48 protein-coding genes (2 of these 48 only partly in view) are annotated in these 57,671 nt (G+C 70.2%); 31 read left to right on the forward strand and 17 right to left on the reverse strand.

Going from position 1 to position 57,671, the window contains the following annotated elements; genetic code table 11:
• Window positions 1-612 carry the 5' portion of a Xaa-Pro peptidase family protein gene (locus C3481_RS00750; protein WP_023950492.1) on the reverse strand. Its footprint begins 549 nt before the window's first position, so the window shows 612 of its 1,161 coding nt (coding positions 1-612); the start codon lies at window positions 610-612; its stop codon lies off the left edge, out of view.
• A gap of 374 nt (window positions 613-986) precedes the next feature.
• Between C3481_RS00750 and C3481_RS00755 the strand changes: the two genes are divergently transcribed.
• The 16 genes from C3481_RS00755 to C3481_RS00830 all read left to right on the forward strand — a co-directional run bounded on the left by C3481_RS00755 (window position 987) and on the right by C3481_RS00830 (window position 19,590).
• Window positions 987-2,597: an ABC transporter substrate-binding protein gene (locus C3481_RS00755; RefSeq protein ID WP_023950494.1), complete on the forward strand. Its 1,611-nt coding sequence runs from the start codon at window positions 987-989 to the stop codon at window positions 2,595-2,597.
• A 116-nt stretch (window positions 2,598-2,713) separates the two neighbouring features.
• Complete coding sequence (locus C3481_RS00760) at window positions 2,714-3,643, forward strand: ABC transporter permease (protein WP_023950495.1); 930 nt, start codon at window positions 2,714-2,716, stop codon at window positions 3,641-3,643.
• Window positions 3,633-4,583 (forward strand): ABC transporter permease, encoded by a 951-nt coding sequence (locus C3481_RS00765; protein ID WP_023950496.1) that lies wholly within the window; start codon window positions 3,633-3,635, stop codon window positions 4,581-4,583. The genes C3481_RS00760 and C3481_RS00765 overlap by 11 nt, the downstream gene beginning before the upstream one ends.
• Entirely contained in the window at window positions 4,580-6,304 is a 1,725-nt protein-coding gene (locus tag C3481_RS00770) for an ABC transporter ATP-binding protein (RefSeq protein ID WP_071918046.1), read from the forward strand. Before C3481_RS00765 ends, C3481_RS00770 begins: the two co-directional genes overlap by 4 nt.
• 11 nt (window positions 6,305-6,315) lie before the next feature.
• The gene (locus C3481_RS00775; RefSeq protein WP_071918047.1) at window positions 6,316-6,870 is read left to right on the forward strand and encodes a PH domain-containing protein; all 555 of its coding nucleotides are present in this window, start codon (window positions 6,316-6,318) and stop codon (window positions 6,868-6,870) included.
• A gap of 260 nt (window positions 6,871-7,130) precedes the next feature.
• On the forward strand, window positions 7,131-8,855 hold the full coding sequence (locus C3481_RS00780; RefSeq protein WP_023950501.1) for an ABC transporter substrate-binding protein: 1,725 nt from the start codon (window positions 7,131-7,133) through the stop codon (window positions 8,853-8,855).
• Window positions 8,856-8,967: 112 nt separating this feature from the next.
• Window positions 8,968-10,488 (forward strand): ABC transporter permease, encoded by a 1,521-nt coding sequence (locus tag C3481_RS00785; protein ID WP_023950503.1) that lies wholly within the window; start codon window positions 8,968-8,970, stop codon window positions 10,486-10,488.
• Entirely contained in the window at window positions 10,485-11,528 is a 1,044-nt protein-coding gene (locus tag C3481_RS00790) for an ABC transporter permease (protein WP_064956512.1), read from the forward strand. Before C3481_RS00785 ends, C3481_RS00790 begins: the two co-directional genes overlap by 4 nt.
• Complete coding sequence (locus C3481_RS00795; RefSeq protein ID WP_103840438.1) at window positions 11,525-13,180, forward strand: ABC transporter ATP-binding protein; 1,656 nt, start codon at window positions 11,525-11,527, stop codon at window positions 13,178-13,180. The genes C3481_RS00790 and C3481_RS00795 overlap by 4 nt, the downstream gene beginning before the upstream one ends.
• Before the next feature lie 109 nt (window positions 13,181-13,289).
• The gene (gene typA, locus C3481_RS00800) at window positions 13,290-15,203 is read left to right on the forward strand and encodes a translational GTPase TypA (protein WP_023950506.1); all 1,914 of its coding nucleotides are present in this window, start codon (window positions 13,290-13,292) and stop codon (window positions 15,201-15,203) included.
• A 106-nt stretch (window positions 15,204-15,309) separates the two neighbouring features.
• Complete coding sequence (locus C3481_RS00805; protein ID WP_103840440.1) at window positions 15,310-16,035, forward strand: AzlC family ABC transporter permease; 726 nt, start codon at window positions 15,310-15,312, stop codon at window positions 16,033-16,035.
• Complete coding sequence (locus tag C3481_RS00810; RefSeq protein ID WP_088379996.1) at window positions 16,032-16,346, forward strand: AzlD domain-containing protein; 315 nt, start codon at window positions 16,032-16,034, stop codon at window positions 16,344-16,346. Before C3481_RS00805 ends, C3481_RS00810 begins: the two co-directional genes overlap by 4 nt.
• Before the next feature lie 9 nt (window positions 16,347-16,355).
• Window positions 16,356-16,757 (forward strand): hypothetical protein, encoded by a 402-nt coding sequence (locus C3481_RS00815; RefSeq protein ID WP_023950510.1) that lies wholly within the window; start codon window positions 16,356-16,358, stop codon window positions 16,755-16,757.
• Between the two features lie 9 nt (window positions 16,758-16,766).
• On the forward strand, window positions 16,767-17,093 hold the full coding sequence (fdxA, locus tag C3481_RS00820) for a ferredoxin (RefSeq protein WP_023950512.1): 327 nt from the start codon (window positions 16,767-16,769) through the stop codon (window positions 17,091-17,093).
• Window positions 17,090-18,196, forward strand: a complete 1,107-nt coding sequence (gene dapC, locus C3481_RS00825; RefSeq protein WP_103840442.1) for a succinyldiaminopimelate transaminase — start codon at window positions 17,090-17,092, stop codon at window positions 18,194-18,196. Before fdxA ends, dapC begins: the two co-directional genes overlap by 4 nt.
• Window positions 18,197-18,297: 101 nt before the next feature.
• Window positions 18,298-19,590, forward strand: coding sequence for a citrate synthase (locus tag C3481_RS00830; RefSeq protein ID WP_023950516.1), 1,293 nt, complete (start codon window positions 18,298-18,300; stop codon window positions 19,588-19,590).
• Between the two features lie 117 nt (window positions 19,591-19,707).
• Here C3481_RS00830 and ppk2 read toward each other — a convergent pair whose 3' ends face one another.
• Window positions 19,708-20,511, reverse strand: a complete 804-nt coding sequence (ppk2, locus tag C3481_RS00835) for a polyphosphate kinase 2 (protein ID WP_023950518.1) — start codon at window positions 20,509-20,511, stop codon at window positions 19,708-19,710.
• A gap of 93 nt (window positions 20,512-20,604) precedes the next feature.
• On the opposite strand from ppk2, the gene C3481_RS00840 reads away from it, so the two are divergent.
• Window positions 20,605-22,212, forward strand: a complete 1,608-nt coding sequence (locus C3481_RS00840; protein ID WP_023950520.1) for an L-lactate permease — start codon at window positions 20,605-20,607, stop codon at window positions 22,210-22,212.
• Between the two features lie 26 nt (window positions 22,213-22,238).
• On the opposite strand, the gene dapD is transcribed toward C3481_RS00840, so the two are convergent.
• Window positions 22,239-23,189 carry a 2,3,4,5-tetrahydropyridine-2,6-dicarboxylate N-succinyltransferase gene (gene dapD / locus C3481_RS00845; protein WP_023950522.1) on the reverse strand — a complete coding sequence of 317 codons (951 nt, stop codon included), beginning with the start codon at window positions 23,187-23,189 and terminating at the stop codon, window positions 22,239-22,241.
• Window positions 23,190-23,233: 44 nt separating this feature from the next.
• Between dapD and dapE the strand changes: the two genes are divergently transcribed.
• The 3 genes from dapE to C3481_RS00860 all read left to right on the forward strand — a co-directional run bounded on the left by dapE (window position 23,234) and on the right by C3481_RS00860 (window position 25,772).
• Window positions 23,234-24,310 carry a succinyl-diaminopimelate desuccinylase gene (gene dapE, locus C3481_RS00850; RefSeq protein WP_103840444.1) on the forward strand — a complete coding sequence of 359 codons (1,077 nt, stop codon included), beginning with the start codon at window positions 23,234-23,236 and terminating at the stop codon, window positions 24,308-24,310.
• 10 nt (window positions 24,311-24,320) lie between these two features.
• Window positions 24,321-25,526 (forward strand): hypothetical protein, encoded by a 1,206-nt coding sequence (locus tag C3481_RS00855; protein WP_103840446.1) that lies wholly within the window; start codon window positions 24,321-24,323, stop codon window positions 25,524-25,526.
• A gap of 72 nt (window positions 25,527-25,598) precedes the next feature.
• The gene (locus tag C3481_RS00860; protein WP_023950528.1) at window positions 25,599-25,772 is read left to right on the forward strand and encodes a DUF3117 domain-containing protein; all 174 of its coding nucleotides are present in this window, start codon (window positions 25,599-25,601) and stop codon (window positions 25,770-25,772) included.
• A gap of 71 nt (window positions 25,773-25,843) precedes the next feature.
• Here the strand turns inward: C3481_RS00860 and C3481_RS00865 are convergent, their stop codons facing one another.
• A complete protein-coding gene (locus C3481_RS00865; RefSeq protein WP_023950530.1) occupies window positions 25,844-26,479 on the reverse strand; it encodes an O-methyltransferase in 636 nt (211 codons plus the stop codon).
• A gap of 71 nt (window positions 26,480-26,550) precedes the next feature.
• On the opposite strand from C3481_RS00865, the gene C3481_RS00870 reads away from it, so the two are divergent.
• Window positions 26,551-26,946 carry a Sec-independent protein secretion pathway component gene (locus C3481_RS00870; protein WP_023950532.1) on the forward strand — a complete coding sequence of 132 codons (396 nt, stop codon included), beginning with the start codon at window positions 26,551-26,553 and terminating at the stop codon, window positions 26,944-26,946.
• A 9-nt stretch (window positions 26,947-26,955) separates the two neighbouring features.
• On the opposite strand, the gene C3481_RS00875 is transcribed toward C3481_RS00870, so the two are convergent.
• The 3 genes from C3481_RS00875 to C3481_RS00885 are packed head-to-tail and all read right to left on the reverse strand — an operon-like array spanning window position 26,956 to window position 29,893.
• Window positions 26,956-28,092: an Mrp/NBP35 family ATP-binding protein gene (locus C3481_RS00875; RefSeq protein ID WP_103840448.1), complete on the reverse strand. Its 1,137-nt coding sequence runs from the start codon at window positions 28,090-28,092 to the stop codon at window positions 26,956-26,958.
• Window positions 28,089-28,622 carry a DUF1003 domain-containing protein gene (locus tag C3481_RS00880; protein WP_023950537.1) on the reverse strand — a complete coding sequence of 178 codons (534 nt, stop codon included), beginning with the start codon at window positions 28,620-28,622 and terminating at the stop codon, window positions 28,089-28,091. Before C3481_RS00880 ends, C3481_RS00875 begins: the two co-directional genes overlap by 4 nt.
• Window positions 28,622-29,893 carry a magnesium transporter MgtE N-terminal domain-containing protein gene (locus C3481_RS00885; protein WP_064956763.1) on the reverse strand — a complete coding sequence of 424 codons (1,272 nt, stop codon included), beginning with the start codon at window positions 29,891-29,893 and terminating at the stop codon, window positions 28,622-28,624. The genes C3481_RS00880 and C3481_RS00885 overlap by 1 nt, the downstream gene beginning before the upstream one ends.
• Before the next feature lie 51 nt (window positions 29,894-29,944).
• On the opposite strand from C3481_RS00885, the gene C3481_RS00890 reads away from it, so the two are divergent.
• Complete coding sequence (locus tag C3481_RS00890; protein ID WP_103840450.1) at window positions 29,945-30,673, forward strand: general stress protein; 729 nt, start codon at window positions 29,945-29,947, stop codon at window positions 30,671-30,673.
• Window positions 30,673-31,344 (forward strand): alpha/beta family hydrolase, encoded by a 672-nt coding sequence (locus tag C3481_RS00895; protein WP_103840452.1) that lies wholly within the window; start codon window positions 30,673-30,675, stop codon window positions 31,342-31,344. Before C3481_RS00890 ends, C3481_RS00895 begins: the two co-directional genes overlap by 1 nt.
• Before the next feature lie 15 nt (window positions 31,345-31,359).
• Here C3481_RS00895 and C3481_RS00900 read toward each other — a convergent pair whose 3' ends face one another.
• The 3 genes from C3481_RS00900 to C3481_RS00910 all read right to left on the reverse strand — a co-directional run bounded on the left by C3481_RS00900 (window position 31,360) and on the right by C3481_RS00910 (window position 35,633).
• Entirely contained in the window at window positions 31,360-33,081 is a 1,722-nt protein-coding gene (locus tag C3481_RS00900) for a gamma-glutamyltransferase family protein (RefSeq protein ID WP_103841940.1), read from the reverse strand.
• Window positions 33,082-33,143: 62 nt separating this feature from the next.
• Window positions 33,144-34,574, reverse strand: coding sequence for an aminopeptidase P family protein (locus C3481_RS00905; protein ID WP_023950547.1), 1,431 nt, complete (start codon window positions 34,572-34,574; stop codon window positions 33,144-33,146).
• Window positions 34,575-34,613: 39 nt separating this feature from the next.
• Entirely contained in the window at window positions 34,614-35,633 is a 1,020-nt protein-coding gene (locus tag C3481_RS00910; protein ID WP_103840454.1) for an endonuclease/exonuclease/phosphatase family protein, read from the reverse strand.
• A 58-nt stretch (window positions 35,634-35,691) separates the two neighbouring features.
• On the opposite strand from C3481_RS00910, the gene C3481_RS00915 reads away from it, so the two are divergent.
• A complete protein-coding gene (locus C3481_RS00915) occupies window positions 35,692-36,570 on the forward strand; it encodes a PHP domain-containing protein (protein ID WP_103840456.1) in 879 nt (292 codons plus the stop codon).
• Between the two features lie 34 nt (window positions 36,571-36,604).
• Here the strand turns inward: C3481_RS00915 and C3481_RS00920 are convergent, their stop codons facing one another.
• Window positions 36,605-38,053: a DEAD/DEAH box helicase gene (locus C3481_RS00920; protein WP_071918055.1), complete on the reverse strand. Its 1,449-nt coding sequence runs from the start codon at window positions 38,051-38,053 to the stop codon at window positions 36,605-36,607.
• A gap of 130 nt (window positions 38,054-38,183) precedes the next feature.
• On the opposite strand from C3481_RS00920, the gene C3481_RS00925 reads away from it, so the two are divergent.
• A complete protein-coding gene (locus C3481_RS00925; RefSeq protein WP_023950553.1) occupies window positions 38,184-38,900 on the forward strand; it encodes a ferritin-like fold-containing protein in 717 nt (238 codons plus the stop codon).
• Between the two features lie 31 nt (window positions 38,901-38,931).
• On the opposite strand, the gene C3481_RS00930 is transcribed toward C3481_RS00925, so the two are convergent.
• Both C3481_RS00930 and C3481_RS00935 read right to left on the reverse strand, forming a co-directional pair.
• Window positions 38,932-39,222 carry a hypothetical protein gene (locus tag C3481_RS00930; protein WP_103840458.1) on the reverse strand — a complete coding sequence of 97 codons (291 nt, stop codon included), beginning with the start codon at window positions 39,220-39,222 and terminating at the stop codon, window positions 38,932-38,934.
• Between the two features lie 2 nt (window positions 39,223-39,224).
• A complete protein-coding gene (locus C3481_RS00935) occupies window positions 39,225-39,449 on the reverse strand; it encodes a DUF3107 domain-containing protein (RefSeq protein ID WP_064956528.1) in 225 nt (74 codons plus the stop codon).
• A 140-nt stretch (window positions 39,450-39,589) separates the two neighbouring features.
• Between C3481_RS00935 and C3481_RS00940 the strand changes: the two genes are divergently transcribed.
• Together C3481_RS00940 and C3481_RS00945 are read left to right on the forward strand one after the other, a co-directional pair.
• On the forward strand, window positions 39,590-42,661 hold the full coding sequence (locus C3481_RS00940; protein WP_258038990.1) for an ATP-dependent DNA helicase: 3,072 nt from the start codon (window positions 39,590-39,592) through the stop codon (window positions 42,659-42,661).
• Window positions 42,658-45,936 carry an ATP-dependent DNA helicase gene (locus C3481_RS00945; protein WP_103840461.1) on the forward strand — a complete coding sequence of 1,093 codons (3,279 nt, stop codon included), beginning with the start codon at window positions 42,658-42,660 and terminating at the stop codon, window positions 45,934-45,936. Before C3481_RS00940 ends, C3481_RS00945 begins: the two co-directional genes overlap by 4 nt.
• A 25-nt stretch (window positions 45,937-45,961) precedes the next feature.
• On the opposite strand, the gene C3481_RS00950 is transcribed toward C3481_RS00945, so the two are convergent.
• A complete protein-coding gene (locus tag C3481_RS00950) occupies window positions 45,962-47,236 on the reverse strand; it encodes an aminoglycoside phosphotransferase (protein ID WP_023950558.1) in 1,275 nt (424 codons plus the stop codon).
• A gap of 65 nt (window positions 47,237-47,301) precedes the next feature.
• On the opposite strand from C3481_RS00950, the gene nudC reads away from it, so the two are divergent.
• On the forward strand, window positions 47,302-48,201 hold the full coding sequence (gene nudC, locus C3481_RS00955; RefSeq protein WP_103840463.1) for an NAD(+) diphosphatase: 900 nt from the start codon (window positions 47,302-47,304) through the stop codon (window positions 48,199-48,201).
• Window positions 48,198-49,952 carry an ATP-dependent helicase gene (locus tag C3481_RS00960; RefSeq protein WP_052007540.1) on the forward strand — a complete coding sequence of 585 codons (1,755 nt, stop codon included), beginning with the start codon at window positions 48,198-48,200 and terminating at the stop codon, window positions 49,950-49,952. Before nudC ends, C3481_RS00960 begins: the two co-directional genes overlap by 4 nt.
• A gap of 789 nt (window positions 49,953-50,741) precedes the next feature.
• Here the strand turns inward: C3481_RS00960 and C3481_RS00965 are convergent.
• Window positions 50,742-52,163: a zinc-dependent metalloprotease gene (locus C3481_RS00965; RefSeq protein WP_103840464.1), complete on the reverse strand. Its 1,422-nt coding sequence runs from the start codon at window positions 52,161-52,163 to the stop codon at window positions 50,742-50,744.
• A gap of 125 nt (window positions 52,164-52,288) precedes the next feature.
• On the opposite strand from C3481_RS00965, the gene C3481_RS00970 reads away from it, so the two are divergent.
• Complete coding sequence (locus C3481_RS00970; protein WP_103840466.1) at window positions 52,289-53,410, forward strand: PDZ domain-containing protein; 1,122 nt, start codon at window positions 52,289-52,291, stop codon at window positions 53,408-53,410.
• A 41-nt stretch (window positions 53,411-53,451) separates the two neighbouring features.
• Window positions 53,452-56,358 (forward strand): UPF0182 family protein, encoded by a 2,907-nt coding sequence (locus tag C3481_RS00975; protein ID WP_103840468.1) that lies wholly within the window; start codon window positions 53,452-53,454, stop codon window positions 56,356-56,358.
• Window positions 56,359-56,509: 151 nt separating this feature from the next.
• Here C3481_RS00975 and C3481_RS00980 read toward each other — a convergent pair whose 3' ends face one another.
• Complete coding sequence (locus tag C3481_RS00980) at window positions 56,510-57,664, reverse strand: hydroxymethylglutaryl-CoA synthase (protein ID WP_023950574.1); 1,155 nt, start codon at window positions 57,662-57,664, stop codon at window positions 56,510-56,512.
• A protein-coding gene (locus C3481_RS00985; protein ID WP_103840469.1) for a hydroxymethylglutaryl-CoA reductase crosses the window boundary here: on the reverse strand, window positions 57,661-57,671 show its final stretch. 1,036 nt of this gene lie beyond the right edge of the window; 11 of the gene's 1,047 nt are visible here — the last part of the coding sequence; the start codon falls outside the window, past its right edge — the gene reads right to left on this strand; its stop codon occupies window positions 57,661-57,663. The genes C3481_RS00980 and C3481_RS00985 overlap by 4 nt, the downstream gene beginning before the upstream one ends.

Consider the following 57,671-nt stretch of genomic DNA (forward strand, 5'->3'; position numbering starts at 1 on the left):
GGCGCCATGGGCGACGATCATGCCCGCGTCTTCGCAGCCGTTGCGGAGGAAGACCGACCGGATGCGGTCCTTGAGGTCCTCGCAGGTCAGGGGTGCGCCGTCGAGCAGAAGACCGCCGTCGGCGTCGACGGTGGCGCGGTGCATGGCATCGGCGACGAGCGAGACGCCCGCCTCAGCGGCGACCTGCGCGCGGCGGATGCCGGCGAGCTCGTGCGGAGTCTTCACGCGACGGCGCTGCACGAACAGGTCGCGGTCCACGCGGACCTCCACCCCGTTGGCGCGCAGGTGGTCGGCCACCTCGAGGGGGAAGGTGGGCGGCACTGCGGCGTGTGTCACGCCGAGCTTGCGGCAGGCGGCGACGAGAGTGGAGAGCTCCGCGAGGTCGGGGTCCTGGCCGGCGGCGCGGAAGTCGTCGAAGCCGAGCTCGTCGAGGGGGAACACGGTCATACCCGGCACATCGCGCATGCGCGCCGCCTCGAGCGACTTGATGGCCACGTGCGGCGCGCCGTCGACCTCGATGTAGAGGAACGGGTCGTGCACGTCGTGGGGGATGACGTGGCGCATGTCGGCGGCCAGCGTGCTCGCGTAGATGAGGATGGCGTCGTCCACCACAGCGGCTCTCCTTCGGTCGTGGGCTCCGGTGGGATCCGGAACGACTCGACCTTACATCAGCGAGGTGATCATGCCCGCGGACCTTCCTATCGAAAGCGTGCGTGCGCTCTCGTGGGTGAAGTGGAAGGTGTTCGCGGATGGTTGCGATCGGACGCCCGGCATCCCGGTTGACGCACCGCGCAGAGGCCGAGGCTCACCCGGTGCACGATGACAACCCCACGGGCGCGATTGTTGCCGACATGTAACGGTTTGGGCCTGGATGCGGTCACAGGGCGGGAGCGCGCTTATCGTCGGGGGTATATCCCGTGCTCCGGACACCGGTGTGTCCTTGCCGCCGTCGACCGTGAGCGCGTACCCGTCACCCAGGAGGAAACATGTCGAGACGACGTTGGGGAGTCGGCGCTATCGCGCTGGTGTCCGCCGTCACGCTCACGCTGGCCGGTTGCTCGGCCGGCGGCGACAGCAACACGGGCGGGGGCTCCAACGCCTCCGCGATCATCACCACGAACGGCACCGAGCCGCAGAACCCGCTGCTGACCTTCGGCACCACCGAGACCGGCGGCGGCCGCATCCTCACCTCGATCTACGCGGGCCTGGTCAGCTACAAGGCTGACGGCACGATCGAGAACGAGGTCGCTTCCTCGATCGAGAGCGATGACAACGTCGTCTGGACGATCACCGTCGCCGACGGATGGAAGTTCACCAACGGTGAAGAGATCACCGCTCAGACGTTCGTCGACACCTGGACCGCCGGTGCTCAGGATGAGAACGGCGCGTACTGGTTTTACACGATCGAGGGCGCGTCCGACGACGGCAGCACCGCACCCACCGGCCTCGCGGTCGTCGACGACATGACCTTCACGGTCACGCTCAAGGCTCCCGACGCGGACTTCCCGCTGCGCCTCGGCTACACGGCTTACATGCCGCTGCCGTCCGTCGCCTTCGAGGACCTCGAGGCGTTCGGCGAGAACCCCGTCGGCAACGGCCCGTACATGCTCGACGGCGAGGGCGCATGGCGCCACAACGAGGGCATCGACCTCGTTCCGAACCCCGACTACAAGGGTGTGCGCGAGGTCGAGAACGACGGTCTGAACATCGTCTTCTACACCTCTCTCGAGTCGGCCTACGCCGACGCGCAGGGCGGCAACCTCGACGTGCTCGACACCGTGCCCGACACTGCGTTCGCGACCTACGAGACGGACTTCCCGGAGCGTTCGGTCAACCAGCCCGCTGCGATCTACCAGGGCTTCAACATCCCCTTCTACCTGCCGAACTTCGGCAACGACGAAGAGGGTCAGCTGCGTCGTGCGGCGATCTCGATGGCGATCAACCGCGAGGAGATCACCGACACGATCTTCCAGGGCACCCGCACGCCGGCCACCGACTTCACGTCGCCGGTCGTCGAGGGCTGGAGCGACGACCTGCCCGGGTCCGAGGTCCTCGAGTACAACCCCGAAGAGGCGAAGGCGAAGTGGGCCGAGGCCGAGGCGATCAGCCCGTACGCCGGACCGTTCACCATCACGTACAACTCCGACGGCGGCCACCAGGCCTGGGTGGATGCTGTCGCGAACAGCATCGCCAACACGCTCGGCATCGAGGCAGTCGGTTCGCCGCAGCCGACCTTCGCCGCTGCGCTCGACCTGCGCACGAGCGGCACCCTCACCGGTGCCACCCGCGCCGGATGGCAGGCGGACTACCCGTCGCAGGGTAACTTCCTGTCGGCGCAGTACAGCACCGGCGCCAGCTCCAACTACGAGGGCTACACCAACCCCGAGTTCGACCAGCTGCTGACGCAGGCCGCATCGGCTCCGTCCATCGAGGACGCGGCCGGCCTGTACGAGCAGGCACAGGAGATCCTGATGCGCGATCTGCCCAGCGTTCCGCTGTGGTACCAGAACGCCGTCGGTGTCTGGGGCGAGGGCGTCGACAACGTCGTCTTCGGCTGGGACTCGGTGCCGCTCTACAACCAGGTCACCAAGGGCTGAGTTCGGCTCCAGGCGATCATCGAGTACGGTGTCCGGGGCGCGTTCGCGTCCCGGACACCGTGCTGACCGGGGCCTCTCGCCCTCACTACCCGAACCCATTTAGGAACTATTCGTCGATGCTCTGGTTCATCGGTCGACGGCTGCTTCAGCTGATCCCCGTCTTCTTCGGGGCGACCCTTCTCATCTACGCCCTCGTCTTCCTCTTGCCGGGAGACCCGATCGCCGCCCTGTACGGCGAGCGTCAGCCGTCTCCCGCCGTCATCGAGGCGGTGAGGGCGCAGTACAACCTCGACAAGCCGTTCATCGTGCAGTACTTCCTGTACATCGGGGCGCTGCTGCAGGGTGACTGGGGCACGACGTTCTCGGGCCGGCCCGTCATCGACGTCATGGCTCAGGCGTTCCCGATCACGCTGCGGCTGGCGGTCCTCGCCCTCGCGATCGAAGCGTTCTTCGGCATCGTCGTCGGTCTCATCGCCGGCCTGCGCAAGGGCAAGCTCTTCGACGCCACCGCCCTGGTCGTCAGCCTGCTCCTCATCTCCGTGCCGACCTTCGTCATCGGCTTCGTCCTGCAGTACATCCTCGGCATCCAGCTCGGGTGGTTCAGAACCACGGTCAGTGCGGGTGCGCCCTGGAACGAGCTTCTCCTGCCGGCGATCGTGCTCGCGACGGTGTCGTTCGCGTACATCGTCCGCCTCACCCGTTCCTCCGTCGCGGAGAACCTCTCAGCCGACTTCGTACGTACGGCGACGGCCAAGGGCCTCAGCCGCCGTCGGGTCGTCACGGTGCACGTCCTGCGCAACTCCCTCGTCCCGGTGGTGACCTATCTGGGCGTGGATCTCGGATCGCTGATGGTCGGCGCGATCGTGACCGAGAGCATCTTCAATATCAACGGCGTCGGCGGCACGATCTATCGCGCCATCACGATCGGTGAGGGACCCACGGTCGTGTCCTTCGTCGCCATCATGGTCATCATCATCATGCTGGCGAACCTGCTCGTCGATCTCCTGTACGCCTGGCTCGACCCGAGGATCCGCTATGCCAAGTAATCTCCGCCGGAATCAGGAACACTTCGTCGCTCCCGAGGAGGAGACGCCGCTCCAGGCCATCGACGCCGTCTCGACCGATGACAAGCCGCGCACGGTCTGGAGCGACGCGTGGCAGTCGATGCGCCGTCGGCCCATGTTCTGGGTCTCCGCCGTGCTCATCGTGCTGATCCTCGTCGTCGCGATGTTCCCCGGGCTCTTCTCGCCCGTGTCGCCGACCGCGAACTGTCAGCTGGCCGACAGCAACGCCGGACCGCGTGCCGGACACATCTTCGGATTCACGCGCCAGGGCTGCGATGTCTACGCCCGCGTGATCTACGGCACGCAGTCGTCGGTCATGGTCGGCTTCATCGCGACGCTCATGGTGACGATCTTCGGCTCGATCGTCGGCGCCCTCGCCGGCTATTACGGCGGCATCCTCGACGCGATCCTGTCGCGCGTGGCGGACATCTTCTTCGCCATCCCGACCGTGCTCGGCGCCATCGTCTTCATGTCGGTCGTGCCCGACCGGACGCCGCTCGTCGTCGCCCTCGTGATCGCCGTCTTCGCGTGGCCGCAGATCGCTCGCATCATGCGCGGCGCGGTCCTGACGGCGAAGCAGGCCGACTACGTCGTGGCGTCCATCGCGCTCGGCGTCTCGCGCTGGCGCGTGCTGCTGCGCCATGTGCTGCCGAACGCGATCGCGCCCGTCATCGCCGTGGCCACGGTGTCGCTCGGAACGTTCATCGTCGCCGAGGCGACCCTGTCGTTCCTCGGCATCGGTCTGCCCGGCACAGTGATGAGCTGGGGCAACGACATCAATTCCGCGCGCCAGTCGCTCACCACGAGCCCCATGGTGCTGATCTACCCCGCCGCCGCCCTGTCGGTGACGGTCCTGTCCTTCCTCATGCTGGGTGACGTCGTGCGCGATGCCCTCGACCCGAAGGAGCGTGCGCGCCGATGAGCGACACCACGTCCTCGGATGCCACGCCGCTGCTGGACATCCGCAACCTCCACGTCGGGTTCCAGACGAAGGCCGGACTCGTCCCGGCCGTCCGTGGCGTCGACCTGACGATCTATCCGCGCCAGTCGGTCGCGATCGTCGGCGAGTCCGGCTCCGGTAAGTCCACGACGGCGCAGGCGATCATCCGTCTGCTGCCGGGCACCGGGCGCATCACCGACGGCCAGATCATGTTCGAGGGCCGCGACCTCGCGGCACTGTCGAACCGCGAGCTGCAGGCCGTGCGCGGAGCGCAGATCGGCTATGTCCCGCAGGATCCCATGTCGAACCTCAACCCGGTCCTGACCGTCGGGTTCCAGGTGCGCGAGGCCGTCCGCTCGAACCGCAGCGCGACCGGTCGCGCCGCGGTCCGCGATCGTGCCGTCGAGGTCCTCACCGAGGCGGGGCTGCCCGACGCCGCCGACCGGATGCGGCAGTACCCGCACCAGTTCTCCGGCGGTATGCGTCAGCGTGCCCTCATCGGAATCGGTCTGTCCGCGCGCCCGAAGCTCCTGATCGCCGATGAGCCGACGTCGGCCCTGGACGTCACCGTGCAGCGCCAGATCCTCGACCACCTGGGCACGCTCACCACCGACTTCGGCACCTCGGTGCTGTTCATCACCCACGACCTCGGTCTGGCAGCCGAGCGGGCCGAGCACCTGGTCGTGATGTACCGCGGTCGCGTGGTCGAGTCGGGTCCGTCGCAGGAGATCCTCGCCGATCCCAAGCACCCCTATACGAAGCGACTCGTGTCCGCGGCCCCGAGCCTCGCCTCACGTCGCATCCAGGCGGTGCGCCACCACGAGGACGTCGACGTCTTCGGCGCGGGGGAGCAGTTCCTCGCCCGCGCCGAGGAGCGCGAGGCCGAGGCGGAGGCGGTCGCTGCGCGCAGCGATTTCATCGACATCCGCAACGCGCGACGTGTTTACAAGGTGCGCACCGGCGGCCTCTCGTCCAAGCAGATCGTCGCGGTCGACGACGTCAGCATCCAGGTGGCGAAGGGAACGACGACCGCGATCGTCGGAGAGTCGGGGTCGGGTAAGTCCACGCTCGCCAAGCTCTTCCTGCAGCTGGAGCAGCTGACGTCGGGCGAGATCCACTTCGACGGCAAGAAGCTCGGCGGGCTCAGCCGCGCCGAGGAGCTCGCTTTCCGCCGCCGGGTCCAGCCGGTCTTCCAGGACCCCTACGGCACCCTCGACCCGCAGTACAGTGTCGGCGACACGATCGCCGAGCCCATGCGGGTGCACAAGTTCGGCACCCAGAAGGAGCGGTCGGCGCGGGTACGCGAGCTGCTCGACCAGGTGTCGCTCCCGGCAGCGGCGAAGGACCGCTATCCGAGCGAGCTCTCGGGCGGTCAGCGTCAGCGCGTCGCCATCGCGCGCGCCCTCGCGCTCAAGCCCGACGTGCTCGTCCTCGACGAGGCGGTCTCGGCCCTCGATGTGCTGGTGCAGGGGCAGATCCTGAACCTGCTGACGGAGCTGCAGACGGAGCTCGACCTGACCTATCTGTTCATCACCCATGACCTCGCGGTCGTGCGTCTCGTGGCCGATAACGTCTCGGTCATGCGACGGGGTCGCCTGGTCGAATCGGCGACGACCGACGAGGTCTTCGACCGCTCGACCGAGGAATACACGCGCGAACTGCTCGCGGCCATCCCCGGCGCCGGATTCCAGTTCGGCGTCTGAGCCTCCGCAGTATGCGCAAGACCTACCGGCCGGCGTCGGCGACCATCGCGGTCGCCGGCGCCGGCCTGCTCGGCGTCTTCCTCCTCGGCGACGCGTTCGTCCGGGGCGGCGTCGTGCAGGGACTGCTGCTGGCACCCTGGGTCCTCCTGGCGGTGTGGATCATCTACACGCTGCTCTACGCGCCGTTCATCGCGACCGACGAGAGCGCGATCGTCATAGCGAATCCGCTCAGGGTCACGCGTGTGCCCTGGCCGTCGGTCGCCGATATCCGATTGCGCTGGCAGGTCACCGTCGACACCGTCGATGGCCGCTCCATCTCCGCCTTCGGCGGTCCGTCACCCAGCCGGCCGTCCCGTGTCGGCCGTGGTGCCTGGTCCAGCGTCCGCGAAGAAGCGGAGCGGATGCCGACCGCCGTCCGCGAGCTCGAGGAGATCCGCTCGGCCTGGGAGGAGCACGCGCCCGAATCGCCGGACGACGCGATCACCGCCACGTGGAACCGCACGGTCCTGATGCCGCTCGCCGTCATCGTGCTGTGGGCGGCTGTCGCCGTCGCTTTCGGCGGCTGAACCCGATCCCGCGCTGCATCATCTGCCGGTGTGCGGGTTCCGGACTGCCTATGTGCTCAGCCGGCCTGCGGCGCGGTGAGCAAGGCGTACGCCGATCGCGGCATGCGTAGGACACATTTTGCTAACGAACTCGTTTCGCGCAACACGTTGGAAACGAACGCACGCAAGGGTAGTTCTCATCTGAGCTCGGCGACCCGGTCACCGAGCGGGGAACGGAAAGGTCTTCCGTCGCCCGGATCATCAAGAGAACAGGAGTGGGAATGCGTTTCACGCGTATCTCCATGGCGGCCGCGAGCGCCGCAGCCCTGGCGCTCGTCGTCGCCGGCTGCGCGCCGGCGGACGGTGGGGACCAGGAGGCGACCTCGGCGAGTCAGTCGATCGCCGTTTCGGTCGGTCCGAACGACTTCATCAGCTACAACGGCTTCACGCCCGAGACGTACTCGACGTACAACTCGGCGATCGTGGACCGGCTCCTCGCGGGCTTCAGCTACTTCGACGAGGTCGGCGCCATCCAGCCGAACACCGATCTGGGCTCGTACGAGCTGATCTCGGAAGACCCGATGGTCGTCGAGTACACCATCGCCGACGACGCGAAGTGGTCTGACGGCACGCCCATCACGGTCGCCGACGCCGTTCTCGCCTGGGGCGTCCAGAACCCCAACCTCGCCGGTGCCGAGGGCCCCCTGTTCAACTCGGTCTCGCAGGACCTCGGTGACACCGTCCCCGCCGGCCCGCAGGGCGACGCCGACGGCAAGTCGTTCACGGTCGAGTTCGCGGCGCCGGACCCCGACTGGCAGATCCAGACCTGGATGCTCAGCCCGGCGCACGTCGTCGCCGAGCAGGGCGGCCTGTCGACCGAGGAGCTCGTCGAGGCCATCCGTGGCGGCGACGCCGCCGCCCTCGCCGACGCGGCCGAGTTCTGGAACACCGGATGGAACACCGCCCCCGGCACGCTGCCGGACGAGGCGCTCATCCCCAGCTCCGGCCCGTACGTCCTCTCGTCGTGGGAGGCCGGCCAGTCGGTGACCCTGAAGCGCAACGAGAACTACTACGGCGAGCCGGCGGCCAACGACGAGCTCGTCATCCGCTTCGTCGCGCAGGACGCCATGGTCCAGGCGCTGCAGAACGGTGACCTCGACGTCATCGCCCCGCAGCCCTCGGTCGACACCGTCTCGCAGATCGAGGAGCTCGGCGACGCCGCTCAGCTGCTGACCGGCCAGACGCTCACCTGGGAGCACCTCGACTTCAACTTCAAGGGCAACGCGTCGCTCGCGAACAGCCTCGAGCTGCGTCAGGCGTTCGCGATGTGCGTGCCGCGCCAGCAGATCGTCGACAACCTCATCAAGCCGGTCAGCTCGGATGCCGAGGTCATGAACGCTCGCGAGGTCTTCCCGTTCCAGGAGAACTACGACGAGGTCGTCTCGGCCGCGTACGACGGCCGCTACGACGAGCCCAACCTCGAAGAGGCCAAGGCTCTCGTCGACGCTGCGGGCGCTGCCGGCACCGTCGTCCGCATCGGCTACTCGGCGCCGAACCCGCGTCGTGCCGACGAGGTCGCCCTCATCAAGTCGTCGTGCGACCAGGTCGGGTTCGACATCCAGGATGTCGGCAACGCCGACTTCTTCCAGCCCGGTGGCACCCAGGAGCGCGGCGACTACGACGTGGCCCTGTTCGCCTGGGCAGGCTCCGGCCAGATCACGTCGGGCCAGAACATCTACGCCACCGACAAGCCGCAGAACTACGGCGGCTACTCGAGCCCGGTCGTCGACCAGGCCTGGGAGACGCTCGTGACGAGCCTCGACGAGTCGGTCCACCTCGAGCAGACGAAGATCATCGAGAAGCAGCTGTGGGACGACCTGTTCGGCATCCCGCTGTTCGCCCACCCCGGTGTCGACGCTGCTGCCGCCGACATCGAGAACGCTCAGCACTCGGTGGGCCAGAGCGGCATCATGTGGAACGCCGAGAAGTGGTCGCGCGCAGAATAAACGTATTCTGTCTCTGACACGACCAGAGTGTGGGCCGTCGCTGCGGTGACGGCCCACACTCCCGTGAGGGGCACACGTGTGCCCCGCGTACGACCAAGGGACCTCGACTTCCGTGCTGAAATTCATCATCCGCCGTCTGGCGGCAGCGGTGGGCATCATGCTCGCCGCATCCCTCTTGATGTACGTCCTGACGATCAACTCCGGCGACCCGCTCGCCGACCTGCGAGAGAGCAACGCGGACAACCGCGAGCAGTTGATCGCTCGGCGTATCGAATACATGAACCTCGACCAGCCCTGGTTCCAGCGCTACCTCACCTGGCTCCTGGGTGCGAGCAAGTGCTTCATCGGGCAGTGCGACCTCGGACTCACCCGACAGGGCGTCGAGGTCTCCACGCTCGTGGGACAGGCAGCGGCCTCGACGCTGAGGCTCGTCCTGCTCGCCACGATCCTGGCGCTGATCATCGGTGTCGCGATCGGCATCATCACCGCCATCCGGCAGTACTCGGGCCTGGACTACGCCGTCACGTTCCTCACGTTCCTCTTCTTCTCGCTGCCCGTCTTCTGGGCTGCGGTGCTCTTCAAGGAGTACCTCGCGATCGGGTACAACGACTGGATCCGCGATCCGGAGCTGACGCCGACACAGATCATCCTGATCGCCGTCGTCATCGGGTTCGTCGTGCAGGTGCTCGGCGGCGGCTCGCTGAAGCGGCGGGCGATCACCTTCGCCGTCACCGCCGCGGTCCTGGGGGCAGCGCTGCCCCTCATGCTGGCGACCAACGCGTTCCGCGAGCCGCGCCTCACCATCATCGGCGTGGCCGTGCTCACTGTCCTGCTCGCACTCAGCGCGACGGTGGCGTCGGTGGGGCTGCACAACAGGCGGGTGCTCGTCATCGGTCTGGCCAGCGCGGGACTCGTCGTCGTCATGCACCTGGCGCTGACGAACGTGTTCATCTACTACATGAACTGGGGCATCCTCGCCGGCGGTGCGCTGCTGGCGATGATCGTGCCGTTCCTCATCGGGCGGTTCTTCGGCGGGCGTTTCCGGGGGCCGGCTACGGTCGTCGCATTCGTCACGATCTTCGGCGGTGCCCTCCTGACGGTCGTGGACTCGCTCTTCCGCGTGTGGCCGTCGTTCCTGCAGCGCAAGCCGCGCCCCATCTCGACGATCGGCGCGCAGACGCCGAACTTCGATGGGACGTTCTGGCAGACCTTCCTCGACATCGGCACGCAGATGCTGCTGCCGACGCTGCTGCTGACCGTCATCTCGTTGGCGTCGTACAGCCGCTACACGCGGACATCGATGCTCGAGGTGGGCAACCAGGACTTCATCCGCACGGCGCGGGCGAAGGGCGTTCCCGAGCGGCTGGTCATCTTCCGCCACGCGTTCCGCAACGCCCTCATCCCGATCGCGACCATCGCGGCGTTCGACTTCGCCGGACTCATCGGCGGTGCCGTGGTCACGGAGCAGGTCTTCGGATGGAAGGGCATGGGCGACCTGTTCGCGACAGGGCTGCGCGAAGTCGACCCGAATCCCGTGATGGCCTTCTTCCTCGTGACCGGCCTCGCCGCGATCGTCTTCAACATGCTGGCGGACATCTTCTACGCCGTCATCGACCCGAGGATCCGAGTATGACGAACCCGAACGACAACGTGCCGACCACGACGTCGGTCCTCTCGGTCGCGGAGGCCGAGGACGCTGCGCTCGCGAAGAGCACCGCCGCACCCCGCTCACAGGCCCGCATCGTGTGGGGGCGCTTCCTGCGGCACCGCGCGGCGACGATCTCCGCGGTGATCCTGATCTTCCTGACGCTCTTGAGCTTCACCTCGGTGGGCTTCTTCGGCATCCCGGGATGGTGGCCCCACGACTACCGCGCCGCGGGCGACGTCGTCAACGGGGGCGCCCCGACGCTGAGCCTGATTCCCGAGTGGCTCGGCGGCGACGGCATCCGGATCGGCGAGCATCCGTTCGGCCAGGAGAACACCGGCAAGGACTTCTTCGCGCTGACGATGATGGGTACGCAGCGATCGATCCTGCTCGGTCTCGTACTCGGCATCTCGTCCACCGTCATCGGAAGCGTCATCGGCGCGGTCGCGGGCTACTACCGCGGCTGGGTCGACTCGGTCCTGATGCGCATCACCGATCTGTTCATCGTGATCCCGCTGCTCGCCCTCGCGGCCGTCGTGGGTCAGATCGCGGGGAACATCGGCAAGAACCCGATCGTGCTGGCGTTCATGCTCTCGTTGCTGACGTGGACGGGACTCGCCCGCCTCGTGCGCGGCGAGGTGCTGTCGCTGCGCGAGCGCGACTTTGTCCTCGCAGCTCGTGCCTCGGGTGCCGGGGGAGCACGCATCATCTTCCGCCACCTCATGCCGAACGTCGTGGGCGTCATCGCGGTCAACGCGACGTTCGCCATTGCGGGCGCCATCCTGCTCGAGAGCTCGCTGTCGTACCTCGGATTCGGCGTCGTCCCCCCGGAGACCTCGTTGGGCCTCCTGATCAGTCAGTACCAGGGCAGCTTCACCAGCAGACCGTGGCTGTTCTGGTGGCCGGGCATGATGATCCTCGCGATCGCCCTGTCCATCAACTTCCTGGGCGACGGCATCCGCGACGCGTACGACCCGCGCCAGTCGCGCAGCGTGCGTCGCGAGATCAAGAGGAGGAACCGCGCATGAGCGTCACCGCCACGCGTACCGCACTGAAATTCACCGACCTTTCGGTCACGTTCCTCACCGGCTCGGGCGACGTCGACGCTGTCAAGGGCATCTCGCTCGAGGTGCGCCCCGGCGAGGTCGTGGCTGTGGTCGGCGAGTCGGGTTCCGGCAAGTCGGTGACCTCGCTGGCCGCGATGGGTCTTCTGGCCGAGAACGCCATCACCCGGGGATCCATCACGGTCGGCGAGACCGAGGTGATCGGGCTTCCGAATGAGCGGATGCGCAAGCTCCGCGCCAGCGAGATCGCGATGATCTTCCAGGAGCCGATGACGGCGCTGAACCCGGTGCTGACGATCGAGCGTCAGCTCACCGAGATCTTCGAGCTCCACGACGTCGCGTACGGCGAGGACGCGCGTGACCGGTCCATCGGCCTGTTGCGTGACGTGGGCATCCCCGAGCCGGAGCGGCGCATCAAGCAGTACCCGCACCAGTTCTCGGGAGGCCAGCGTCAGCGCATCGTCATCGCGATGGCGATCGCTCTCGATCCGAAGGTCATCATCGCGGACGAGCCGACCACCGCTCTCGACGTCACGGTCCAGGCCGAGATCCTCGATCTGCTGCGGCGTCTGAAGGACCACCGCGATGCGGGCATCCTGCTGATCACGCACAACATGGGCGTCGTCGCGGACATCGCCGACCGCGTCGCGGTGATGTACCGCGGTGACCTGGTCGAGGTCGGCGACGTGGAGGACGTCCTCACCCGGCCCCAGCATCCCTACACGAAGAAGCTCCTCGCCGCCGTTCCCCGCCTCGAGCCCGAGCTCACCACTCGAGCCGCAGGCGGCGCCACGCGCGACGTGGTGCTGGAGGCGAAGGGACTCGTCCTCGAGTACGCCGGGCGCGGCAAGACCTTCCGCGCTGTCGAGGACGTCTCGTTCGACCTCGCCGCCGGCGAAGTCCTCGGTATCGTCGGCGAGTCCGGTTCGGGCAAGTCGACGATCGCGCGCGCCGTGCTCGGGCTGATGCCGGTCGCGGACGGGACGCTGAGTCTCGGCGGACGGGACCTCGCGAAGCTGCGCGGGCGCAAGGCGAAGAACGTGCGGCGCGACATCGGCGTCGTCTTCCAGGACCCTGCGGCATCCCTCGACCCGCGGTTCCCGATCGGCGACTGCATCATCGAGCCGATGGCCATTCACCGTGTCGGCACCAAGGCGGAGCGGCTCGATCGGGCCCGCGAGCTGCTCGACGCCGTGCGGCTGCCGCGCGACGTGCTCGAGCGGTACCCGCACGAGCTGTCGGGTGGTCAGCGTCAGCGCGTCTCGATCGCGCGGGCGCTCACGCTGCGGCCGAAGCTCTTCGTCGCCGACGAGCCGACGTCGGCGCTCGACGTGTCGGTCCAGGCCGCCGTGCTCGACATGCTGAAGGAGCTGCAGGAGACGTACTCGTTCGCCTGCATCCTCGTCAGTCATGACCTCGCCGTCGTCGACCAGCTGTCGGACCAGATCCTCGTGCTCAAGTCGGGGCGAACGGTCGAGCAGGGGTCGACGTCGCGCGTCCTGCTGCAGCCCCGCGAGGCCTACACCCGGGAACTGCTGGCCGCGTCCCCGGTCCCGGATCCGATCGAGCAGCGCCGCCGCCGCGAGGAACGCCGGGCCGCGCTCGACGCATCCTGAGGCTCGGATTCCGACCTCCTCGCAGGCGCCCCGCGAACTCGCAGGGCGCCTGCGTTAAACTGTCCCGTCGGCATCCCGACGTTTTCCCTTCATCCTGAGGACCCCCTTCATGGCGCATGCCCTTCGTCCTGACCTCCGCAACGTCGCGATCGTCGCGCACGTCGACCACGGCAAGACGACGCTCGTCGATGCCATGCTCCGCCAGACCGGCTCGTTCGGCGACCACGCGCACGTTGAGGAACGTGCCATGGACTCGAACGATCTCGAGCGCGAGAAGGGCATCACGATCCTCGCCAAGAACACGGCGATCACCTACAACGGCGTCCACACCGACGTGCCGGTGACGATCAACGTCATCGACACCCCGGGTCACGCCGACTTCGGCGGAGAGGTCGAGCGCGGCCTGTCTATGGTCGACGGCGTTGTGCTGCTCGTCGACGCATCGGAGGGCCCGCTGCCGCAGACCCGCTTCGTGCTGCGCAAGGCGCTCGAGGCGAAGCTCCCCGTCATCCTGCTCGTCAACAAGACCGACCGCCCCGACGCGCGCATCGCGGAGGTCGAGGAGGAGGCTCACGACCTGCTGCTGGGGCTCGCCGGCGACCTCGTCGACGATGTGCCCGACCTCGACGTCGACGCGCTGCTCGACGTGCCCGTCGTGTACGCCTCGGGCCGCGCGGGCGCGGCGTCGCGCAACCGTCCCGACAACGGCGAGCTCCCCGACAACGAGGACCTCGAGCCGCTCTTCGAGGCGATCCTCGAGCACGTTCCGGCGCCGTCCTATGACGACGAGGCGCCGCTGCAGGCCTGGGTGACCAACCTCGACTCGAGTCCCTTCCTCGGCCGCCTCGCGCTGCTGCGCGTCTTCAACGGCACGCTGAAGAAGGGCCAGACGGTCGCGTGGGTGCGCCACGACGGTTCCCACTCGAACGCGCGTATCACCGAGCTCCTCAAGACGAAGGCGCTGGATCGTTTCCCGGCCGAGTCGGCGGGCCCCGGCGACATCGTCGCGATCGCGGGTATCGAAGACATCACGATCGGTGAGACGATCGCCGACCCCGAGGATGTCCGTCCTCTCCCGGCGATCACCGTCGACGACCCCGCGATCTCGATGACGATCGGCACCAACACGTCGCCGCTGATGGGCAAGGTGAAGGGCCACAAGCTCACCGCGCGCATGGTCAAGGACCGTCTCGACCGCGAGCTCATCGGCAACGTCTCGCTCAAGGTCGTCGACATCGGGCGCCCCGACGCTTGGGAGGTGCAGGGCCGCGGCGAGCTCGCCCTCGCGATCCTCGTCGAGAACATGCGGCGCGAGGGCTTCGAGCTCACCGTCGGCAAGCCTCAGGTCGTGACGCGTCGCGACGAGAACGGCAAGCTGACCGAGCCGTTCGAGCACCTGACGATCGACGCCCCCGAGGAGCACCTCGGCGCGATCACGCAGCTGATGGCGGCTCGCAAGGGTCGCATGGACACCATGACCAACCACGGCACCGGCTGGGTGCGCATGGAGTTCGTCGTCCCGTCGCGCGGGCTCATCGGCTTCCGCAGCGAGTTCCTGACGATCACGCGCGGTACCGGTATCGCCAACGCGATCTCGCACGGCTACGACGAGTGGGCGGGAGCGATCTCGACGCGTCAGAACGGCTCGATCGTCGCCGACCGCTCCGGCGTCGTCACCCCCTTCGCGATGATCGCCCTGCAGGAGCGCATGAGCTTCTTCGTCCAGCCCACCGAAGAGGTCTACGAGGGCATGGTCATCGGTGAGAACTCGCGCGCCGACGACATGGACGTCAACATCACGAAGGAGAAGAAGCTGACGAACATGCGTTCGTCGACCTCGGACTCCTTCGAGTCGATGACGCCCCCGCGTGTGCTGACGCTGGAGGAGTCGCTCGAGTTCGCGCGCGACGACGAGTGCGTGGAGGTCACCCCCGAGAAGGTGCGCATCCGCAAGGTCGTGCTCGATGCGACCGAGCGCGGCCGTGCCGCCTCGCGCGCGAAGCGTCAGGACGCCAACGCCTGACCTCCCTCGCGGAACCCGCCCACGACCCCGGAGCGCCGATCTCGGCATCCGGGGTCGTGGCGTTCGTGTCGGTCTCCGCCTCGGCGCATCGATAGCATCGGGGGTGATGGAGCAGGATGCCGCGACGCGGCGCGCGTGGCGCGATGGAATCGGCGTATCGGTCGCGACGAGCGCCTACGGCGTGTCGTTCGGTGCGCTCGGAGTCGCCGCGGGCCTCGACGTCTGGCAGACCTGCGTCCTCAGCCTTCTGATGTTCACGGGGGGATCGCAGTTCGCGTTCGTCGGGGTCATCGCGACGGGCGGCTGGGGCGCGTTGCCCGCGGCCATAGCGTCCGCGGCGCTGCTCGGCGTGCGGAACGTCGCGTACGGGCTGCGGATGGCCCCGGTCGTCGGCGGGAGCATCGCGCGGCGTCTGACCGCGTTCCCGTTCACGATCGACGAATCGACGGCCGTCGCCCTCGCGCAGTCGAGCGCTCGGGCACGCCGCATCGGCTTCTGGGTGACCGGAATCGGCATCTACGTCGGGTGGAACCTCTTCACCCTCCTCGGTGCGCTGCTCGGCGACGTCCTCGGCGATCCTCGCGCCTACGGGCTCGACGCGGCCGCAGCGGCGGCGTTCCTCGCGCTGCTGTGGCCGAGGCTGCGCCGGGTCGAGGCGGTGGCCGTGGGGGTCGCCGCAGGCGTGGTGGCCGGCGTGGCGACGCCGCTCACGATGCCCGGGATCCCGGTGCTCATCGCCGGCGCCGTGGCGATCGTGGTCGCCGCGGCACTGCCCGGTCGACGGCCGCCGCGGGTCGACGACGAGGCCATGACGGCGGGGGAGAAGCCATGACCCCGTGGACCGGCATCCTCGTCGCGTCGATCATCTGCGTGGCGCTCAAGGCGCTTGGCTACCTCCTGCCCCCGCGCTGGTTCGACGGGGAGCGCGCACAGCGCATCATCGACCAGTTGACGATCGCCCTGCTGTCCGCCCTCGTCGTCGTCCAGACCCTCGGGGCGGGAGCTGCGATCGTCGTGGACGCGCGCGTACCCGCCGTCGCGGCGGCCGCCGTCCTGCTCGCGCTGCGCGCGCCGTTCCTCGTCGTGGTCGCGGTGGCCGCCCTGGTGGCGGCGGCGCTTCGGGCCTGGGGCTGGGCAACCTAGACTGGCCCGGTGAATCAGACCTGGTCCCGCGCGGCGGGGTGGCTTGTCGCGGCGATCGCGGGCGGCGTCTACGGTGTCGCCGGGACCATCACCCAGGCGTACGTGTGGGGCGCGCTTCCCGTCGGGCTGATCGTCGCGATATCCGGCATCACGGCCCTCGTCGCGGGGCTGCGGCTGCTCACGAGCGACCGTTGGACGGCGCTTGCCTGCGGGCTCGGAGCCCTCGTGGCGACGGTCGTCTTCTCGGGACGAGGACCCGGCGGCTCGGTCGTGGTACCGGCTCCGCCGGACGGCCAGCTGAGCACGGGCCTGATCTGGACGTTCGCTGTGCCGATCATGGTGGCCATCGTCGTGGGCTGGCCCTCATTCGCGGGCGTGCGCGCGGCGGCCGCCCCCGATCGCACGAACTAGACTCGTCGTGTGACTTATGTGATCGCCCTCCCGTGCGTGGACGTGAAGGACCGCGCCTGCATCGACGAATGCCCCGTGGACTGCATCTACGAGGGCGAGCGCTCGCTCTACATCCACCCGGATGAATGCGTCGACTGCGGCGCATGCGAGCCGGTGTGCCCGGTCGAGGCGATCTACTACGAAGACGACCTGCCGGACGAGTGGCAGGACTACTACACCGCGAACGTCGAGTTCTTCGACGACCTCGGCTCGCCGGGTGGTGCCGCGAAGGTCGGCGTCATCGCGAAAGATCACCCCCTCGTGGCCGCGCTGCCGCCGCAGGGGGAGGGGCATTGAGCGTCAACGACCTCGCCGATTACCCCTGGGACGCCGTCGCGCCCTACGCCGAGAAGGCTCGCCGCCACCCGGACGGCATCGTCGACCTGTCCATCGGGTCGCCGGTCGACCCGACACCTGAGATCGTCGCCCGCGCACTGCGCGAAGCGACCGACGCGCACGCTTACCCGCAGACCGTCGGCACCCCCGCGCTCCGGGAGGCGATCGTGCGGTGGTACGAGCGCCGCCGGGGTGTGACGGGTCTGGCGCCCGAGAACGTGCTGCCGACGATCGGGTCGAAGGAGCTCGTCGCTCTCCTGCCGCTGCTCCTCGGCCTCGGTGCGGGGGATGTCGTCGTGCATCCGCGTGCCGCCTACCCGACCTACGAGGTCGGAGCGCGTCTCGTCGGAGCGACGCCGGTGGCGGCGGACGACCCCGCCGACTTCCCGGTGGGCACGCGGCTGGTGTGGGTCAACTCACCGGGCAACCCCGACGGTCGCGTTCTCGACGTCGCGGCGCTCCGGCAGATGGTGGCCCGCGCCCACGAACTCGGTGCCGTCGTCGTCTCGGACGAGTGCTACGCCGAGCTCGGGTGGGACGGATCCTGGGCGCACGAGGCCGTCCCCAGCATCCTCGACCCGCGCGTCACCGGCGGCGACGTCACGGGCCTGCTCTCGGTCTACTCGCTCAGCAAGCAGTCGAACCTGGCGGGCTACCGCGCCGCGTTCCTCGCCGGAGACGCGACGATCGTCGCGAGGCTGCTGACGGCGCGCAAGCACCTGGGCCTCATGCTGCCGCTGCCCGTGCAGCACGCCATGGCCGCCGCGCTCGGCGACGACGACCACGTCGCGCGACAGAAGGACCTGTACCGTCGCCGTCGCGATGTCCTGCGGCCCGCGCTCGAGCGGGCGGGCTTCCGCATCGATCACAGCGAGGCCGGCCTCTATCTGTGGGCGACGGCCGGTGAGGATTCCTGGCAGACGCTCGACCGGCTGGCCGAGCTCGGCATCCTGGCCGGTCCGGGCCACTTCTACGGAGCACATTTCCCGCAGCATGTGCGTTTTTCCCTCACGGCGTCGCAGGAGCGGATCGAAGCCGCTGCAGCGCGCCTCGCGGGTTCGTAGGTTTCCCCCTACCGATCCGCTGATCCTTTGGCGCCGTACGGAGTAGGCCCGTGCGCCCGATAGGCTGTAATGACCGCACCGGACGATCGCAAGGAGGCTTCGTGAACGACACGGGCACCCCGCAGAAGGCCACCGTCACCATCGGTGACCGCACCGCCGAATTGCCGGTGCTGCAAGGAACCGACGGAGTTCCGAGCGTCGACTTCTCGACGTTCACGAAGCAGACGGGGCACACGAGCCTCGATTACGGCTTCGTCAACACCGCGGCCACACGGTCCGCCATCACCTATATCGACGGCGACCAGGGCATCCTGCGCTACCGCGGATACCCGATCGAGCAGATCGCCAAGCACTCGACCTACCTCGAAGTGGCGTGGCTCCTGCTCTATGGCGACCTGCCGACGGCAGACGAGCTGGCCGACTTCGACGACCGCATCCGTCGTCACACGCTGCTGCACGAAGACCTGAAGCGGTTCTTCTCGTCGTTGCCCCACACCGCGCACCCGATGTCGGTGCTCTCAGCGGCAACGGCAGCCCTGTCGACGTACTACGAGGACCAGTCCGATCCGAACAACCCCGAGCACGTCGAGCTCAACACGATCCGGCTGCTGGCGAAGCTGCCGGTGATCGCCGCGTACGCGCACAAGAAGAGCGTCGGACAGGCCTTCCTGTATCCCGACAACTCGCTGAGTTTCGTCGACAACTTCCTGCGCCTGAACTTCGGCGTCCTGGCCGAGAACTACGAGGTTAACCCGGTCGTCTCGCGCGCGCTCGAGCGTCTGCTGATCCTGCACGAGGACCACGAGCAGAACGCATCCACCTCGACGGTCCGCCTGGTGGGATCCACTGGTGCGAACCAGTTCTCCTCGATCTCGGCCGGCATCAACGCCCTCTACGGTCCGCTCCACGGCGGGGCGAACGAGGCGGTCCTCGACATGCTGGCGCGCATCCGCGACTCCGGCGAGAGCGTCGAGCGTTTCGTGGCCCGCGTCAAGAACAAGGAGGACGGTGTGAAGCTCATGGGCTTCGGGCACCGCGTCTACAAGAACTACGACCCGCGCGCGAAGCTCGTCAAGGAGTCGGCGGACGAGGTCCTCAACGAACTCGGCGTCGTCGATCCGCTCCTCGACCTCGCGAAGGAGCTCGAGGAGATCGCCCTGAGCGACGACTACTTCCGCGAGCGTCGCCTGTACCCCAACGTCGACTTCTACACCGGCGTCATCTACAAGGCGATGGGCTTCCCGACCCGGATGTTCACGCCGCTGTTCGCTATCGGCCGGCTGCCCGGCTGGCTCGCGCACTGGCGCGAGATGCAGAACGACCCGCAGACGAAGATCGGCCGTCCGCAGCAGCTGTACGTCGGCTCGGCGGAGCGGGACTACCCGACCTCCTGAGGCAGCGCTCGACGCATACGAAAGGCCGGCACGTCACAGCGACGCGCCGGCCTCTCGTTTGCGGTCGCGGTCCGGCCGCGGCGGTCTACGGTGCCGCCGAACCCGGCACTCCGCGTGTCACTTCTCGGTCAGCGTCGCGGCGTAGTCGGGCACGTATCCGTCGAGCTGCTGCGGCGGCCGGTCGTATCCTCCGGACGGTGGTCGCGGCGGGATCTCGATCTCGGGTCGCTCGACGACCTCGTACGGGATCTGTCCGAGCAGGTGGTGGATCATGTTGATCCGGCCCCGGCGCTTGTCCTCGTTGTCGACCTCGTGCCAGCGCGCCTCCGGAATGTCGGTGTGGACGAACATCGTGTCCTTCGCGCGCGAGTAGTCCTCCCACTTCGTGATCGACAGCACGTCGTTGGGGGAGAGCTTCCACCGCCGCATCGGGTCTTCGTTGCGCGAGCGGAACCGCTTCTCCTGCTCGACGTCCGAGACGCTGAACCAGTACTTCAGCAGCAGGATGCCGTCCTCGACGAGCATGCGCTCGAAGATCGGCGCCTGGTGGAGGAACCGGTGGTACTCCTCGTTCGTGCAGTAGCCCATGACACGCTCGACCCCGGCGCGGTTGTACCAGGACCGGTCCATGAGGACGATCTCACCGGCGGCCGGGAGGTGCGCCACGTACCGCTGGAAGTACCACTGCGAGCGCTCACGCTCGGTCGGCGCGGGGAGGGCGACGATGCGCGCGACGCGCGGGTTGAGATATTCGGTGACCCGTTTGATCGTCGATCCCTTGCCCGCGGCGTCCCTCCCCTCGAAGATCACGACGATGCGCGCCCCGGTGGCCTGGACCCAGGCCTGCATGTCGACGAGCTGCGCCTGGAGCCTCCGCAGCTCGGCTTCGTACACCTTCTTCGGCAAACGGTCATCGGCCATCGCGCCACCTCCTGACGCGAGCATACGCCCCCCTCGCGCGCGTCTTCGGGCCGGTCTAGGGTGGGCCGCGACGGACGAGCAGGGGAGCGACGCATGTGGGTGCAGACGACGGATCCGCTCGGATCGCTCGTGCTGTCGGCGCTGGTCGCCGCTATCCCCATCGTCGTCTTCCTCGTCGCGCTGGTCGGGTTCCGCCTCAGCGGTCTGCTCGCCGGTCTCATCGCTCTCATCGCGCAGCTGCTCGTCGCCGCACTGGGATTCGGGATGCCGCTCACCGCGGTCGGGGGTGCCGGACTGCTCGGTCTGCTCAACGCCGTCTGGCCGATCGCCTACATCATCGTGATGGCGGTCTGGCTCTACAAGCTCGCGGTCGCGAGCGGGCGGTTCGACGTGATCCGTTCTTCGATCGGCGGTATCTCGACGGACCAGCGGATCCAGGTGCTTCTCATCAGCTTCGCCTTCGGCGCCTTCCTCGAGGGGGCGGCCGGTTTCGGTGTGCCGATCGCCATCTGCGCGGCCCTCCTGGTCCAGCTCGGGTTCCGGCCCCTGCGGGCGGCCATGATCTCCCTCGTCGCCAACGCGGCCGCCGGGGCTTACGGCGCCATCGGAATCCCCGTCATCGTGGGCGCCCAGGTCAGCGGACTCGAGGTGCAGGAGCTCTCCCGTGCGATGGTGCTCGTACTGCAGCCGCTGACGGTGCTCATCCCGTTCCTTCTCGTGATCATCCTCGACGGGGTGCGCGGGCTGCGCGAGACCTGGCCTGCCACGCTGCTCGTCACCATCGTCTTCAGCGGTGTGCAGGCGGGCGTGCTGTGGTTCCTCGGACCCGAGCTCGCCGACCTCGGCGCGGGACTCGCCGCGATGGTCGCGCTCTTCCTTCTGGGGCGGGTGTGGCAGCCCCGCCGGGTTCACCGCGAGGTCGGCGCGCCCGAGCCCGAGCAGCACCACGCGACTCTGCGGGAGGTGATCGCGGCATGGAGCCCGTTCTACATCCTGACGGCGGTCATCCTCGTCTGGAGCCTCCCGGTGTTCAAGAACCTGTTCGCAGCGGGCGGGCCGCTGTCCGCCCTGGTGTTCGCGGTTCCGATGCCTGGGCTCACCGGCAGCGTGCAGACTCCCGGCGGTGATGTCGTCACGGCCACATGGAGCTTCACGCCCGTCAATGCGACGGGGACGGCGATCCTGCTGGCGGTGCTCGTGTCGTTCTGGACGACGCCGCGCCTGCGCGCGGGTGACCTGGTCTGGACGCTGGCGGAGACGGTGCGCGGTCTCTGGCGGGCACTGCTGCTGATCGCGATCATCCTCGTCCTCGCCAACATCGCCAACTATTCGGGAGGCTCGGCTTCGATGGGGACGGCACTCGCGGCGGTGGGGCCGCTCTTCCCGCTCCTCGCTCCCATCATCGGCTGGATCGGGGTCTTCCTCACGGGGTCGGTCGTCAACAACAACACGCTGTTCGCGCCGCTTCAGGTCGCCACGGCGGAGCAGATCGCGGTCGATCCCGCGCTGCTGGTGGCCGCGAACACCGCCGGCGGCACCGCGGCGAAGGTCATCTCACCGCAGTCGATCGCGATCGCCGCGGGTGCCGTGGGGCTCGCCGGACGCGAATCGGAGATCCTGCGGGCGTCGATCTGGTACAGCCTCGGGATCCTCGCCGCCGTCTGCCTCTGGGGCGGGCTGCTCTCGGTCCTGCTGCTCTGAGCCGACCCGCAGGCCTCGCGATGCGGTCAGGCGTGCAGGGCCTCATTGAGGGTGACACCAACTCCTGCTCGGCGGACGGCCTCGACGGCACCCGTCAGCGAGTTGCGGCGGAAGAGGATGCCGTCGCGGCCGGAGAGCTCCGCGCCCTTGACGGTCGGGCGCGCGCCCGAGGCCGTGGCGGGCTCGTCCGCCAGCACGATCTTCGAGCCCGCGGTGACGTACAGGCCGGCCTCGACGACGCAGTCGTCGCCGAGCGAGATGCCGATTCCGGCGTTGGCGCCGAGCAGCGTGCGGCGACCGATCGACACCCGGTGGCTGCCGCCGCCGGACAGCGTGCCCATGATGGATGCGCCGCCCCCGATGTCGCTGCCGTCGCCCACGACGACGCCCTGCGAGATGCGGCCCTCGACCATCGAGGCGCCCAGCGTACCCGCGTTGAAGTTGACGAAGCCCTCGTGCATCACGGTCGTCCCCGGCGCGAGGTGCGCTCCGAGTCGTACGCGGGAGGCGTCGGCGATGCGCACGCCCGGAGGTGTCACATAATCCAGCAGGCGCGGGAACTTGTCGAGACCGTGCACCTGGATGCCGTCACGCTGGAGCAGCGGGCGGCGGCGGGTGGCTTCGTCCGGGTGCATCGGGCCAGCGGTCGTCCACGCCACGATCGGCAGGTGCCCGAAGATCCCGTCGAGGTTGACGGTGTTCGGGGCCGCGAGACGGTGGGAGATGACGTGCAGGCGCAGGTACGCGTCGGGCGTCGAGGCGGGCGCGGCGTCGAGATCGATCGAGACCGTCACGGCCTCGAGCGTGACGCCGCGACGCTCGTCGTCCGCGGCCATCGGGGCCCAGGTGACCATGGCCGCTGCCGATTCCGTGGCGGCGGGCGTTCCGAGCGCGGGCTCTGGGAACCAGGTGTCGAGTGTCGTGCCATCGCTGCTCGAGGTCGCGAGTCCCACGCCCCATGCCCACCGTTCGCTCATGCCTCCAGGTTATCGGTGTGGTCGTCGCGGTTAGAATCGGCGGCATGCCTGAGCTCGATCTGACCGTCTCCAGCGCCGATCTGACCCGGGCCGTGTGCGACATCCCGAGCGTGTCGGACGATGAGACCACCCTCGCCGACGCGATCTTCGCCGCCGTATCGCCGTTGGCGCACCTCGAGGTCGTGCGCGACGGTGACACGATCGTCGCGCGCACGCAGCTCGGCCGTGCGCAGCGCGTCGTCATCGCCGGCCACATCGACACGGTGCCCGTCAACGCGAATCTTCCCGTGCGCGAGGTCGTCGAGGACGGGGAGGCGTACCTGTGGGGGAGAGGCACCGTCGACATGAAGGCGGGCGTCGCCGTGCAGCTGAAGCTCGCCGCGGAACTCACCGATCCGTGGGTGGACATCACATGGATGTGGTACGACCACGAGGAGGTCGCTGCGGAGCTCAACGGCCTCACGCGGCTGGCGGCGAATCGACCCGACCTGTTCGCGGGCGACTTCGCGATCCTCGGCGAGCCGTCCAACGGCCAGGTCGAGGGCGGATGCAACGGCAACCTCCGCGCGATCGTGCGAACGCACGGGGTGCGTTCGCACAGCGCGCGCGCGTGGATCGGCGACAACGCGATCCACCATGCGGCCCCGATCCTGCAGCGTCTCGCCGACCATACGCCCGCGGATGTCGAGGTCGAGGGCCTCGTCTATCGCGAGGGCCTGAACGCGGTGAGGATCTCCGGCGGCATCGCGGGCAACGTCATACCCGACCTGTGCGAGGTCGAGGTCAACTACCGATTCGCGCCGAGCCGGACCCCCGACGAGGCGGTCGAGATCGTCCGCGACTTCTTCAGCGGTTTCGAGGTGGAGGTCGTCGACCTGGCCGGCGGGGCGCGCCCGGGGCTCGACGCGCCGCTCGCACAGGAGTTCGTCGCCGCGGTGGGTGCCGAGCCGCGGCCCAAGTACGGCTGGACCGATGTCGCGCGGTTCTCAGCGCTCGGTGTGCCGGCCGTCAACTACGGCCCAGGCGACCCCTCGCTCGCGCACCACGACCAGGAGCGGGTGCCCATCGCGCAGATCGATGCCGTCGAGCGCGGCCTGCGCGCCTGGCTGTCGGTCAGGTGACCCCGAGGGCATGAGGTCGCTGCGCCGGGGCGCGATCGCGCTGCAGCCTGCCGCCGCGATCGCACTCGTCTATCTCGCCTCGCGTGCGGTGACGACGGCCTTCCTGCTCGGCGCGGCTGCGCTGAGCGGGCCGGAGTCTCGCTTCGGCGCCGACGCGTCGCTCGGCACCCTGACGATGGGGTGGGATGCTCAGTGGTACTGGCTCATCGCGTTCAGCGGGTATCCCACTGAACTGCCGCTCGACGCCGCAGGCGACGTCGCCCAGAACCCCTGGGCGTTCATGCCCGTGTACCCCGTCATCACCGGGGTCGTGGGCTGGGTGGTGGGCGGGTTCCCGGTCGCCGCGCCGCTTGTGTCGGCAGCAGCGGGCTACCTGGCGTGTCTCGTCCTGTTCGCTCTGCTGAGGCGACGCATCGGCCGAGCCGCCGCGATGTGGGCGGTGGTCTTCTTCAGCTTCGCCGGCCCTATGGCCGCGCTGTTCCAGCTCGGCTACGCCGAGTCGCTCTTCCAGCTCTGGCTGCTCCTCGCTCTGCTCGCGGTCGAGCGCCGTCGCTGGTGGTGGCTGTATCTGTGGATCCCGCTCATGGCTTTCACCCGCCCGGGAGTCCTCGCCTTCGCGCTGATGTTGGCCGTCTACGGGATCTGGCGCTGGACGCGGCGCGCGCACGACGACCTGCCGCCGCGCGAGATCGGCCACATCGTGGCCGGGGGGCTGCTCGCCGCCGGATGCGGGCTCGTATGGCCCGTCATCACGGGCGTGGTCACGGGCGAGCCGGACGCGTACCTGCAGACCGAGCTCGCGTGGCGACGCTCCTGGATCGGCGACCACGGCGGCTTCGTGCCCTTCGACGGCACGGTGCAGGCGGCGGTGCTGTGGTCGCGTATCTGGGGCGTGCCGGCGTGGGTGTGCCTCGTCGGACTCGCGACGATCGTCGCCGTCGCCGCGCTGCTTCTCATCGCCGACCGACGGGTGCGGCGGCTGGGTGTGCCGATCCGGCTCTGGGCGGGTGCGTACCTGCTGTATCTGCTCGCGGTGTTCTTCCCGCAGTCGAGCACCTTCCGGCTCCTCGTTCCGCTGTCCCCGCTCTGGGGCGCGGTCGCGCTGCCTCGCGCACGGTGGTGGCGCATCGGTGTGCTGCTGATCGGAACAGCCGCGCAATGGTGGTGGATCTACACGATGTATGCCCTCGGAAGCACCTTCGCTCAGATTCCCTGAGGCCGTGTCCGCGTCGTGGCCGCGCTGCACGATAAACTCTTCAGGTAGTCCTCATGACGAAAGGGAGCCGCGATGGCAGCCATGAAGCCGCGAACCGGAGACGGACCGATGGAGGCCGTGAAGGAGGGGCGCCTGATCATCGTGCGTGTCCCCCTCGAAGGCGGAGGGCGTCTGGTCGTCTCGGTCAATGATGAAGAGGCCAAGGAACTCCACAGCGTGCTGAGCGGAGTCGTCGGCGCCGCCTGACGACGATGCCACGCGAAACGGCCGGTCCCGATGGGGCCGGCCGTTTCGTACGTATGAGTGAAATCGAGGGGTCAGGCGGAGGCCGCCGTCGTGAGCTGCAGCAGGCCCTCACCGACGATCGAGAGCGCGCCCAGGACAGCCGGAGACGACTGCGTCTCGTGGATGAGGGATCGGTACGCGCGCGTGACGTCGTCGCGCCGGACCGGGTCGGCGACGGCGCCGCCGGCGAGTACACGCGGAACGAGAACCATCCCGCCCGGCCGGACGAGCCGGAGCCCGTGCTCGACGTATTCGATGACACCCTCGGCATCCGCATCCACGAGCACGATGTCGTACGACGCCTCGTTCATCCGCGGCAGCACATCCGCCGCCCGGCCGGTGATGAAGCGCGCGCGAGCCGGCGGGATCCTCGCCTCGGTGAAGGACTGCCGAGCGACGGCGAGGTGCTCCGGCTCGATGTCGATCGTGGTGAGCGTGGCGCGGGGCGACCCGTGGAGCAGCCACAGCGCCGAGACCCCGCCGCCGGTGCCGATCTCCACGATGTTGAGCGCCCCGGTGGCGGCGGCGAGCACGGCGCACTGCGCGCCCACCGGAGGGCTGATCGGGGCCGCGCCGATCTCGAGGGCGTGTGCACGCGCGCGAGCGATGTGCTCGGGCTCCACCGTCGCCTCCATCGCGAACCTGCGGATCGCTTCCTGATCACCCATGCATTCCTCCTGGTTCCAGCGTAGGCGTGCGGATGGCTCCCACCGCTGAGGCGCACGGGTAATCTGGGGGCATGTCGTTCGGCCTCGATTGGGACAAGCTCCTCATCATCGGTCTTGCGGCGGTTCTCCTCCTCGGCCCCGAACGCCTGCCGCGGCTGGCCGAGACGCTCGCCCGTTTCACGGTGCGGGCTCGGGACTGGGTCAACGGCGCGAAGGACCGCGTCAAGGACGAGATGGGTGAGGACTTCTCCGACGTCGAGTGGCGCAAGCTCGATCCGCGTCAGTACGACCCGCGTCGCATCATCCGCGATGCGCTTCTCGAGGACGCTCCCGTTCCCACGGTGCGCGCCGCCGCAGCGGGCGCTGCCATCAGCACCGCGACCGCGGTCGGGATGGATGCCGCGGGCGAGGCGGCGATGCGCTTCGAGCGCGGCGCGGCCGTCCCCTTCGACGACGAGGCGACGTGATCGGCCCGATCAGCCCACGCGCAGGGGCAGCGGGCGACCACTGAGATCGCGGCCGCCGCGTCCGATGCTGTCGGCGATCCCGATGATGGCCGCGGCGGCCGGATCGTCGGGGTGCGCGACGACGACGGGCACCCCGTCGTCTGCGTCGCCGCGCAGGTGGGGGCTGAGCGGCACCGAGCCGAGCAACGGCACCTGTTGCTCCGCCGACAGGGCTTCGGCGACGCGCATCCCGCCGCCGCTTCCGAAGAGATCGAGTGCTGTGCCGTCGGGAAGGGTCATGGCCGACATGTTCTCGATGACCCCGATGACCCGCTGACCGGTCTGGCGTGCGACCAGGCCGCTCCGGACAGCGACGTCGGCCGCAGCCGCCTGCGGAGTGGTCACGACCACGACGTCGGCGTGGGGGAGCAACTGTCCGACGCTGATGGCGACGTCGCCGGTACCGGGAGGCATGTCGATGAGGAGCACGTCGATGTCGCCGAAGAACACATCGGTGAGAAACTGCGAGACCGTGCGGTGCAGCATCGGCCCGCGCCAGGCGACCGCGCCCGGGGCCTTCTGGTCGCGCGGAAGGAACATGCCGATCGAGATCGTCCGCACGTCGTGGGCGATGGGCGGGATCATGAGCCCGTCGATACGCGTCGGCTGGGGCGGCAGCCCGTCCGTGTCGACGAGACCCAGCAGGGCGGGAATGGAGAAGCCGTGCACGTCTGCGTCGATCAGTCCGACGGCGAGGCCCCGCTGAGCGAGGGCGACGGCGAGGTTGGCCGTGAGGGTCGACTTGCCGACGCCGCCCTTGCCGCTCGTGACGGCGATCACGCGCGTGAGGGAGTCGGGTCCGAACGGGTTCTCCCGCGCCGCTCTCCCGCCGCGCAGTCGCTCTGTGAGCGCCGCCCGCTCGGCCGGGGTCATCACGCCGACCTCGACCGTCACCTCTTCGATGCCCGGGGCCGAGAGCGCCGCCTCCCGCACATCTCGCTCGATCCGGTCCGCTGCCGGGCAGCCGACGATCGTCAGGGCGATGCCGACGCGGGCGTGGCCGCCCTCCACCGCGATGGCGCGCACCATGTCGAGCTCGCCGAGCGGTTTGCGAAGCTCGGGGTCCCGCACCGCGGCCACGGCCGCGCGGACGCCGTCGGTGCTCATCGCGAGTCCGGTCGCTCGTCCGACTCGAGGCGGTCGAGTGCGGTCCGGAGCTCGGCGCGCAGGGTCTCCTTCGTGACGAGCCCGTCGGTCAGGTCCGAGATCGCCATGCGGAGGGCCACGACCTCGCGCGCGAGGTATTCGGTATCAGCGAGGTTCCGCTCGGCGCGCTGGCGGTCCTGCTCGATCTGCACGCGGTCGCGGTCGTCTTGACGGTTCTGGGCGAGCAGGATCAGGGGCGCCGCGTACGACGCCTGCAGTGAGAGCATCAACGTCAGGGCGGTGAAGCCGTTGGCAGCGGAGTCGAAGCGCAGTTCGACCGGCATCAACGTGTTCCACGCGAGCCACGCGGCGCAGAACAGCGACAGCGCGACGAGGAAGCCAGGTGTCCCCATCGCGCGGGCGATCCACTCGGTGAAGCGACCGAAACGGTCGCGCGAGGGCTGCGACGTGCGCGGTCCCAGCACGCCGCTCACACCGCTCCGCCGCCCGCGGGGCGCCTCGAGCGAGGGCGTCTTCGATGCGCGGGCCATCAGCGCCGCCCCCGCATCGCGGCGGCATCCTGCGGCTCGACGTCCTGTGACCGCCAGTCGTCCGGGAGCAGATGATCGAGAACGTCGTCGACGCTCACGACGCCGACGAGGCGCCGGGCCTGGTCGACGACGGGAACCGAGACCAGGTTGTAGCTGGCGAGCATACGCGCGACCTCCGCAGCCGAGGACGAGGCGGCGACCGGGTCGACGGTGTCGTCGATGATGGCTCCGAGCCGCTCATGCGGGGGATAGCGCAGCATCCGCTGGAAGTGCACCGTGCCCAGCAGCCGGCCCGTCGGCGTCTCGTACGGGGGGAGCGTGACGAAGACGGATGCTGCCAGGGCCGGATGCAGCTCGTGCCGGCGGATGAGCGCGAGCGCCTCGGCGACCGTCGCCTCGGCGGACAGCACGATCGGATCGCTCGTCATGAGGCCACCCGCGGTGTCGGGTCCGTACTCGAGCAGGGCACGCACGTCCTCGGCCTCTTCGGGCTCCATGAGGTCGAGGAGCTGCTCGATGCGGCCCTCCGGCAACTGACCGAGCAGGTCGGCCGCGTCGTCGGGCTCCATGGCGTCGAGGATGTCGGCGGCGCGCTCGTCGCCGAGCCGTTCGAGGATGTGCACCTGTTCGTCCTCGGGCATCTCCTCCAGCGCGTCCGCGAGACGCTCGTCGGGAAGCTCTTCGGCGACTTCGAGAAGTCGCTCCTCGGGGAGATCGAGCAGGGTGTTGGCGAGGTCTGCGGGCTTGAGTTCGGAGTAGGTCGCGACCAGCTGCTCGGCCGACTGGGCGGCGCCGGAGGACTGGTCCTCGCGCACGTCCCCCCACGATGCGAAGGTCGTCGGTCCCTTGGCGAAGGGCGACGCGCTCGTCTTCGGTCGGCGGAGGAAGAGCTGACCGATGTCCCACTCGCCGAGCCGGTTCCGCTCGATCGCGACGTCCTCGATGACGGCGCCGCCCGACCCGTCGCGGAGGTAGACCTTGCGACCGAGGAGTTCGGCCATGACCCGCACCTCGCCGCCGCGCTGCTGGAAGCGCCGGACGTTGATGAGCCCGGTGGTGATCACCTGACCGGTCGCGATCGAGGTCACCCGGCCGATGGAGAGGAAGACGTTGCGTCGGCCGGGGATCTCGACGACGAGACCGATGACGCGCGGAGGGTCCGATTTGCGGAAGATCACGACCACGTCGCGGACCTTGCCGAGACGGTCGCCGGCGGGATCGAACACGACGCACCCGACCAGGCGCGCGACGAAAACCCTCTGCGTACTCACCGCTCCAGCGTAGTCGGCGACCGCGAAGGTGGCCCGTGACACAATGACGGAATGAGCATGATGGGCGGGACGCCCGCGGTCACAGGTGAGAAGGTCGCCGAGTACGCGTCGTACGAGGCTGCGCAGAAGGCGGTGTCGACACTCATCTCCGCCGACATCCCGGCACGTGAGATCGCGATCGTCGGCTATGGTCTGCGGTCGGTCGAGACGGTCACGGGTCGTCTCGGCTACGCGACCGCAGCGCGGACCGGCGCGATCAACGGCATCCTCCTGGGGTTGATCTTCTCGCTCATCTTCGTCTTCGGGACTCCCGACGCCGCGATACAGCTCTTCCTCGGCGTGATGCTCGTCGGCGTGGCCATCGGCATGATGATGAGCCTCGTGATGTTCGCGCTCGTCCGGCGCCGGCGCGACTTCGCGTCGGTCACGCAGGTCGTCGCCGACCACTACGAGGTGACGGTGCAGGCGAGCAGCATCCATCGCGCCCGCGGTGCGCTGAACGTCGCCCCGGCCCGTCCCGCGACGCCGACGACCGCCGTGCCGGACGGACCACCCCGCTACGGTGAGCGGATCGACCCCGTGCCCGCCCCGACGGGAGACCGCCCCGCCCCCGGGCCGGCGGCGCCCAGTGGCACTCCCGCGGGTCCGCCGTCGGGATCGCCGGCGCCCGGACCGGTCGACGCACCGCTCCCGCCCGCGGTGGGGCCGGTGCCCGGTGGCGAGGCCCCCGGTCCGCAGGCTCCGGGCGCGCCCGAGCCGCCGGCGAGCGACCCGCGCTGATGATCGACGCGGTTTCGGTCGACGTCGCGGCCGGGACCGTCGAGCTGCCGCTGCTGCATGACCGCGCGGACGGCGCGCGTGCGGTGATGATCCTCGCTCATGGCGCGGGCGCGGGACCCGCGCACCCGTTCCTCGAAGGGTTCGCCCGAGTCGGCGCTGCGGCCGGGGTCGATGTCGTCCGCTTCCCGTTTCCCTACATCGTCGCGGGTCGCCGGCTTCCCGGCTCCGTGACCGACGCGCTCGCGTCCTGGACGGCCGTCTTCCGAGCGATCGCCGACGCGCATCCCGGTGTGCCCATCGTGGCGGCGGGGAAGTCGTACGGCGGTCGCATGGCGTCGATGGCGGCGGCGACCGGGGCGATCGATCCCGCGCTCCTGGTCTATCTCGGGTACCCGCTGCATCCGCCCGGCCGGCCCGATCGTCCGCGTGCCGACCACCTGCCCGCGGTCGCGGCGCCGCAGCTGTTCGTGTCCGGCACCCGCGATCCGTTCGTGCAACCGGCCGCCGATCTCGAGGCGATCGTGTCGACGTGCACCGACGCCGAGCTGCTCTGGGTCGAGGGCGCGCGCCATTCGTTCGAGGTCTCCGGGCGAAGACTCGACGCCGAGGAGATCGGGGCGAGCACGGCCGAGCTCATCGTGCCCCGATGCCTCCGCCGCGTGTCCGCCTGACGGCGGACGACCGGGTCACCGTCCGGCCGCGTAGCCCTGCATCCCGCGCGGGTTCGCCGCCGCCCACAAGAGCCCGCGGCCCCGGTCGATGCCGACGGCCGAGAGACGTCCGAGGCTCCAGGGCCCGACCTGAGTGACGTCGTGGCCGCGGGAGCGGAGCCCGGCGGCCACGTCGTCGCCGAGACGGTCCTCCATCACGACACCGGCGGGCGTCCAGGTGCGGGGCCAGAAGGAGTCGATCATCGCGGTGGTGTGCAGTGTCGGGGCGTCGATCGCCGACTGCGCGTCCCAACCGCCGACCAGCATCCGCAGCAGCATCGGCAGCTGCCACTGGTCCTGCTGGTCGCCTCCGGGGGTTCCCATCGCGATGTCGGTACGGTCGCCCGTCATCACGAGGGTCGGAGAGAGCGTCGTGCGCGGGCGTGCGCCCGGTCGCAGCGCGGCGGGCGACGTCTCGTCGAGCCAGGTCATCTGCAGACGTGTGCCGAGCGCGAACCCGAGCTCCGGGATCGCGGGGGAGGACTGCAGCCAGCCTCCGGACGGCGTCACCGCGATGATGTTGCCCCACCGGTCGACGACGTCGATGTGGCAGGTGTCGCCGCGGGTCTGACCGGCGCGGCCGACCGTCGGTTCGCCTGTGCCGGCGACGCTCGTCCCGTCCGGGCGAATGAGCGGCGGACGGTGGGGAGCGCGGCCCGAGAGGGCGCCCGGACGCCACTCGTGCGACGCATCCGGCAGCAGCTGTGCGCGACGCTCGGCCAGGAAGGCGGGGTCGAGGATCTCCGAGATCGCGCTTTCGTCGCCGAAATGCGCGTCACGGTCGGCGAGGGCGAGCTTGAGCGCCTCGACGATCGTGTGGGCTCCCTCCGGTGTCGCGGGATCGATGAGGTCGTCGGGCAGAGGGTCGAGCAGAGCGAGCGCCTCGAGCAGCGCGGGCCCCTGCGTCCACGCGCCGGCCTTGACGATGGTGCGGCCGCGGAACACCGTCGTCAGCGGTTGTTCGTAGCCCGCGGAGAAGGCGGCGAAGTCGGCGGCCGTGATGACGCCCGCGTGCCGGCCGCCGGTGGAATGACGGTGGGGTCGGGCGACGAACGCGCCCGTCGCCTGGGCGACGACGCCCGTCTTCCATTCGGTTCTCGCCGCGTCCACACGTGCGGCCCGGTCGGCGGCCCCTCGACCCGCGTCGATCAGACTCTCGAAGACCTGCGCGAGCGCGGGGTTGCGGAACAGGTCGCCGGCACGGGGCGCGCTGCCCCCCGGAAGCCAGAGAGCGGCCGACGAGGGCCACTCGTCGCGGAAGAGCTGTGCGACGCGCTCGATCGTGGCCGCGGCCGACGCGAGCAGCGGATGGCCGTCGCGGGCGTAGCCGATGGCGAAGGCGAGCACATCGGCGAGCTCCCAGGTGCCGTAGTCGCGCAACAGGACCAGCCACGCGTCGACCGCGCCCGGCACTGCGGCCGCGAGGGCGCCGGCGCCGGGAACGGCCTCGAGGCCCTCGGCGCGATAGTGCTCGATCGTCGCTTCCCGAGGAGCCGGTCCCTGGCCCATGAGCACGCGGGGCCGCGCGTCGCCGGCGGCGTGGAACAGGCCGACGAGATCGCCGCCGGGTCCGTTCAGGTGAGGCTCGACGACCTGCAGCACGAACCCGCCCGCGGCCGCGGCGTCGAACGCGTTGCCGCCGCGCTCGAGAACAGCCTGCGCGGTCGCGGTCGCGGTCCAATGGGTCGCAGCGGCCATCCCGAACGTGCCGGTCAGCAGCGGCCGCGTCGTCTGCGCGGGCGGCTCCGAGAACCCGCCGGTCACGAGGCGGAGCGCGCGATCCAGGCCTCCACCTCGTCCGCGGTGCGCGGGATGTCGGCCGAGAGGTTCACGGGGCCGCTCTCGGTCATGAGGATGTCGTCCTCGATGCGGACGCCGATGCCGCGATATTCCTCGGGCACGGTCAGATCGTCGATCTGGAAGTAGAGGCCCGGCTCGATCGTGAACACCATTCCGGGTTCGAGGATGCCGTCGTAGTACATCTCCCGCCGCGCCTGCGCGCAGTCGTGCACGTCGATGCCGAGGTGGTGGCTCGTGCCGTGCACCATGTACCGCCGGTGCTGGCCGCCGTTGTCGGCGTCGAGCGCCTCGTCCGCCGTCACGGGGAGCAGCCCCCATTCGGCGACGCGCGCCGCGATGACCGCCATCGCCGCCTCGTGGATCGAGCGGAAGGTGACGCCGGGACGAGCCGCGGCGAACGCGGTGTCGGCCGCCTCGCGCACGGTCTCGTAGATGCGGCGTTGGATCTCGGTGAAGCGCCCGGACACCGGCAGCGTCCGCGTGATGTCTGCGGTGTAGAGACTGTCGATCTCGACGCCGGCGTCGATCAGGATCAGGTCTCCCGGCACCACGGGCCCGTCGTTGCGCGTCCAGTGCAGGTAGCAGGCGTGCGGCCCCGAGGCGGCGATCGTGTCGTAGCCCTCGCCGTTGCCGTCCGTGCGAGCGCGCAGGTGGAACAGACCCTCGACGACACGCTCGCCCCGCGGGGTGGCGATGATGCGGGGGAGGTCGGCGACGATGTCGTCGAATCCACGCGCCGTGGCGGCGACAGCGAGGCGCATCTGCTCGACCTCGTACTCGTCCTTCGTGAGCCGGAGCTCGGACACCGCCCGCGTCAGGTCGGGATCGGCCTCCAGGACGAGATCGTCTGCGCGCAACTCGACATCGGCCAGATGGGCGGTCGCGATGCCGAGATCGACGGCGACGTCGTCGAGCGCCGGACGCGGCCCGATCCAGAACTCTCCGACCGACGCGTCGGCGTAGAACTCCGCGGTCGTCCGGTCGGCGCGGTCGCGCAGATAGAGCGTGACGTCGTGGCCGGCGGCGGTGGGCTCGAACACCAGCACCGAGTCGGGAACAGCGTCGCTGCCCCAGCCCGTCAGGTGCGAGAACGCGGAGTGCGCGCGGAAGGGGTAGTCGGTGTCGTTCGAACGCTGCTTGAGCGAGCCGGCCGGGATGACCAGGCGCCGGCCTCGGAACTCGTGCGACAGGCGCTCGCGCCGGGCCGCGGCGAACGGAGCGGCCTGCCGGGGAGCGGTCGGGGCGTCGGCTCGCGGCGCCCATCCCTGGGAGATGGTGTCGAGGAAGCCGCGGGGGAACGGCTGACGTCGATTGGTGTTCTCGGCGGGGGCTTCGGACGCCGTCGTCGCGGTGCCGGTCGTGTCGGTTCCCGTGGTCTCGCTCGTGGTCATGACTCCAGTCTCGCACCCGGCACCGGCCGGGGGCACGGATCAGCGTCGCGTGTACTGCACCACGAGGGGCCGGTGGTCGCTGCCCGAGTCGTCCAGCGACGAGATGACGACCGACCCCTCCGGCTTCCACGACGCGGTCGCCATGATGTGGTCGATCGGCGCTCCCAGGGGAGCGGGCACGTCGGTGGGCCAGGTGCCGATCCCGCCGTTGCCGGTCGAGCGGGCGGCGTCGTGGCAGCGCCCGAGATCGGCGTCGTCGATGCCGAGCCGCGCCATGTGATCGAGTGTCGCGTTGAAGTCGCCGGCCATGATGACGTCATCCGTCGCGCACTGGTCGGCCAGCCACTGGAGATCGCTGCGCCAGCTCGCCATCTCGTCCGGACGCGGGGCGACCGCGTGGACGGCCACGACGACCGGTCCGTCCCCGTCGACGGGCATCGCGACCGCACTCGGGACGATCGTCGTGTTCGTCGTGCCGCGGGCTTCGGACTCGATGACGGAGTAGTCGCCCAACTCGGGCGAGATCAGGAGCGCGGTGGAATTGGCGTCCCAGCTGTCGGGACCCTCGTAGCTGTCGACGTGCGCCCACATCGGGCGACCGCGCTCGCGCATCGCCACCGCGACGGCACGGCCGGTGTCCATCGTCGTCTCGGGCAGGGCGACGATGTCGGCCTGCATGGCCACCGCCGTCTCGGCGATGGTCTGGGCATCGGTCGCGGGGCCGGCGGTGTTCCAGGTCATGACCCGGATGCTGTCGTCCGTCTTCGGCGGCAGGGTCTCGGCACCCAGCCCGCGGAGCGCCAGCGTGCCGGCGCCGCCCGCCGCGGCCACGAGCGAGACGAGGGCGACCCAGAGGCAGAACGCACGGATGCGGCGCCCCAGCGACAGGAGAAGGAACAGGAGGGCGATCGCGACGAATGCGCCGATCAGCAGCGGGCGCAGTGCGACGAGCTGCGCGAAGGGGAACTCCCGTTCGAGCCGGAGGAGCTCCGGCCAGCTGACCACGATGGCCGCCGCCGCGAACAGGGCCACCACGAGGGCTCCGAACACGCGCTTCACGCCTCGACTCTATGAGAGCGAGGCTGGACGATCGCCGGGCACGGCTACGCTGAGGAGGATGGGAACGGCAGCGCGCGCACAGGGGTTCCACGGGCCCAGCGACCTGCATCTGCATTCCATCCGTTCGGACGGCACGGAGCCCCCCGCGGGTGTCGTGCAGGCCGCGCACCGCGCCGGGCTGCGGACGGTGGCACTGACCGATCACGACACCACCGCAGGATGGGCCGAAGCCGCCGAAGCGACGGCGTCGCTCGACATGACGTTCCTTCCCGGGATGGAGCTCAGCGCGCGGCACGAGTGGCGGACCGTTCATCTCCTCGCCTATCTCTTCGACCCCGACCATCCGCGGCTGCGTGCCGAGATGGAGCGCATCCGCGAAGACCGGGTCGGCCGCGCGGAGCGAATCGTCCGGAGCATCGCCCGCTCGCACGACCTGACGTGGGACGACGTGCTCGCGCAGACGGGAGCCGGTGCGACGGTGGGGCGGCCGCACATCGCCGACGCCCTCGTCGCCCGTGGTCTCGCGGCCGACCGCGCCGCAGCCTTCGCCGGCATCCTGCATCCCAGCCAGGGGCATTTCACTCCCCACTACGCGCCCGACCCGATCACCGCCGTCGAGCTGGTGGTCGCCGCCGGCGGCGTGCCGATCCTCGCCCACCCGTCGCCGAGCGGCCGTGAGCGCATGATGCCGCCCGCGGTCCTGCGCGAGCTCGTCGACCACGGCCTCGCCGGCTTCGAGGTCGAGCACCGGGAGAACACGGCGGACGGCAAGCGCGTCCTGCGTGCGATCGCCGCCGAGCTCGATCTCATCGTGACCGGGTCGAGCGACTACCACGGTCTCGGCAAGCCGAACCAGCCGGGGGAGAACACCACCGACGACGAGATGGTCGAGCGGATCATCGCCCGCGGCAGCGGAACGGCGCCCGTCTACGCATAGACGGGCGCCGCTCGGATGTCGTGAGGCGGGGTGCTCAGCTCGCGGCCGGAGCCGTCGTGCCGGCCGACCCCGAACCGCCGCGGCGACGGCGCCGACGGCGAGGCGATGTCTTGCCGTCGCGGTGCTCGGACCCGCCACCGTCGTGCGTGCCGGTCCCCGCATCCGTCGACGCGGGCGTCGCGCCTTCGGCGGTGGCCGCGCCGTCACCCGAGCCGCGCGAGCGACGGCGACGCGGGCGCTTCGCCTCGCCCTCGGCCGAGTCGGACGAGACGGTCTTCACGCTCTGGGTCGTGGGGAGCTTACGCAGACGTCCCTTCGTTCCCGCGGGGATGTTGAGGTCTTCGAACAGGTGCGGGCTCGACGAGTACGTCTCGACGGGCTCGGGCTGGCCGAACTCGAGGGCGCGGTTGATGAGGGCCCACTTGTGCAGGTCCTCCCAGTCGACGAATGTGACCGCGATCCCGGTGCGGCCCGCGCGACCGGTGCGGCCCGCGCGGTGGAGGTAGGTCTTCTCGTCGTCGGGAATGGTGTGGTTGATGACATGGGTGACGTCGTCGACGTCGATGCCGCGCGCGGCGACATCGGTGGCGATCAGAACGTCCTTCTTGCCGGCCTTGAATCCGGCCATCGAGCGCTCGCGTGCTTCCTGGCTCATGTCGCCGTGCACCGCGCCGGCGTTGAACCCGCGGTCGTTGAGCTCGTCGACGAGCTTCTGCGCTGCGCGCTTGGTGCGGGTGAAGATCACGGTCTTGCCGCGACCCTCGGCCTGCAGGATGCGGGCGATGACCTCATCCTTGTCGAGCGAGTGCGCGCGGTACACGAGGTGCTTGATGTTGGCCTGCGTCAGGCCTTCGTCGGGGTCGGTCGCGCGGATGTGGATGGGGTTCGACATGAAGCGTCGGGCGAGCGCGACGATCGGCCCGGGCATGGTCGCCGAGTAGAGCATCGTGTGGCGTACGGGCGCCACCTTCTGGAAGATCTTCTCGATGTCGGGCAGGAAGCCGAGGTCGAGCATCTTGTCGGCCTCGTCGAGCACGACCTCGGTCGCGTTGGAGAGGTCGAGCAGGCGCTGGCCCGCGAGGTCGATCAGACGGCCCGGCGTGCCCACGACGATCTGGGCGCCGGCCTTGAGCTGGTCGATCTGGCCCTCGTACGCCTTTCCGCCGTAGATCGCCACGACGCTCGTCGAGCGGTTGCGGGTGAGCATGTCCATGTCCTCGAAGACCTGGACGGCGAGTTCGCGGGTGGGGACGACGATCAGGGCCTTGACGCCCGGTGCCGGGTTCAGGCCCAGGCGCTGGACGACGGGGATGCCGAAACCGAACGTCTTGCCGGTTCCGGTCTTGGCCTGACCGATGATGTCCTGGCCGGGCAGGCCGAGCGGGATCGTCTGCTCCTGGATCGGGAAGGCGTCGACGATGCCCTTGTCGGCGAGGGCGTCGACGATGTCCTGGTCGACGCCGAGATCAGCGAATGTGGTCATGGGTGACGTGCCTGTCTGGCGGTGAGAAGCCGCCGGGGATGAGGGTCCACGCCTTTCACTCAGCCACAGGCGCGGGGCCCCGGTCCGATGCCGGGGCGCATCCAGCCTACCGCGACCCTAGGCTGGAGCCGTGGTGAGCTGGTTCTTCAAGCGCAAGCGTCCCGTCGGCCGCACCCTGCGGCTCCGATCCCGAGGCGACTACGGGGACGTCCGTCGCGTCGACTTCGAGGAGCTCGCTCCCGACGTCGACACCTTCCTCGGGCAGGCCGCGTACCTGCAGCTCGGCTACTTCGAGACCTTGAGCGACCTCATCGCCTCGACCCCGGAACTGTCGCAGAAGGAGTCGCTGTCGCTGGCGGCGGGCACGGCGCTGCTGAAGCACCGCGAGCTCGTCGGGGTGATCCGCGACCGCGGCGCCGATCCGCTCGAGCTGATGCTTCCCTTCCGCGAGCCACTCGACGCTTTCCGCCGCGCCACTCACGGCGCCCGCCCGCTCGAGACGATGCTCTCGGTGCACCTGACCGCGGGGATGCTGGACGACTTCTACCTCGCACTGTCGGCGAGCTACGGCGACACGGGACGCCAGGTCGCCGTCATCCTGCGCGCGCACGACGACCGCAGCGCGCTGGTGCGCATCATCACGGACGCGATCGCGGCGGACGAGCAATGGCGCGGGCTGCTGTCGCTGTGGGGCCGGCGCCTCGTCGGGGACACGCTGCTGATCGCGCGCGCGGCCCTGCGGTCGACGTCGCTTCAGCCCGCCGACGAGAAGCGGGTCGAACCGACCTACGCCGACGTCATGGCCGCTCATTCGCGGCGCATGGCGGCGATGGGGCTCGAGGCCTGACGGGGCTCGGCAGCCGGGCGGGCGCCGGCGATCAGCCGATCCGGAGGCGGCGGCGCTCCGCGGCGTCGGTGCGGGCCCGCGCCCGCGTCATCAGCGTGAGCGCGGCGAGGACCACGACGGCCGGCGCCACGATCGCGACGATCCAGATGATGGGGTTGTCGAAAGCGAGGCCCGCCCACGTCAGCGCCGTCCACGCGACGCCGCCGATGACGGCTCCGAGCACGGGCGCAACAGCGGCTCCGCGCGCCTCGCGCCCGGGCAGCGCGAACTCGGCCGCGAGCCCGATCGCCGCGCCGATGATGATCGCCAGGACGATCTGCACGGTCAGGCCACGAAGCCCACGCGGCGGGTCTGGTCGGTGCCGACCTCGACGAATGCGATGCCCGCGGTCGGGACGATGTAGGAGCTGCCCTTCGCGTCGCTCAGCTCGACGAACGGAGCGCCCGAGGTGAGGGCTTCGGAGACGGTCGCGCGAACCGCGTCCGCGGACTCGTTGGACTCGAGGCTGAGCTCGCGGCCGGTGTTCGCGATGCCGATACGGATCTCCACGGATTCATCCTCCTCCGCGCCCGTGCCTCGGGCGCTCTTCGACTCTACGACACCGCCCGGGTCGGGATGCCGGCGCGGTCACGCCCTGGGCGAACGCCCGCGGCGAACCGATGTCGGCGGTGCCGGTTAGCGTGGAAGGCATGGGTCAGGTCTCCGTCGGCATCACGCCCGACGCCGCTCAGTCGCGCGTGCTGACGCTCCCCGCCGACGCGAGCGCCGTGGTGGTCGGTGCTCCGGGAACGGGCAAGACCCGCACCATCGTCGAGCGGGTGCGCCGCTTGGTGGCCGAGGGCGTCGACCCCGACACCCTCGTCGTCCTCACCGCCACTCGACAGGCCGCGACCGACCTCCGCGACGATCTCGGCGTGGCGGTCGGGGTCGCCACGGCCGGTCCGCTGGCACGCTCGGTACCGGCATTCGCCTTCCAGATCGTGCGTGGCGACGCCGTGCGCCGCGGTGTCGAACCGCCGCGCCTGTTGACCGGTGGCGACGAGGACGCCATCATCCGCGACCTGCTCGACGGCGACGCGGAGGACGAGCTCGACGGACGGTCGCGATGGCCGGCCGAGCTGCCCGCGCACGTCCGAGGCTCGCGCGGTTTCCGTGCGGAGCTGCGCGCCTTCATCGCCGAATGCACCGCTTCGGGCATCGACAGCCGGGCTCTCGCGGAGCGCGCCGCTCGCGAGGGGCGGCCCGCGTGGCAGGCGGCGGCCTCGTTCATGGCGGAGTACTTCGCGGTCCGGGATGCCATGCGTGGCGCGCACCGCGACGCTGCGGGGCTCATCCGCGAAGCGGTCGACATCGTGTCGCGGCAGGGGTTGCCGCAGCTGCGCGTCGCGCTCGTCGACGACGCACAGGAGCTGACCGCCGGAGGCGTCGATCTCCTCGAGGCGTGCCGAGCCCGGGGCATCGCCGTCGTGGCCTTCGGCGACCCGGACGTGGGGTCGGGTGCGTTCCGGGGTGCCACACCGGAGAACTTCGCCCGGCTCGCGGCAGGCGGTGACGTCCTGGTGCTCGACACCGTGCACCGAGCGGAGGGCCGACACGCCCCGCTGGTCTCCGCTGTCACCGCCCGCATCGGCGCCGTCGGGCTGGTCGCTCACCGCCGGGCGCCGGAGCCGGATGCCCCCTTCGCGGGCGTCCGCGCCCTGGCGCTGCGCTCCCGATCGGAGGAGTTCGACACCGTGGCGCGACTGCTCAGGGAGCGGCACGTGCACCACGGTGTTCCGTGGGAAGAGTGCGCGGTGATCGCACACGACAGCCGTCAGGTGACCGCGCTCGAGGCCGAGCTCGCCGCGCGCGACGTGCCGACGGCGACGTCCGGCACCGGAACCTCGCTCGGAGAGTCGCCCGTGGTGCGCGACCTCCTGCGGCTCGTCGATCTGGCGGCGCGGCCGGGGGAGACGTGGCAGCGCGACGAGGTCATCGCCGCGCTTTCGGGTGCCGGTCTGGATGCGGTCGACCAGCGCCGGCTCCGATCGGCGCTCCGACAGGCGTTCCCCCCGGGCGAGGGCGAGCCGGTGTCGGCTTGGGAGCTCCTGCGCTCGGCGATGCTCCATCCCGCCGAACTCGCCGTGCTCGACCTGCGCGAGGCCCGACGCGCCGCTCGCGTCGCCGACACGCTGCGCGCGGTCGCCGACCTCATCGCCGACGATGCCACCGCCCACGAAGTGCTCTGGGCGGCGTGGGAGGGATCCGGACGCGAGCGGGCCCTGCGTGAGGCCGCCCGTGGCCACGGTCCGCTGGCCGCGCAGGCCGACCGCGATCTCGACGCCGTGGTGGCGCTGTTCCAGGCGGCCAAGCGCCACGGCGAGCGAGAGGACGGAACGACGCCCGTGGTGTTCCTCCGCGGCATCCTCGATGCCGATGTCGGCGACGACCGATTCGTCCCGCCTCCGGTGAGCGGCGCCGTCCGTGTGCTGACCCCGGCAGCCGCCCTCGGCACCGAGTTCGACACGGTGGTCGTCGCGGGCGTGCAGGACGGCATCTGGCCGAACCTGCGGGTGCGGGGCGGCTTGCTCGACACATGGCGCCTGCCGTTCGACGATCCCGCGGTCGCGGATGCGCTGGATCGTCGACGGGGAGTGCTCCACGACGAGCTCCGCCTGTTCGCGCGCGCCGTGTCACGGGCCCGAGAGCTCGTCGTGATCACGGCCGTCGACGACGACGACACCGGCCCGAGCCCGTTCTTCGAGCTCTTGCCGGAAGCGGAGGCGGCTCCACCCGAGGCGGCGCATCCGCTGACCCTTCGCGGCCTCGTCGCGCGGCACCGCCGCATCCTCACCGACCCTCGTTCGGCGCAGGACGATCGCCGCACAGCAGCAGGTCAGCTCGCGCTGCTGGCCGATGCGGGTATCGCCGGCGCCGATCCCGTCGAATGGTTCGGTGTCCGCCCGCCGACCACGACCGCGCCGCTGCGCGATCGCGAGGTCGAGACGATCCGCGTATCGCCCTCGCGTCTGGAGACGCTCGAGGAGTGCCAGCTGAACTGGGTGATCGCCGATCTCGGCGGCGACGCGTCGAGCGCGACGGCGGGCATCGGCACGATCGTGCACAGCGCCCTCGAGATCGCGTCGCCCGACGAGGACTCGCTGTGGCAGGCGGTGGCGGCACGCTGGAGCGAGCTCGAGTTCGAGTCCGCCTGGCGGGAACGGGCGGAGCGGGCGCGTGCCCGCGACCTCGTCCGACGGCTCGCTCGCTACCTCCGCGACTTCGAACGCGACGGCGGGCGCCTGCTGGGAGCCGAGCCGCGCTTCGAGGTGGAGCTCGCCCACGACGACGCCGACGGGCGCATCGTCCTGAGCGGCGCGGTCGACCGCGTCGAGCTGCGCGCCGACGGGAGCGTGGTGATCGTCGACTTGAAGACGGGCAAGCGGGAACCGCAGACCGACCGTGCGGTAACCCATCACGCGCAGCTCGCGGCCTATCAGCTCGCGCACGAGCACGGCGCGATCCCCGCGGCGGCGGGGCTGCCCCCGGGCGGAGCGATGCTGCTCGTGCTGCGCCCGACGGCAGCCACGAAGGACTATGCCGCGCCCCGTCAGCCGCCGTTCGGCGACGACGAGCGCGCGGCCTTCCTCGGTCGGGTGCGCGGTGCGGCACGCGTCATGGGAGGGGTCAGCTTCGAGGCCCCGTTCGAGGAGCACTGCCGCGACGACCATTCGTTCGGGCTCTGCCGCATTCACACGATCGCGGCGGTGAGCGCGACATGATCGTCTCGCCTGCCGCGCTCGCGGCCGCTCTCGGCCAGTTCCCTCCCACGCCGGAGCAGAGCGCAGTGATCTCCGCGCCGCTCGCGCCGGCTCTCGTCGTGGCCGGCGCCGGCAGCGGGAAGACCGAGACGATGGCGGGCCGCGTCGTCTGGCTCGTCGCGAACGGGCACGTCCCGCGCTCGGGCATCCTCGGGCTGACCTTCACCCGCAAGGCCGCGGGTGAGCTGAGCGAACGGATCCGCCGGCGGCTCGATCGCCTCGCGGAGTTCGAGGACGCCGGTCTGCTGCCGCACCTCGACGCGCTGCACCGGCGAGGCGCACTCGACGTCTTCGGAGAGCTCGAGCGAGCGGGCGATCCCGGGGGCGCGCGCCGGCATGCCGCGCAACGACGGCTCGTCGATGACACGGGGGCGCAGACGCTCGGCCCCGCGACCGACGCGCTGCTCGAGCGCCCGACGGTCTCGACGTACAACAGCTTCGCCGACGGCATCGTCCGCGAGAACGCGGTGCGCATCGGGCGCGATCCCGAGGCCGCCGTCCTCAGCGAATCCGCGGCGTGGCTGTTGATGCGTCGGGTGGTCCTCGACTCCGACGACGAACGTCTCGAGACGCGGGAGAACGCCCTGCGCAGCATCATCGACGGCGCGCTGCGCATCGCGCGCGACGGCGTCGACAACCTGGTCGACTTCGACGAGCTCGCTCATTTCGGCGCGGCGTTCCAAGATGTCCGCGAGCGCCCTTCGACCCGCAGCGGCACCACCGTCTACGCCGACGTGGCGCGTGCCGCCGAGCAGGTCGCGGGCCTGCCGCTGCTCGCCGACCTCGCCGTCGAGTACCAGCGGCGCAAGCTGCGATCCGGCGTCATCGACTTCTCCGATCAGGTGGCGGGTGCCTTGACGATCGTCCGCGCCCATCCGGCTGTCGCCACTGATCTGCGCGCGCGGTACCCCGTCGTGCTGCTCGACGAGTACCAGGACACCTCGGTCGTCCAGACCGAGCTGCTGAGCGCGGTGTTCGCCGGCACATCCGTGATGGCCGTCGGCGACCCGCACCAGTCCATCTACGGCTGGCGTGGCGCGAGCGCGGGCAACCTCGGCGATTTCGCCGCCGCGTTCGCCCCCGCGGGCGGCTCGGGGCGGTACTCCCTCGCGACGAGCTGGCGCAACAGCGAACGGATCCTGGATGCCGCCAATGCGGTGCTCGAGCCCCTCGCTGCGCGCTCTCCCGTGCCCGTCGATCAGCTGCGGCCGCGTCCGGGGGCGCCCGGTGGTGATGTCGACATCGTGTTCGAGACCGACCTCGATGCCGAGACCGAGCGCGTCGCCGGGTGGTTCGAAGAGGTGCGAGCGGGCCGCCAGCGGCGCGGTCTTCCGACGAGCGCGGCGATCCTGCTGCGCAGCAAGAAGCACATGGTGCGCTTCGCCGACGCCCTCGCGCGGCGTGGCATCCCGCACCGGATCCTCGGTCTGGGCGGACTGCTCAGCACTCCCGAAGTGGTCGACGTGGTCTCGGCGCTGCGGGTCATCAGCGATCCGTCGGCAGGGTCGGCGCTGCTCCGCCTGCTGGGCGGACCGCGCTGGTCCATCGGGCTCCGCGACCTCCGCTCGCTCGCCGAGCTGGGGCGCCGACTCGCGCGTTCCGACGTCGCACTGCAGCCGCTCGCCGCGGAGAGTGCGACCGAAGAGAACGCCTCACTCATCGACGCGCTCGACTTCTTCGTGCGTGTCGGCCCCGATCACGGCTGGCTCGCCGACTTCAGCGACGCCGGTCGCGAGCGTCTGCGCGACGCCGCCGCGACGTTCGCCGGCCTGCGCCGTGCCTCATCCATGCCGATTCCCGAGCTCGTGCGCTTGATCGAGGCGGAGTTGCGGCTCGACATCGAACTGGCCGCGAACGAGAGCAGAGGCCCCGCACGCGTCGCGTCGGACCAGCTACGGGCCTTCGTCGATGAGCTGCAGGGCTTCCTCGCGACCGACGAGTCGGGGTCGCTGCCGAGTCTGCTCGCGTGGCTCGACCATGCCGAGCGTCAAGACGAGTTCGCGCCGCGCACCGAGCCCCCCGAAGACGACGTCGTGCAGATTCTCACGATCCACGGATCCAAGGGGCTGGAGTGGGATGCCGTGGCCGTGGGGCGGGTCGTCGCGGACGAGCTGCCCGCCCGCCCGCGCGACAAACAGGGGTGGCTCGGCTTCGGCGTGCTGCCGTACGCGTTCCGCGGTGACGCGCGCTGGCTGCCGCAGCTGGGGTGGGAGGCGCACGTGTCGCCGACCCAGCAGGACCTCAAGGCGGCGCTCACCCGGTTCGCCGAGGACAACGCCGAACGCCAGCGCGAGGAGGAGCGCCGCCTCGCGTACGTCGCCGTGACGCGTGCCCGCGACGCGCTGCTCCTCAGCGGCTCGCCATGGTCGGGCACCCGGAATCCCCGCGGTCCGAGCCCGTTCCTGCGAGAGATCGCGATCGCGCTCGGCCAGGAGCTTCCCGATAGCGAGCCGGGGGAGAACCCCTATAACGATCGGCGCCAGATCATGCGGTGGCCCTTGGATCCCCTGGGCGAGCGCCGCGGCCGCGTGGAGGCGGCGGCGACGCTCGTGCGCGGCGCACAGCAGGCCGCCGAGCGCGACGAGGCCGAACGCGATCTCGCGCTGCTGCTCGCGGAGCGCGAGGAGCGGTCCGCCGGTGCTCGTCGTGCCGCCCCCACGCGCATCCCCGCATCGCGTTTCAAGGACTACGCCGCCGACTACGAGGCCGCCGTCGAGGCGACCCTGCGTCCGCTGCCCGAGCGTCCGTACCGCGAGACCCGGTTGGGCACCCGTTTCCACGCGTGGGTGGAGCAGCGCTCGGGTATCACCGCGCGGGGTCCGCAGCCCGACGCGCCACTGTGGGACGTCGACGACCCCGCTGAGGGGCCCGCCGCCGGAGAGGGCGAGCTGAGCCGTCTGCAGGAGATCTTCCTCCGCTCCGAATGGGCCGACCTCCAGCCGATCGAGGTCGAGACCGAGATCGACTTCGCCGATGACCGCCTCCTCGGCGACGGCCGCCCGCACGTCATCATCTGCAAGCTCGACGCGGTGTACCGCCGTGCCGACCGCGGCGGGCGCATCGAGATCGTCGACTGGAAGACCGGCCGTCCGCCGCGAACGCCGGCCGAGCGCGCCGAACGGATGCTGCAGCTCGAGCTCTACCGGCGGGCGTACTCGATCCGGCACGGCATCCCCGAGTCGGAGATCGACGTCGCGCTGTTCTACGTGGCCGACGACCTCGTGCTGCGGGGCTGAATCCTGGGGTGTCGGCCCCGGGACCTCACTCGGCCGAAGACCACCGCCGCAGCGCGTTGCGGGCCGCCTCGGCGTGCTCGGGATCGTCGGTGTCGTCCGCCGACGATCCATCCGGCGCCGACGCGGGGACGGTGGGCGCGGCGCCGGTGTCGCCGCGCCGGTCGCTCGACGCGCCGTCGGGCGTCCAATCAGACAGGTCGATCGGGATCGTCTCGATGTCGGCCTGCTCGGCGGTGTCCTGGTCGGCGAGGTAGGCGGCCAGCAGCGCCGGGTCGTAGGTGTCGGTCTGCATCGAGGTGTCACCGGCCGTCACCGCGGTCGGGGTACGGCCGAGCAGCTCGAGCGCGTCGTCGACGGTGCTGTAGTCCTCCGGAAGAAGGGGTTCATCGCGAACGCCCTCGTCGAGCGCGGACAGCAGTGCGACGGCGTCCTCCACCACCCGCTCTGCGCCGGTCTCGTGTCCGTGAGCCAGCCACCGGGCGAACTCCAGCTCGGCGTAGAGCCGGGAACGTGCGGCCAGCGCGGCATCGGGCGTGTGGTGCGCCGCTTCGGCGTACGCGGCGAGGACGTCGTCGCGAGCGTCGGGTGCCGAAGCCAGCCAGCGCAGATCCTCGGCCGGATCGCCGACGCCCAGACCGTGCCACGCGAGCAGGCCCGTTACCGTCGGGCCGGCTGCGGTGTCGCTCAGGACGAAACGACCGGGGTCGACGCCGCCGAGGGTGATGGTGGCCTCGAACCGCCACAGCCGATCCTCGCCGAGCGCGGTGCTCCAGCGGCGGAGCAGCCCGAACGGAAGCGATCCCGTCGCCTCCGCGCGGTCGAGCAGGCGCTCGGCGTCCTGGCGCACCTCGGCGCTCGTGCGGGTGCGCAGACCGGCGTCGCGGGCGACCGCGTGGGGGAGTGCGTGGACGCGCGCGATCGCTGATCCGAGCGACCAGGCCGCGCCGCGACCCGGCGGGATGTGGCCGGCCTCGACACGGTACCCCGGGACGTATTCCTGCACGACGGCGGTGAAGCCTCCCATCCGGGCGGTGCCGAGCACCGTGGGCGCCTCGAACGGCAGCAGCCCGCGCACCCCGGGGGTCAGCGCACGGAGCGCACGGGTGTCGGCGACGAGCTCGAGGTCGGCGTCGACGTCGACCGGAACGCGCACGACGACGCGTCGTCCGTCCTCCAGCGTCACCAGCGCGCTGTCGTATCGCCCGTCCGCCCGCTCGGTCAATTCCGCCGCCGCCACGACTGCGGCGCCGGGAAGAGCCGAACTGACGGACGCGGCTAGAGTGAAGGGAGAGCGAGCCATGCCATCAGGGTAGGTCGGGCGGCCGCGCAGGCCGACGCGCCACGCCCGCGAGAGAGGTCCCCGAGATGCGAATGCAGCCGCCGGCGCTGGCCCGGTCCGTTTTCGAGCCGTCACCGGAAGAACGTTCCGACGAAACGCTCCTCGACCGTCTTCGCGCCGACCCGACGACGCGCGTGGTGACGGTACGGGGCGACCGAGCCCGGGTTCGGGGCGACCGCCTCGTCTGGGAAGCTCCCGAGTTCGTCGCGGACGAGGAGGGAACGGCCGAATGGGCCTTCCTCGGGCGCGCCGCCGACGGCTCGGCCCGGCTCATCGCCGCGCAGGCGATCCCCGCCGACGGCGGCGACGACAGCTGGGCCTCGTTGCGGATGTCGGGCGGCGACCTCGTCGACGAGGATGCGGGAGCATTCGTGACGGCGGTCGCCCTCGGCCGCTGGTTCGCCGACTTCCGCTTCTGCCCGCGCTGTGGAGCGCCCGCGCGGCTGCGGTCGGCCGGGTGGTCGCGCGTGTGCACGGGATGCGGCCGGGAACAGTTCCCGAGGACCGATCCCGCTGTGATCGTCGCCGTCAGTGACGCCGGCAACGAGCGCCTGCTTCTGGGGCAGAACGCCGCGTGGGCCGTGGACAACCGATTCTCGACCTTCGCCGGATTCGTCGAAGCGGGCGAATCCCTCGAGACCGCGATCCGTCGCGAGGTCGCCGAGGAAGCGGGCGTCGTCGTTGACGACCTCGTCTACCGCGGGTCGCAGGCGTGGCCGTACCCGCGCTCCCTGATGCTCGGCTTCCACGCTGTGGCGACCGACGCCTCGCGAGCACGTCCCGACGGCGACGAGATCGTCGCCGTCCGCTGGTTCGACCGCGCGGAGATCCGCAATTCGCTCGCGGGCGCGGGGCCGGTGATGCTGCCCGGCTCCGCTTCGATCGCTCGTCGCCTGATCGTCGACTGGTGCGGGGACGACGCATGACAGATCCTCTCGCCGGACTCGACGAGCAGCAGCGCGAGGCGGCCTCTGCGCTGCGCGGTCCCGTGTGCGTGCTCGCGGGTGCCGGGTCGGGGAAGACTCGCGTCATCACCCACCGCATCGCGCACGGCGTCGAGACCGGCGCGTACTCGCCGAACCGGGTCATGGCGGTCACCTTCACGGCGAAAGCCGCGGGGGAGATGCGGGGTCGACTGCGCGCCCTGGGCGTCGGCGGCGTCGCCGCGCGCACGTTCCACTCCGCGGCTCTGGCACAGCTGAACTACTTCTGGCCGCAGCTCGCCGGCGACGCTGCGCCGACGATCCTGGGAAGCAAGGTGCGGCTGCTCGCGCAGGCGGCCGACGCGATCGGGCTGGACCCCGATCCGGCCGTCCTGCGCGATGTCGCGACGCGTATCGAGTGGCGGAAGATCACGATGCGTTCCATCGAGCGATACGCCCTCGACAGGCCCGAACCGGTCGGCTCGCTCTCGCTCGACGCGGTGGTCGCGCTGCAGCGCTCGTACGAGCAGGTGAAGGACGAGCGGCGGCAGCTCGACTTCGAGGACGTGCTGCTCGCGTGCGCGGGGATGCTCGAGGCCGAGCCGCGCGTCGTCGCTGAAGTGCGCGAGCAGTACCGCCACTTCACCGTGGACGAGTTCCAGGACGTCTCGCCCGTGCAGCACCGCCTGCTCGAGCTCTGGCTGGGCGAACGCCGTGATCTCTGCGTCGTCGGTGACGCCAGCCAGACGATCTATTCCTTCGCGGGCGCCGACCCGTCGTACCTGCTGGAATTCGGCACCCGGCATCCGGATGCGCGGATTCTGCGGCTCGAACGCAACTACCGCTCCGAGGCGGGCGTCGTCGCCGTGGCGAACGCTCTCATGCGGGGCCGCCCCGGGGCTCTCGAGCTCACGGCCGATCGCGCGACCCCCGATCATCCGCGCCCGACGATCCGTGCATTCGCCGACGACACCGCCGAAGCGGACGGCGTGGCCGAAGCGGTCGCAGAGCAGCTCGCGCGGGGGATCGATCCCCGCCACATCGCCGTCTTGTATCGGGTGAACGCCCAGTCGGCGCCGCTCCTGGCGGCGCTGGCGCGGCGCGGCATCGCCGCCGCGGTGCTCGGAGGCGCACGCTTCTTCGACATCCCCGAGGTGCGCCAGGCCGTGATGGCCCTGCGCGGCGCGTCCGTGGCCCCCTCGTCCGGCGACCTCGTCGCCGATGTCCGGTCGATCCTGCGCTCGCTCGGTCTGAGCGACGAGCCGCCCCCGGCGGGCGGTCCGCTCCGTGACGCCTGGGAGGCGCGCGCGGCGCTGCTCCGCCTCGCCGAGGAGGCGCCGGCGGGTACCACGATGCGGGCGTTCACCGATGAGCTGCAGGTGCGGGCGAAGGATCAGCACGAGATCGCCACGCGGACCGTGACGCTGTCGACCCTTCACGCCGCGAAGGGCCTCGAGTGGGATCACGTCCACCTCGTGGGCCTTGCGGAGGGACTGCTGCCGATCGCCTACGCCACGACGTTCGAGCAGATCGACGAGGAGCGCCGACTGGCCTACGTGGGTGTCACGCGAGCTGCGCGAACGTTGACGCTGTCGTGGGCTCGGACCTCGGGGCGCTATGAACGGCAGGTGTCTCGCTTCGTCCGGGAGATCGGCACCAGCACGCTGGATGAGGTTCGTGGTCGTGCCACGTCGGCTCGCCGAACGACGCCCGCAGCGTCATCGACCGGGTCCGCTCCGTCACCGGCGCGCTGATCAGCTGCAGCGACATCGCGCAGGCGGCCGAGATGAGCGCCGGATCGGTCGGAGGACACGGACGGCCCAGGAGCTGTGCGGCGAGCACCGGCCACGCGGCATCCCGGTCGCGTCGATGTTCATGCAGGCAGGCCAGGCAGCCCGTCCGGCCCGGTACGACGAGCGGCCCGACCGTGACACGGTCCCCGGCGAGCTCGAGGGTCAGGTGAGCGAGGTCGTCGGCGACGAGCGCAGCGGCTCGCCGCGGCTCGACGAGACGGGAGGCGACCAGGACGACGACCCGCCCCGGGACCCTGGCGTTCGCGGTGGCCTGCGCCGCCCCGACCTGGGCTCCCGCCGCCGCGAACGCATGCTGCACCGTTCGCCGATCGGCAGGACCGACGTCGTCGCCGAAAGAGAGGGCGACGGACGGCCGCGGGCGCGGCTCTGCGAGCACCGGGCACAGCAGCCGGCGCAGCCGGAGAACCTCATCTGCAGGAGCGCCCGCGTCGCGGGCGATCGTGTCGAACAGATCATCCGGTATGCCGTTCACCAGGGCGTGGATCACGCGCTCGTGCCACGGCTCGACGGGGTCGAGCACCGCCGCTCCGGGCTCATCGCCCAGTTGCAGGGCCGAGGGAGAGCGCCACAGCGGCGCGGCGGACGCATCGAGACGGAGCATGACCCCGATTCTCGACAGCCCGCCCGCCGACGTGCCGGCGTCTCCACAGCCCGAGGGCGGGCCCGGTGGTCCCGCGCCGCTGGGGAGGAGCGGGACTCGGCGGCGCGGCGCGGCTGGTCGGGACCCGGTCAGACGGGCGCAGGGCCCTCGGGGCCGTCCTCGTCCCGACGGCCGCGAGGATCGTCGGTCGCCTCGTCGCCCTCGGCTGTCCCGGCGTCGTCGCCGGCCGCGGCGGAGGCCAGTAGCGCGTCGAGCGCGTCGTCCATCTCATCGCGCTCGGGAGCCTCGCCCCGCGCGCGGGCCTGGAGCCGCCCGATCAGGGCTGCAGGGTCGTCGACGTCGGCGGGGGTGGGCATGAGGTCGGGATAGTCCCACAGGCTGTCGCGGGCATCGGTGCCGACGGCATCCGTGATGGCACGCCACATGGCTGCGGCCTCGCGCAGCCGCCGCGGTCTCAGCTCCAGCCCGACGAGAGAGGCCATGGCCTGCTCGGCAGGGCCGCCGACGGCCCGGCGGCGGCGTACCGCCTCGGAGATCCGGTCGGCCGCGGGCAGACGAGTCGTCGCATCGGCGGAGACGACGTCGACCCAGCCCTCGATCGTCGCGAGCAGGTGCTCCAGCCGGGTGAGCGCGGCGGCCTGCGCCTCGGAGCGTTGGGGAAGCAGCACGCCGCTCTCGAGCGCCTGGCGCAGCTCTTCGGGCTGGGAGGGATCGAAGCGCGACGCGAGCTCCTCGAGGGCGTCGGTGTCGACATGAATCCCCCGTGCGAAGTCGGTGACCTGCGAGATCACGTGGAGCCGCAGCCACCGGGCATGGCGGAACAGACGGGCATGGGCCAGTTCTCGCGTCGCGAGGGCCAGAGCGAGCTGCTCGTCATCGATGCCGAGATCGCGTCCGAAGTCGGCGAAGTTCTGCGGCAGGATCGCGGCCTCGCCGTCGGGCATGACGGGGATGCCCACATCACCGCCCGAGACGACCTCGAGCGAGAGCTTGCCGACGACAGCGCCCAGCTGCGCGGCGAAGAGTGAGCCCCCGACGGTCCGCAGGAGCCGGCCGGCCCCGGCGATCATGCTCTGCATCTCCTCCGGAGCCTGCGACTCGAGCGCGGCGGTGAGGGCGTCGGCGACCGAGGTCGCGACCGGTTCGGCCAGCTCCTGCCACACCGGCAGCGTCGCCTCCACCCACGCGCCACGGGTCAGCGCGCGCGGCGGTGCGGGCAGGTCCGAGATCGTCGTGGCCTCACTCAGCCACAGCGTCGCCAGGGCGAACGCGTCGGAGAAGTCCTGCCGGTCGCCGGCGCTGATGCCGTGTCCGTCCTTATTGGCCAGGTGGAGGGCTTGTGTGCGGGTCGCGCTCCAGTCGACGCCGCCGTCGCCTCCGGCGGCGAAGGCGCCTTGGAGATGCTGCATCATCTGGTGCAGCATCGCCGGGTCGACCCCCATGGCCGACAGACGCTCGAGCTGCTCGGGCCCGAGCGTGCCGCCCTGGCCCAGCAGGTTGCGGAGCAGCTCCTGGAACTCGTCCTCGGGAGAGCGGTCGTCATCAGCCATGTCAGGCGCCTTTCAGCAGGGCGGTCAGCTCGCGTTCTACGCTAGCCGCACGACCTCGTCGCACGGCGCGAACGGACCTCGTTCGCTTTCGCCGGTCGCGAACGACCGGGATCAGAAAGCAGCACGTGTCACTTTTCGACGAGAACGCCCCCGTCCCCGCGCCCCGACGCCGCATGAGCCGGGCCTCCCTCGCGGGACTCTGGGCGGTGTCCTTCTCCCTGGTCGCGCTGTTGATCCTGACGATCGTGCCCACCTCCTTCGTGATCCAGCGGCCGGGACCCGTGTACGACACCCTCGGGTCCGTGGCCTCCGGCGACGGCGAGCAGCGCCCCCTCATCAGCATCTCGGGCGCCGAGACGTTCCCGACCTCCGGCACCCTGGACCTCCTGACCGTCGAGGTCCTCGGCAACCGCGAGCGCACGCCGTCGTGGCTCGAGCTCGCCGCCGCCTGGTTCGACCCGGCGCGCGCCGTCGTCCCCATCGACGAGATCTTCCCCGAGGGCGTCACGACTGAGCAGCGCAACGATGAGAACGCCGCGCTCATGGTCGACTCGCAGAAGGAAGCGACCGCCGCGGCCCTGTCCGAGCTCGGCTACGACGTCACCTCCCTCGTGCGCGTTCACCAGCTCGCCGACGACTCGCCCGCGGCGGGCATCCTCGAGCCGGACGACGTGATCCGCTCGGTCGACGGGCAGCCCGTCACGACCACGGCGGGTCTGCGAGACGCCGTCAATGCGGCGGGCGGACGCGCGCTCATGCTCGTGGTCGACCGGTCCGGTCAGCAGCGATCCGTCGAGGTCACCCCGAAGCAGATGACGACCGACGGCGAAACGCGGTGGGTCATCGGTGTCACGATCGCGCAGGACTTCGACTTCCCGATCGACGTCACCCTCCAGCTCGACAACGTCGGCGGCCCGAGCGCGGGGATGATGTTCGCCCTGGGGATCATCGACACGCTCACCCCCGGCGAGCTCACCGGCGGCGAGCGCTTCGCGGGAACCGGCACGATCGACGCGACCGGCAACGTCGGGCCGATCGGCGGCATCCGACAGAAGCTCTACGGCGCCAAGGATGCGGGTGCGGCCTGGTTCCTCGCGCCTGAGCGCAACTGCAACGAGGTCGTGGGCCACATCCCGGACGGCCTCCGCGTGTTCTCGGTCGCGGATCTCGACGACGCGCTCTCGGTCGTCGAGACGGTCAGCGAGGGCGGCGATCTCGACGCCCTGCCGACCTGCACCGCGGGCTGAGGCTCGGCTTCCCCCCAGCGGGCGGCGCCTAGGATGGAGGGGTGACCACGACCTCAGTGCCGAATCCGGCCACACCCAGCAGATCCCGCCGCGCTGTCGGCATCACCCTCGCCGTCATCGCGGCTGTGGTGGTGGCCTTCTTCATCTTCGCGAGCCTGTACGCCGACTGGCTGTGGTTCCGTCAACTCGGCTTCGACGGCGTGCTGCTGACGCAGTGGGCGGCCCGCGCGATCATGTTCGTCGTCGGATTCGTCGCGATGGCAGTGCCTGTCTGGCTCTCGATCCAGCTCGCCTATCGGCTGCGACCGGTCTACGCCCGCCTGAGCTCGCAGCTCGACCGTTATCAGGAGGTCGTCGAACCGCTGCGCCGGCTGGGCATGTGGGGCATCCCGACCTTCTTCGGGTTCTTCGCCGGCTTCGCCGCCTCGGCGCAGTGGGAGACCGTCGCCCTGTGGATCAACGGTGGGACGACCGGAACCACGGACCCGCAGTTCGGGCTCGACACGGGCTTCTACCTGTTCACCCTGCCGTTCCTCTCGGCGGCCGTGGGCTTCGTCTCGGCGATCGTCATCGTCTGCCTCCTGGTCACCGCCCTCGTGTCGTACCTCTACGGCTCGGTCCGTGTCGGCCAGCGCGAGCTGCGCATCTCGAAGTCCGCGCGCATCCAGCTCGCCGTCATCGCCGGCATCTACCTGCTGGTGCAGGGCGTGAGCATCTGGATCGACCGCTACCGCACCCTGGTCACCCCCAATGACCGCATCACGGGCGCCGGCTACGTCGACGTCAACGCCGTCATCCCCGGACAGACGATCCTCGCGATCGCCGCGGCCATCGTGGCCGTGCTCTTCTTCGTCACCGCCGTGATCGGCCGCTGGCGCTTCCCGCTCATCGGCACGGGCCTTCTGGTGGTGACCTCGCTCGTCGTCGGCGTCGCTTACCCGTGGTTCGTCAACAACGTTCAGGTGCGGCCGAACCAGCTGACGCTCGAGTCGCAGTACTACGAGCGCAACATCGAGGGCACCAAGGCGGCCTACGGCATCTCGGGGCTCGAGAAGACCGACTTCCAGGCCGTGACCGATGTCGAGCCGGGTCAGCTGCGCGCCGACGCCGACACGACGGCATCCATCCGCATCATGGATCCCGCGATCATCGGCCCGACAGTCCGTCAGATCGAGCAGTACCGCTCGTACTACCAGTTCGCCGAGCCCCTCGACGTCGACCGTTACGAGATCGACGGACAGTCGCAGGACACCGTCGTCTCGGTGCGCGAGCTCAACGTCAACCAGCTCGGTGACGCGGCATCCTGGTACAACACGACCCTCGTCTACACGCACGGCTACGGAATGGTCGCCGCCAAGGGCAACGAGCGCACCGCTGACGGCAACCCGGTCTTCGTCGAGCGCGGCATCCCGGCATCCGGTGAGCTGACGAACGGCCAGAAGTACGAGCCGCGCGTGTACTTCGGCGAGTTCTCGCCGACGTACTCGATCGTCGGGGCCCCCGAGGGCTCGTCGCCCATCGAGCTCGACTACCCGCGTGGCCAGGAGGGCGAGAGCCAGACCAAGACGACGTTCGAGGGCGACGGCGGTCCGTCGATCGGCGACGTCTTCCACCGTCTGATCTACTCGCTGAAATTCCAGTCGACCGACATCCTGTTCTCGGACGCGATCAACGAGGAGTCGCAGATCCTGTACGACCGCGACCCCGCGACGCGCGTGCAGAAGGTCGCGCCGTACCTCGAGCTCGACAACGACCCCTACCCGTCGGTCGTCGACGGACGCATCGTGTGGATCGTGGACGGCTACACGCTCAGCGCGAACTACCCCTACTCGTCGATCGTCAGCCTCAGCGACGCGATCTCCGACTCGTCTAACCCGCAGCCGCGCGTCGCGCTGGACAACATCAACTACATCCGCAACTCGGTGAAGGCGACCGTCGACGCCTACTCGGGCGAGGTGACGCTCTATGCGTGGGATGAGACGGATCCGCTGCTGCAGGCATGGCAGAAGGTCTACCCGAACACGCTCAAGCCGATCAGCGAGATGAGTGGCGACCTCATGAGCCACGTGCGCTACCCGACCGACCTGTTCAAGGTGCAGCGGGCGATGCTCGGCACCTACCACGTCGACACCGCCCAGTCGTTCTACTCGCGCGACAACGCGTGGAAGACGCCGAACGACCCGCAGCAGGACACCCAGCTGCAGCCGCCGTATTACCTCACGATGAAGATGCCCGGTCAGGACGCGCCGTCGTACTCGATGTTCTCGTCGTTCATCCCCGGCGGTCAGGACACGCGCAACGTCCTGATGGGGTACCTCTCGGTCGACTCCGATGCGGGCTCCGAGGCCGGGGTCGTGAGCCCCGAGTACGGCAAGCTCCGGATGCTGGAGGTCAACGCCGAGACACCGGTTCCGGGCCCCGGCCAGGTGCAGAACACCTTCAACGCCGACCCCGTCGTGTCGTCGTTCTCGAACATCCTGCGCCAGGGCCAGTCGGAGGTCATCAACGGCAACCTCCTGACCCTTCCCGTGGGCGGCGGTCTGCTCTACGTTCAGCCCGTGTTCGTGCAGTCGTCGGGAGCGACCAAGCTCCCCACCCTGCAGAAAGTGCTCGTCGGCTTCGGCGATCAGGTCGCCTTCGAGGACACGCTGCAGGAAGCCCTCGACAAGCTGTTCGGCGGCGACTCGGGTGCGAGCACCGGTGACACCGACGTCGTTCCCGAGCCCAGCCCGGGCGACGAGGCGACCCCGGACTCCGGTGACGGCGGAACGGCGCCGACGACGCCGAGCTCGGATTACCAGACGGCGCTCAACCAGGCCCGTGACGCTCTCGCCGAGCGCAACACCGCGATGCAGAACGCGGACTGGGCCGCGTACGGCGCCGCCGACGCCAAGCTCACGGAAGCGATCTCGCGTCTGCTCGAGCTCGGCGAGCAGGGCCCGAACTGACCCCCGCCGCATGACAGAGGGCCCCGACTCCGGTCGGGGCCCTCTGTCATGCGGCCTGCATCCGCTCGGGCTCAGCGGCGAGAATGCACAAACGCACGGTGCCAGGGTTCTGGAACCGTGCGTTCGTGCGCTCTCGCGGAGCGAGCGCGGGTCAGTCGCGGGTGTAGCGGCGGGCGCGGCCGGAGAGTCCGGCGAAGTGGAAGGGGCCGGGGGAGTCGGGCGCGATCTCCACATCGACGGTGCTGTCGCGATGCGCCGCATCGTGCAGCTCGCGGTAAGTCGGCACGTCGACCGGGGTGCGGGCCGCGAGGATCGCCTCGGTCTCGGCGCCGCGCGTCGCCTCGCGGTAGCCCGGCTGGACGACGAGCGTGAAGAACTCGCTGACCGACCCCGAGCCGTAGCTGAAGAGTCCGATGCGCGATCCGGTCAGGTCGTTCTCGCCCTCCAGGAGAGCCGCCAGGGCGATGTAGAGCGACGCCGTGTAGGAGTTGCCGATACGGCGGTTGTAGCCGGTCGTGGCGGTCACCAGCTCGGGGGCGAGCTCGACACCCAGGTGCTGCCCGAGGGCGCGGTGCGCCTTGACCGCCATCTTCGTGAACGGCTGGTGGTGGCAGAACCAGTCGATCTGATCGATGTCGACGCCGCCGCGCGAACGGTAGTCGTCCCAGGCGCCTGCAACGCCGTCGAGATAGGCGCTGACCGAGAGCTTGCCGTCGACGACCGCGGTGACGCTGTCGTTCGGGCGCCAGAAGTCGTCGACCTCTGCGGTGTAGACACCAGCGGCGGTCTCGAGAACAGCGATCGCGGGGTCGGCGGACACGAGGAAGGCGACGGCCCCGGCACCCTGCGTGGGCTCGGCGGCGGTGTCGAGCTCGTAGCGGGCGACGTCGCTGGCGATCACCAGGACGCGCTCGTCGGGATTGCGCGCGATGAGTCCGGCAGCGGCCTGCAGCGCGGCGGTGGCCGAGTAGCACGCCTGCTTCAGCTCCACGACGCGGACGGAGCGCGGCAGTCCGAGGAGCTCGTGAACGTGCACCCCCGCCGCGCGCGACTGGTCGATCCCGGTCTCGGTGGCGAAGAACAGGGTGCGGATGCCGTCGACACCGTGGCGATCGATGATGCGCTGCGCGGCGGCGGCGCCCATCGTGACGATGTCCTCGTCCAGACCCGGGATGCTCATCTGCTCCTGACCGAGCCCGACGCGGAACTTCGCGGGGTCGATGTCGGCGCGCGACGCGAGATCGTCGAGCTCGACGACGTGCGAGGCGGTGGCGACGGCGAGGTCGTGGATGCCGATGGTGGTCACTTCGTGG

This window comes from Microbacterium sp. Ru50 (genome assembly GCF_002920555.1).
Lineage (GTDB): Bacteria > Actinomycetota > Actinomycetes > Actinomycetales > Microbacteriaceae > Microbacterium > Microbacterium arborescens.

Coding starts and splice junctions, on each gene's coding strand:
- C3481_RS00880 (WP_023950537.1), bottom strand. CDS start 28,622: ATGGCCCGCGCATCGAAGACGCCCTCGCTCGAGGCGCCCCGCGGGCGG.
- C3481_RS00865 (WP_023950530.1), bottom strand. CDS start 26,479: ATGGGTGATCAGGAAGCGATCCGCAGGTTCGCGATGGAGGCGACGGTG.
- C3481_RS00915 (WP_103840456.1), top strand. CDS start 35,692: ATGGGAACGGCAGCGCGCGCACAGGGGTTCCACGGGCCCAGCGACCTG.
- typA (WP_023950506.1), top strand. CDS start 13,290: ATGGCGCATGCCCTTCGTCCTGACCTCCGCAACGTCGCGATCGTCGCG.
- C3481_RS00775 (WP_071918047.1), top strand. CDS start 6,316: ATGCGCAAGACCTACCGGCCGGCGTCGGCGACCATCGCGGTCGCCGGC.
- ppk2 (WP_023950518.1), bottom strand. CDS start 20,511: ATGGCCGATGACCGTTTGCCGAAGAAGGTGTACGAAGCCGAGCTGCGG.
- C3481_RS00945 (WP_103840461.1), top strand. CDS start 42,658: ATGATCGTCTCGCCTGCCGCGCTCGCGGCCGCTCTCGGCCAGTTCCCT.
- nudC (WP_103840463.1), top strand. CDS start 47,302: ATGCGAATGCAGCCGCCGGCGCTGGCCCGGTCCGTTTTCGAGCCGTCA.
- C3481_RS00900 (WP_103841940.1), bottom strand. CDS start 33,081: ATGGCCGCTGCGACCCATTGGACCGCGACCGCGACCGCGCAGGCTGTT.
- C3481_RS00860 (WP_023950528.1), top strand. CDS start 25,599: ATGGCAGCCATGAAGCCGCGAACCGGAGACGGACCGATGGAGGCCGTG.
- C3481_RS00870 (WP_023950532.1), top strand. CDS start 26,551: ATGTCGTTCGGCCTCGATTGGGACAAGCTCCTCATCATCGGTCTTGCG.
- C3481_RS00795 (WP_103840438.1), top strand. CDS start 11,525: ATGAGCGTCACCGCCACGCGTACCGCACTGAAATTCACCGACCTTTCG.
- dapE (WP_103840444.1), top strand. CDS start 23,234: ATGCCTGAGCTCGATCTGACCGTCTCCAGCGCCGATCTGACCCGGGCC.
- C3481_RS00760 (WP_023950495.1), top strand. CDS start 2,714: ATGCTCTGGTTCATCGGTCGACGGCTGCTTCAGCTGATCCCCGTCTTC.
- C3481_RS00790 (WP_064956512.1), top strand. CDS start 10,485: ATGACGAACCCGAACGACAACGTGCCGACCACGACGTCGGTCCTCTCG.
- C3481_RS00780 (WP_023950501.1), top strand. CDS start 7,131: ATGCGTTTCACGCGTATCTCCATGGCGGCCGCGAGCGCCGCAGCCCTG.
- C3481_RS00905 (WP_023950547.1), bottom strand. CDS start 34,574: ATGACCACGAGCGAGACCACGGGAACCGACACGACCGGCACCGCGACG.
- C3481_RS00960 (WP_052007540.1), top strand. CDS start 48,198: ATGACAGATCCTCTCGCCGGACTCGACGAGCAGCAGCGCGAGGCGGCC.
- C3481_RS00810 (WP_088379996.1), top strand. CDS start 16,032: ATGACCCCGTGGACCGGCATCCTCGTCGCGTCGATCATCTGCGTGGCG.
- C3481_RS00765 (WP_023950496.1), top strand. CDS start 3,633: ATGCCAAGTAATCTCCGCCGGAATCAGGAACACTTCGTCGCTCCCGAG.
- C3481_RS00770 (WP_071918046.1), top strand. CDS start 4,580: ATGAGCGACACCACGTCCTCGGATGCCACGCCGCTGCTGGACATCCGC.
- C3481_RS00855 (WP_103840446.1), top strand. CDS start 24,321: ATGAGGTCGCTGCGCCGGGGCGCGATCGCGCTGCAGCCTGCCGCCGCG.
- C3481_RS00920 (WP_071918055.1), bottom strand. CDS start 38,053: ATGACCACATTCGCTGATCTCGGCGTCGACCAGGACATCGTCGACGCC.
- C3481_RS00965 (WP_103840464.1), bottom strand. CDS start 52,163: ATGGCTGATGACGACCGCTCTCCCGAGGACGAGTTCCAGGAGCTGCTC.
- C3481_RS00755 (WP_023950494.1), top strand. CDS start 987: ATGTCGAGACGACGTTGGGGAGTCGGCGCTATCGCGCTGGTGTCCGCC.
- C3481_RS00875 (WP_103840448.1), bottom strand. CDS start 28,092: ATGAGCACCGACGGCGTCCGCGCGGCCGTGGCCGCGGTGCGGGACCCC.
- dapD (WP_023950522.1), bottom strand. CDS start 23,189: ATGAGCGAACGGTGGGCATGGGGCGTGGGACTCGCGACCTCGAGCAGC.
- C3481_RS00840 (WP_023950520.1), top strand. CDS start 20,605: ATGTGGGTGCAGACGACGGATCCGCTCGGATCGCTCGTGCTGTCGGCG.
- C3481_RS00805 (WP_103840440.1), top strand. CDS start 15,310: ATGGAGCAGGATGCCGCGACGCGGCGCGCGTGGCGCGATGGAATCGGC.
- C3481_RS00890 (WP_103840450.1), top strand. CDS start 29,945: ATGAGCATGATGGGCGGGACGCCCGCGGTCACAGGTGAGAAGGTCGCC.
- C3481_RS00940 (WP_258038990.1), top strand. CDS start 39,590: ATGGGTCAGGTCTCCGTCGGCATCACGCCCGACGCCGCTCAGTCGCGC.
- C3481_RS00950 (WP_023950558.1), bottom strand. CDS start 47,236: ATGGCTCGCTCTCCCTTCACTCTAGCCGCGTCCGTCAGTTCGGCTCTT.
- C3481_RS00895 (WP_103840452.1), top strand. CDS start 30,673: ATGATCGACGCGGTTTCGGTCGACGTCGCGGCCGGGACCGTCGAGCTG.